A 56569-nucleotide genomic window follows, 5' to 3' on the forward strand; every position below is an offset into this window, starting at 1 on the left:
GACTGTCCTCGGCACCGGTCAGCAGAATGTCGGCGGCCCGTGCCGGCAGATTGCACAGCAGCCCGGTAAACACCAGGCACAACCCGGCCAGCAGGCGGCCAAGGGTTGGCGTCTTCGGTGACGGGCGATGCTGCATCTTAGAACTCCAGCTCCGCGCTGAAGTAGAGTACCCGGCGATCGTCGTAATTGTTGTCGACGAAGGTGGTGGGCTGATTGTCGAGGCGTTGCTGGAGGACCCCGGCCAGCTCCAGATTGGCCCTGCCCAAACCGATGCGTTTGGCGATGCGGGTGTCGACCCGTTCGAAGCGATAACCGTTGAGGGCGTCGGCACCATAGTAGAAGAGCGCGCTGTTCCAGCCCTGGCCCCAGCTGCGTAGCCAACCGGCGGAGCCGCTGTTGCGCGCAGTCTGTCGTGCATCCAGCGGGTTGCTGGCTTCGGCATCGACATAGGCATAAGTCAGGCGCAGACGATCGGCGCTGCTGACGCGCCAATCCAGCTGGGTTTCAGTTCCAGTGAAGCGCGAGCTGTTCGAGTTGCTGGCGATGTACTGGTTGTTGCGCAGTGGTTCGCTGATCATGCCGGTGATTTCGTCGTAGAACAGCTTCACGTCGACCGCCAGCCCCCACTCTGCGAAGTAGCCGTTGTAGCCCAATTCCCGGGAGCGCATGCGTTCCTGTTCGAGGTCACCCGGGCCACGGGTCTTGACGAAATAGCGGGCGCTGGACTGGCCGTAGGCACTGGGCTTCAGGTTGGTCACCTGATAACTCCAGTTCACGTTGTTCTCGAACATGTCCGGCGAGCGGATGGCTTCCGAATACACCGCGCGCAAGCCGTGGCGCGGGTTGATCAGGTAATTGACCGCCACCCGCGGGGTTAGCGAGTTGCCGGTCAAGTGCGTGTCTTCGTACATCGCGCCGCCCTGCAACAACCAGTGTTCGGTGGCGCGCCACTCGAGTTGGCCGAACGCCCGCCAGGTGGTGTCGTCGAGCGTGCCATTGAAGTAGGTCTCGGAATCTGCCCGGTCGTAACGATAGTTCATGCCACTGACCAGCCGCAGACTGTCGGACAGGCTGAGCGTGTCTTGAAGTTCGAGGTCGTAGCGTGATTCCCGGGCGCTCTGGTCAATGTCGCCGCACAGCGTTTTGCTGGCGCCGTTTCGCCATTGCGTCAGGACCTGATTGGCCAGGGCTTGTTCCGCCGCTGTGCCGGACGGCGCGCCGAGGCCGGCGAAACGTGCGATGTTGCGCGCCAGACGTTCGGTGTAATTGGGGTTGAGCTGCCAAAGTTGGGTCAGCTCCGGGCTGAACGAGACCTCGGCATCGCAGGCACGCCAGGTTTGCTGGCGATCCCAGTGTTGCGCCGAGCCTTGAATATAAAGGCTGTGATCGGGATTGATGTCCAGATTCCAGCGCAGCGAGCCGGCATAGTCCTTGGCGATGACGTCGGAATTGTTCCCGGCGGCGGTAATCCCTGAAAATACGGGACGATAGGTATAGGGCCGCTGGTTGGTCCCGTCCTTGGCATTCAGTTGCCAGTCGATGCTCTGGTTTTCATTGAGCGTCTGGCTGACGGCGAGGCTGAAGCGGTTCAAGCGACGGCTGTCGCGGTAATCGGCACCGGTGCGGTTCGAGTCGAAGCCATCGTCTTGTTGGCCGGACAGCGACAGGCGCAAGTCGCCGCTGTCCCAACCGATGCCCTGGCTGGCGTAGAAATCGTTGATGCCGCGCTGGCCACGGGTGACTTTCAGCCGCGTGCCGTGGCTGTCGGCCGGTTTGCGGGTGATGATATTGACCACCGCCATCAGCGCGTTGGCGCCGTAGCTGACGGTGTTCGGGCCACGGAAAACCTCGATGCGCTCGATGTCTTCCATGGCCACCGGAATATCACTCCAGTCCACTGTGGCCAGGCCGGCGCGGTACACCGAGCGGCCGTCGATCAACACCTGCATGCGCCGCGCTTCGCTGGAATTGGTGCCGTGATAGTTCACCGCCGCCTGATTGCCGCTGATATTACCGACCATCATCCCCGGCACCAGCCGCAGCAACTCGCTGATGTCCCGCGCGCCGCTGGCATTGATCAGTTCGCTGTCGATCACCGTCATGCTCCCCGGCACGGCCGCAGGCGACTGCTTCAGGCGTGTCGCCGTCAGCACTTGCGGCAACGGATCATTGTCGAGGAACAGGTCGTCGGCCAGCAATGGCGAGCTGAAGATCAGCGCCAATACCAGCGGCGAGCGAGGGCAGGGAAAGCCAAAAGACACGGCACGGCCTTGATAGCGATTAGTTGGCGCGCATGTTAACCGAGCGCAAAGACTTTTCCAGTCACGTTATGGGCATTTTCCTCGGTTTTCTTGGTCTTCTTCCTACAAGTGTCGGTAATTGATGCTGGGGCTGGCCGCGACTGGGCCGCTCCGTATAATGCCGGCATCGCCACTGGTATGGATTAACGGATTGCATATGACTGAACAGCGCCCAATTGCGGTCCTGGGAGGCGGAAGTTTTGGTACCGCCGTGGCTAATCTGTTGGCCGAAAATGGGCATCAGGTCCGGCTGTGGATGCGCGACCCCGAACAGGCCGAGGCCATTCGGGTCAATCGTGAGAACCCGCGTTATCTAAAAGGCATCAAGATTCTTCCGGCAGTGGAAGCGGTCACAGACCTGCAAGCCACCCTGGAGGCCTGCGACCTGTGTTTTGTCGCGCTGCCGTCCAGCGCGCTGCGCTCGGTCCTGGTCCCTCACGCCGAACGTTTGAGCGGCAAACTGCTGGTGAGCCTGACCAAAGGCATCGAAGCCCATACGTTCAAGCTGATGAGCGAGATCCTCGAAGAAATCGCCCCACAAGCGCGCATAGGCGTGCTGTCGGGCCCGAATCTGGCCCGTGAAATCGCCGAGCACGCGCTGACCGCCACCGTGGTCGCCAGCGAAGACGAAGCGCTTTGCCAACAGGTTCAGGAAGCGCTGCATGGCCGGACCTTTCGCGTGTACGCCAGCGCCGACCGTTTTGGTGTGGAGCTGGGCGGGGCGCTGAAAAACGTCTACGCGATCATCGCCGGCATGGCGGTGGCGTTGGGCATGGGTGAAAACACCAAGAGCATGCTGATCACTCGGGCACTGGCGGAAATGACCCGCTTCGCGGTGAATCAGGGCGCCAACCCGATGACTTTCCTCGGCTTGGCGGGTGTCGGCGACTTGATCGTGACGTGCTCGTCGCCCAAAAGCCGTAACTATCAGGTCGGATTTGCCCTCGGCCAAGGCTTGAGCCTGGAAGACGCGGTGACGCGTCTGGGCGAAGTCGCCGAAGGCGTGAACACCCTTAAGGTGCTCAAGGCCAAGGCGCAGGACGCGGGCGTGTATATGCCATTGGTCGCCGGATTGCATGCGATTCTGTTCGAAGGGCGCACGCTTGACCAGGTGATTGAGTTGTTGATGCGGGGTGAACCGAAAACCGACGTGGACTTTATCTCCACCAGTGGTTTCAACTGAGCACTTAACCGAGACGAGCAGGGAGCGACACAGACATGAATGATCCGAAAGTAGAAGCCAAGTACGAATCCATCCTGCTGCGGGTGCTGTGGATGATTGTCTATGTGCTGGTCTGGCAAGTGGCGCAATTGATCCTCGGTGCGGTGGTGTTTGTGCAGCTGATCTATCGTTTGATTTATGGCGCACCGAGCGCCAGCTTGATGAGTTTCGGCGACAGTCTGAGCCAGTTTCTGGCGCAGATCGGTCGTTTCGGCAGCTTTCACAGCGACCAGAAGCCCTGGCCGTTCGCCGACTGGCCGACGCCGCGTACACCGGAAGGTGAAGCCCCGCACGTTGTGGCGCCAGCACCGCATCCGGCCCGAGATGAGGAACCGAAGCTATGAAACTCTGGGTATTGCGTCATGGTGAAGCCGAACCTCACGGTACTCGCCCCGACTCCGAGCGGACATTGACCGCCCACGGCCGTGGAGAGGTGTTGCGTGCTGCCGCCTATTTGATGGGCAAGCCACTCACTGCCATTTATGCCAGTCCTTATCAGCGAGCGCAGGAGACGGCAGAAATTGTGCGCACGACGCTCGGTTTCGCGCCGGAGATTCGCACCGTCGACTGGCTGACCCCGGATAGCGATCCGGACAAGGTGGCGGAGCAACTCGTGTCGGTGAGTGACGTTCTGTTGGTCAGTCACAATCCGCTGGTGGGCAACTTGCTGAGCTATCTGCAGCATGGCGCCGGCCATCCACCGGAAAAAGTCAGCACCGCCGGCCTGGCTGAGCTTGAAAACAATGAACTGCTGATCGGGTCGATGAAGCTCAACGGCATCAAGCACCCGTAATCGCTTCGGCTGTGGCCTTCGCTTTGGTGCCTTTGCTTCTGCGGTGGCCTTCGCTTTGGCGCCTTTGCTTCTGCTTTTGTAGGAGCGAGGCTCGCCCGCGAAGCTTTTAGCGTTTTCGAAGGCCCCTTCGCGGGCAAGCCTCGCTCCTACAGAGGCGATGGCGTTCGGTTTTGTGGGAAATGGTCACCAAGCACTTGCCTGGGCCTTGCTTCTGCTTTTGTAGGAGCGAGGCTCGCCCGCGAAGCTTTTAGCGTCTTCGAAGGCCCCTTCGCGGGCAAGCCTCGCTCCTACAGAGGCGATGGCGTTCGGTTTTGTGGGAAATGGTCACCAAGCACTTGCCTGGGCCTTGCTTCTGCTTTTGTAGGAGCGAGGCTCGCCCGCGAAGCTTTTAGCGTCTTCGAAGGCCCCTTCGCGGGCAAGCCTCGCTCCTACAGAGGCGATGGCGTTCGGTTTTGTGGGAAATGGTCACCAAGCACTTGCCTGGGCCTTGCTTCTGCTTTTGTAGGAGCGAGGCTCGCCCGCGAAGCTTTTAGCGTCTTCGAAGGCCCCTTCGCGGGCAAGCCTCGCTCCTCAGAGGCGATGGCGTTCGGTTTTGTGGGAAATGGTCACCAAGCAGTTGCCTGGGCCTTGCTTCTGCTTTTGTAGGAGCGAGGCTCGCCCGCGAAGCTTTTAGCGTCTTCGAAGGCCCCTTCGCGGGCAAGCCTCGCTCCTCAGAGGCGATGGCGTTCGGTTTTGTGTGAAATGGTCACCAAGCACTTGCCTGGGCTTTGCTTCTGCTTTTGTAGGAGCGAGGCTCGTCCGCGAAGCTTTTAGCGTTTTCGAAGGCCCCTTCGCGGGCAAGCCTCGCTCCTCAGAGGCGATGGCGTTCGGTTTTGTGGGAAATGGTCACCAAGCACTTGCCTGGGCCTTGCTTCTGCTTTTGTAGGAGCGAGGCTCGCCCGCGAAGCTTTTAGCGTTTTCGAAGGCCCCTTCGCGGGCAAGCCTCGCTCCTACAGAGGCGATGGCGTTCGGTTTTTTGTGAAGATAGCGTTCGGTTTTTTATGTGAAATAGTCGACCAAGCACTTGCTTGGTTGACTACGCTTGCTCCAGACAAAAAATAATGGAGCAAGTCGCATGTCTGCTGCTTTCCGTTTGCCATTGGACGCCTTCTACGAGCGTGAAACCCGTCATCCCCGCCAGCGCTTTCTGGTCCAGCCGACGGGGGGCGGCCAGGTCGAGACGTTGACCTGGGCCGACGTCGGCCATCAGGCGCGCTGTGCCGCCCACTGGCTGCGGGCTCGCGAATTGCCACAAGGCAGCCACATCGCGCTGATCTCGAAAAACTGCGCCCACTGGATCATCGCCGACCTGGCGATCTGGATGGCCGGGCATGTCTCGGTGCCGCTGTATCCCAATCTGACCGCCGATTCCGTGGCCCAAGTGCTCGATCATTCCGAAGCCGCACTGGTGTTCATCGGCAAGCTGGATGACTGGCCGGGTATGTCCGCCGGGGTCAGATCCGACCTGCCAACCATCAGCCTGCCGCTGTGCCCGGCCGGCACCTTCGATTTCAGCTGGGCCGATCTGCAGCGCAGCTCGCCGATTCAGGACGACCCCAAACCCGCCGCCGATCAACTGGCGACTGTTATTTACACCTCTGGCACCACGGGCCAACCCAAAGGCGTGATGCACAGTTTTGGCAACTTGGGCTTTGCCACCACTCGTGGCACGCAGTTATTTGGCCTGAATGAGTCGGATCGCCTGCTGTCCTACCTGCCGCTGTGCCACGTTGCCGAGCGAATGTTCGTCGAGTTGGCATCGATCTATACCGGGCAAACGGTATTTTTTGCCGAGAGCCTCGACACCTTCCTCACCGATCTGCAGCGTGCCCGGCCGACCGCGCTGTTCGGTGTGCCGCGGATCTGGACCAAATTCCAGATGGGCGTCTACAGCAAGATCCCGGAAAAGCGCCTCGACTTCCTGCTCGGCTTGCCCTTCATCGGCAAACGGGTAGGGCACAAAGTCCTCGCCGGGTTGGGGCTGGACGCCTTGCGCATCGCCTTGTCCGGCGCTGCGCCCGTGCCGCAGACCTTGCTGCTCTGGTACCAAAAACTGGGGCTGGATGTGCTGGAGGTGTACGGCATGACCGAAAGCTGCGGTTATTCCCACATCGGCCTGCCGGGTCAGAACAAACCCGGCTGGATCGGCAAGCCATGCCCGGAAGTCGAAGTGCGCATCGAACCGTCTGGCGAAGTACTGGTGCGCAGCGGCGCGACCATGCTCGGCTATTTCAAGGAACCTGGGAAAACCGCCGAAGCCATCACCGAGGACGGTTTCCTGCGTACCGGTGACAAGGGCGAGGAAGATGCCGAAGGCAACCTGCGCCTGACCGGGCGCCTGAAGGAAATATTCAAAACCAGCAAAGGCAAATACGTTGCCCCGGCACCGATTGAAAATCGCCTTGCGGTGCATGCGCGGATCGAACAAGTGTGCGTGGTTGGCGATGGGCTGAGCGCACCACTGGGGTTGTGCGTGCTGTCGGCGGTCGGCCGGCAGGACGCGAATGGATCGGCCCGGGCGGGTTTGCATTCAAGCCTGGAAAAACTGCTGGAGGAGGTCAACGGCGTTCTCGACAGGCATGAGCGCTTGCGTCGGCTGGTGGTGGTCAAGGACAGTTGGGCGGTGGAAAACGGCTTCCTGACACCGACCCTGAAGATCAAGCGCAACATGATCGAAGCAGTTTACGGTGCGCGCTTCGAAGAATGGAGCGAGCGTAGCGAGGCGGTGCTGTGGCAGGATTGAGCCACGAACAACTCCAACAAAGGAACGTAACGATGAGTCTGTGGCGCACCATTCCCCATCTCGAGCAGTTGAACGCAATCCAGAAAAACACCATCGGCGAAGTGCTGGATATTCGCTTCGAAGCCTTCGATGACGAGTCCCTGACCGCAAGCATGGTCATCGACCATCGCACGCACCAGCCCTATGGTTTGTTGCACGGTGGCGCCTCGGTGGTGCTGGCCGAAACCGTTGGCTCGATGGCCAGTTACCTGTGCATCGACGCCAGCAAGTTTTATTGCGTGGGCCTGGAAATCAACGCCAATCATTTGCGCGGCCTGCGCAGTGGGCGAGTGACGGCGGTGGCCAAGGCGATTCACATTGGTCGCACTACCCATGTCTGGGATATCCGTTTGAGCAGCGATGAGGGCAAGGCCAGTTGTGTGTCGCGGCTGACCATGGCGGTGGTGCCGTTGGGTGAGACGCCGCCAGCGCGTTGACCCGCGTGTGTTTAGAAAGGGGAAGGCGCTCGTCACCTCAACTGTGATTGTGAATAGCGTCGTTGCCCGGCAGTTGTTTCGCTAACGTAGAAAAAGTCAGTGGTCGATGGGGCCGTCTCCGGCACATTCTCTCGGGCGGTTCCTGCCCCCGCGATTCCTTTTTCTACGTCGTAGCTTGTCTGACCAAGTTCTGCACTGAGCCCCGGTGTGGCAATGGTCATAAAAGTAGATCGAAAATCGCCGATGGCGGTGAAAACTGCCCGCGTGACTGCTGCTTTTGACTCGGCGGGCAGGTCGGCGTAACCAGGAACAAATGCTATCGCCTGATTGGCCAGTTGTGCGAGTGAGGTGAAGAAGTGCCGACTGCCGACACCAACGACACCCTTGGAGGAATCGAACGATGGCTCGCCTCCTTTTGCCGGTAGGGTGGGGGTACCGAGCCAGCCCCTGACGAAGGAAGCTCCAGCAGCCCCGGTTGCCGTTGCCAGCGAGCCGCCGAACATAAACTGCAGAGCTATACCGGCAGGAGAACTGCCAAACACCAGCGCGCTCCCATATCCCACTAGTGTGCCAGCAACGCCTGCGACACCCACACTGGCTATCGTTGTTGTTGCGTCTGCACGTCCAACAGAGGGATTGCTCGAACCAATATGTGCAAAATGTTGCGCCGTGAGTTCGCGAAAACCCGCCCCAAAAAGGCCGCCTATCTGCTGGGCCGCTGCGGTATTGCCTGCCGGATTGAAATGACCAATCAGAGAGGGGGCAGCCCCGAGTGCCGCACCCAGCGCTATGCCTCCAGCTTTTGCGATCATTGGGCCCCAGCTCGATGGATCTTCAACGGAAAATCGAGACTGGGCCCAGTTGGCAGAACCATATCCGCTGAGGGCGCCGCTTGCTGCTCCCGCGAGGGATCCGCTGATAGTCATCGCTAAACCGGTAGGTGCTAGCGCAGCTGCTATCGAATATTGCACCGCAGAGGCAAGCAATGCGCTGGGCTCTTCGCGAGCGAGTGTCGCACCTGTGGCCCTCAACGCATCGAAGCCAGCCAGACCTTGAATATCGACGAACGTGATCGGGTTACCGTGGACCATGGCGAGCAGATTCAGTCCATCGGCAATACCACCCGGGTCCGCATTCAGCCACCGCTGACACCACGGCATGTAATAGCGAAAGCCGTAGTAATAAAGCCCCGTTGCGTCCCGCTCCTGCCCCGAGTAGCGAATCGTTTTGTAACTCGCTTCGAGCTTGTTCCGCCCGGCCCACCAACAGGTTCCGCCGTAAGGATAGTAGCTTTCCCATGTGATCAGTTTGGCGGATTCATCCAGTTCGACCGAGCTGGAGTTCAAATGATCGGTGAAGCTGTAGCGGTGCTGGTCCTGCGGAATGCCTGACGGGGGCTCTTTCTCCCAGTGCAGGACCTGAACCGTCCCACGCCCGGCCTTGACCGTAATGACATGGAGGATTTCGTCGGGGGAGGTGCGAATTTCCACACCCGGCAGGTAGCGGGTTTCGTGCGTGCGAGTCAATGTGCCGGTGTAGGCTTGGCGGATCTTGCGCTGTCGCTGACCGCTGCCGTCGTATAGGTAAAACTCGATGTCGTCAGGTTCGTTCTCGCGCACTACCTGCTCGACCTGACGCAACTGATTGCGCAGGTCCCATAGCAGGTCTTGTCTGGGTTGGAGGTACTTGCGGTTACCGTTCAGGTCAAAGCCTGCGGCAATCTCGTTCTCCTCCGGCAGTTCTCCATTGGCTTTTTGGGGGAGGCTGCGATTACTCAATCCGGCGATGGCGGTACATTCGGTACGGCTGGCGCTATCCGCCTGATGCTGCATGACCCGCATATTTCCCGCGTTGTCGTAGGTGTAGAACCGCGTGTAATTTTCCAGTTGTCCGGGATCGGGGGCGCACTGGAAATCGGGTAGTTGCGGCCCGGCGGGGGCATAGCGAACCTGTCGGCCACGGGCTTCGATCAGTCGATAAAGGCTGTCGTACCGGTAGCGAAGGGTCGGATCAATCCGTTGATTGCGGTGGTAGTGAGCCGTTTCAGCGGCGTCGGTCAAACACGTGACATTGCCCACCGCGTCGTATTCGTACGTCAGATCCTGCAGCGCAGGCTGTCCAGGCAGGCAGGCCTTCAAGTGCTCCAGCCGACCATCTTCCGGGCGAAAAGTCGCGGTAGAAATAACACCATTTCTCGCACGCTGATGCTCGATCTGGCCGAAGGCGTTGTACTGGATTTCACTGATCAGCGTTTTTTGTTTTGCCAGCCCGGTGAGTTTCAGGCTGACCTCGCGTATTTGCGCGGCGCGATCCTGAAGAAATGTCTGTGTGTTACCCCGTGCGTCGGTCTGGCTGACGGGGTCACCTGCGGCATTACAGCTGATGCGTGTAATGGCCGATTCAGTTTCCAGAAAAGTATCGCGCTCTGCTTGCGCCGCGGGCCAGTCAATCGGCCATTGCGGATCCGCGACGAATGTACGGCTGATTTGCAGCGGTGTGCCGGCGAGGCTGAATTGGGCAAAGTGCTGCGTTCCTGCGGTATCGTCATGCCGAATCAATTGGCCGCGCTGGTTATGGGTTTCATCGGCGCTGGCATCCATGTAGGAAAAACGTGCAACGCAATGCTCCGGTCCGCCGTGGGCGCGCTCGAATGTGGCGATGGGACGCCGCTGTCGGTCATAGTCCACGCGGCTATGGCTGAGTTTCTGATCCCACCCGTCAACACCTTGTCCATCTTCGCCGAACAACCCCAGGCGCCAACCGGCGTCACTGTTTTCGGACAGGAGCACGACGCCTGACAGGCTGAACACATTTTTTTGATTGGCGGCCGTCTGCCGAGCGTCTTGATGTAAAAGGAACAGTCGTGGATCGCGGCTTAGCACCGCACGACCGGCAATGTCGTGCATCTGTTGGGTGATGCAACTCTCAGGAGCGGTCACACCGTCGCGACGGTGATACGCGATGGCCCGCACACCATGTCCTCGAGAGTCGAAGGCTTCGATAGCTGGAGTGTTTGCGTGGGTCATGACTGGCGTTGCCTGTGGCTTGGCGACAGTGATCTTATCGGCGTCATCAGGCTTGACTGTCAACTGTCAGAACTAACAGGTGCTCGCTAAAACTGATATAGCCACGGCACGACTGTCATCATTCCTGGCAGTTACGGTCATTGCAGATACCGGTAGGCTTGCGGACAATCGGGCTCTGTTCTCGCTATGGATTTGCAGGTATGTCGCAACAGATATTTTTCGCCCACGCCAATGGCTTTCCTTCTGGGACCTACGGCAAGTTGTTCGCGGCGCTGGCGCCCGAGTATCAGGTGACGCATCTGGAGCAGCACGCCCATGACCCGCGTTTTCCTGCGGACGACAACTGGAACAATCTGGTGGACGAACTGATCCATCACCTCAAGCAGCAGCCGGAACCGGTCTGGGGCGTCGGTCACTCCTTTGGCGGCGTGCTGCACTTGCATGCCGCATTGCGTTGCCCTGAGCTGTATCGCGGCGTGGTGATGCTCGATTCGCCGGTGCTGACCCGCGCCGATCAATGGGTAATCCGCGCCGCCAAGCGCTTCGGTTTCATCGATCGCCTGACCCCGGCCGGCCGCACATTGGGACGACGGGAAGAGTTCGCCGATCTGGACGCGGCCCGCCTGTATTTCGCCGGTAAAACCCTGTTTCGTGGCTTCGATCCGGAATGCTTCGACGCCTATCTTCAACATGGTTTGCAAAAGGTCGGCGACAAACTGCGCCTGCGTTTCGATCCGGCCACGGAAATCAGCATATACCGTGGCGTGCCCCACACCAGCCCCGGCCGTGCACGGCAACTGAAAGTGCCGCTGGCGGTGGTTCGCGGGCACAAGAGCCGCGTGGTGATGCGCCATCATGCCCGTTCCGTCGGGCGCATGCCCTTGGGTGAGTCCTTGACCATGCCCGGCGGCCATATGTTTCCCCTCGAACGCCCACAAGACACGGCCACGCTGCTGAAGAATCTGTTCAGTCGCTGGGACGGTCGCAGCCAACAGGATTGCGCATGAACAGCGTCGTCGAAGAAGTTCGCCTGAGCCTGCCGCATATCGAGTTGGCGGCGCACTTGTTCGGTCCCGAGGATGGCTTGCCAGTGATCGCCTTGCACGGCTGGCTGGACAACGCCAACAGCTTTGCCCGGCTGGCGCCCAAGCTCAAGGGCTTGCGCATCATCGCGCTGGACATGGCCGGGCACGGTCACTCTGGGCATCGGCCGAACGGCGCCGGTTACGCGCTGTGGGACTACGCCCACGACGTGCTGCAAGTGGCCGAGCAGTTGGGGTGGAAACGTTTTGCGCTGCTGGGGCACTCCCTGGGGGCGATCGTCTCGCTGGTGCTGGCCGGGTCGTTGCCGGAGCGGGTGACTCATCTGGCCTTGATCGACGGTATCATTCCTCCTACAGACAAAGGCGAAAACGCCGCTGAGCGCATGGGCATGGCCCTGCAAGCGCAGCTGGATCTGCGGGAAAAACGCAAACCGGTCTACAACACCCTCGATCGCGCCATCGAAGCGCGAATGAAAGGCTTGGTGGCGGTGAGTCGCGAGGCCGCCGAACTGCTGGCGCAGCGCGGCTTGATGCCGGTGCCGGGTGGTTATACCTGGCGCACCGACAATCGCCTGACCCTTCCATCACCGCTGCGTCTGACCACTGAACAGGCGATGGCCTTCGTTCAGCGTGTCAGTTGTCCTGCACACCTGGTGGTCGCGGCTGACGGCATGCTCGCCAAACATCCCGAGTTGCTGGAACGTCTACCCTTTAGCCGTGAACAGTTGCCTGGCGGCCACCATTTGCACCTGAATGACGAACCCGGTGCCGACCTTGTCGCAGACTGTTTCAATCGGTTCTTCGCCATTCCTTGACTTGCGCCGGGCAACTGTCGAGGCTGGGCGGGTTGAAATGGGAGACAACCATGATAGATCTGTACACCGCTGCGACCCCGAATGGCCACAAGGTCTCTATCGTGCTCGAGGAACTCGGCCTGCCCTATACGGTGCATGCCTTGAGTTTCGACAAAAAGGAACAGAAGTCCCCGGACTTCCTCAAGATCAATCCCAATGGGCGGATTCCGGCGATTGTCGACCGTGCCAATGGCGATTTCGCCGTGTTTGAGTCCGGCGCGATTCTGATTTACCTCGCCGAGATGACCGGCAAACTGCTGCCCCAGGACCCCAAGGGGCGCTCGGTGGTATTGCAGTGGCTGATGTTCCAGATGGGCGGAATCGGGCCGATGCAGGGCCAGGCCAACGTGTTTTTCCGTTACTTCCCGGAAAAACTCCAAGGCGCTATCGACCGTTATCAACATGAAACCCGGCGCTTGTATGAAGTGCTCGACACGCGTCTGCAAGCCGTAGAGTTTCTGGCGGGCGAGTACAGCATTGCCGACATTGCCACTTATCCGTGGGTCCGTGGCCATGAATGGTCTGGTGTCGCGGTGGATGGCTTGTCAGCCCTGCAGCGCTGGATGGCGACAATGGAGGCGCGCCCTGCGGTACAACGCGGTTTACTGGTGCCCGAGCGAATTGATGACGACAGTGTCATCAAGGGTGCCCAGGCCATGCTGATTCGATGAGTCCATCCATGCGTTCACTCACCCTGCTGGCGCTGTGTTGTTTCAGTCCTCTGTTATTTGCCGCCGACATCCCGGGCAGTCAGGACCTGCCGATCGTGCCGCGTATGGCCGATGCGCAGATCGTCGACTATCGCCCGGCTGTCGAGCTCGAGCGGATTTACCCGTTGGGTTCGATCCGCAAGATCAGCGGCCAGCTGCGCTTCGACGGTCAGGTCACTGCTCGGGGGCAAACCACCTCGGTGACCTACGAATTGCCACCGGAACATTCCTCTACCGATGCCTTCACCGCCGCTCGCGAAGCCTTGCAAAAGCAGGGCGCCGAGTTGTTGTTCTGGTGCCAGGCCCGGGATTGTGGCGAAAGCAGCCTGTGGGCCAATGAAGTCTTCGGCAACGCCAAGCTGTATGGCGCCGATAATCAGCAGGCTTATTTGTTGCTGCGTTTGGCGGCCCCTCAAGACAACACACTGGTGGCGCTTTACAGCATCACGCGTGGCAATCGCAGGGCTTATCTGCACGTCGAACAGTTCGATGCTGCTGCACCATTGGGCGATTTGCTGCCAACTTCCGCGACCTTGCTGCGACAGCTCAAGAGCACCGGTGAGCTTGATTTCCCCAAACTCGACGGCAATCCTGACGACACCTGGCTGCGTTTGATTTCCCGAGGCCTGAACCTGGACACCACATTGCGCGTCAATGTTTCGGGGCCCAATGCCGAAGCCTGGCGCCAGGCGCTGATCGGCCAGGGTGTGCGGTCGGCACGGATGGAAACCGGCAACGTCGAAGGCTCTGGTCTGCACTTCGAGCTGTTGCGATAAGCTTCATTCTGCGAGCGCGTTCTGCGCGTTCGCCTACTCTTTGCTGACTGACTTTTTCGTCTGACTTTTTTCAGGATCATACATGCCCAATAACGATCGGCTGTTGGTGCAAATTCTGCTCCTGGTGCTGTTTGGCGCGAGCTTTTGGGTGATGGCGCCGTTCTGGTCGGCGCTGTTCTGGGGCGCGGTGCTGGCGTTTGCCAGTTGGCCACTGATGCGTTTGTTGACCCGTTGGCTCAATGGCCGTGAATCCCTGGCGGCGCTGTTACTGACATTAGGCTGGATGTTACTGGTGGCAGCACCGTTGGTGTGGCTGGGTTTCAACCTGGCGGATCATGTACGCGATGCCACGGCGTTCATCAAGGATGTGCAAGTCGACGGTCTGCCTGAAGCACCGACCTGGCTGGGCAGTATTCCCTTGGTCGGCGAGCGGTTGGTGGGTATCTGGAACAGCATCGATCAGCAAGGCGCGGCGATGATGCTGGCGATCAAGCCTTATCTGGGGCAGGTCGGTAACTGGTTGCTGGCCCGCAGTGCGCAGATTGGTGGCGGCATCCTTGAGCTGACGCTGAGTATTGTCTTTGTGTTCTTTTTCTACCGCGACGGGCCGCGGTTGGCGGTGTTTGTCCATGGATTGCTGGAACGGCTGATCGGTGACCGCGCCGGCTATTACATCGAGTTGGTGGCGGGCACCGTACAGCGGGTGGTCAATGGGGTGATCGGCACAGCGGCGGCTCAGGCAGTGCTGGCGTTGATCGGCTTCCTGATTGCCGGCGTGCCTGGGGCGCTGGTGCTGGGGGTCGTGACGTTTTTGCTGAGTCTGATTCCGATGGGGCCGCCGTTGGTGTGGATTCCAGCCACGGCGTGGTTGGCCTGGAAGGGGGAGTATGGGATGGCGGTGTTCCTTGGGTGCTGGGGGACATTCATCATCAGCGGAGTCGACAACGTACTTAAGCCGTACCTGATCAGCCGGGGCGGGAATCTGCCGTTGGTGATCGTGCTGCTCGGGGTATTTGGCGGGTTGATTGCGTTTGGGTTTATCGGTCTGTTCATCGGCCCGACATTGTTGGCCGTGGCTTACAGCCTGCTGACTGATTGGAGCAAGAGTCAGGCTCGGGTCGATGATCGCCGGCCCTGACCTGTGGGAGCGGGCCTGCTCGCGATGAACGATGACGCGGTGTACTTGATGATAAGGGCCGGCTGACTCACATCGGCTCCGGCGGCCCAATCAGTCTTCCCATCACCCCAAACAACCCCAACTCCCGAATCGCTTCCAGCTCCCCCTGCGTCTCCACCATCTCGGCAATCAACGGCAAATCAATGCTGTTGGTCGCCCGGAAAATCGCCTCGATGAACAGGCGCTTGTCCGTCTGTTCATCGATACCCCGAATATAGGCTCCGTCGATTTTCAGGTAAGCCAGCCCCAGTTGCGTCAGGTTGCCGATCTGGCTGAAGCTGCCGCCGAAGTGCTGCAGTCCGATGCGATAACCGGTGTTGAGCAGACTGTGACTCAGCCGTTGCAGTTCTTCTGGGGGCGGCAATTGGCGTTCGTCGATTTCCAGGGTCAGCAGCGGCGCCAGTTCCGGCAGTGATTCAAGTATGTCGCAGATCAGTTTTAGCTGGGTCTGATCGCGCAGGGTGCTGCCGGACAGGCTCAGCGCGAGCGGCCAACGGTTGGCGGCCAGATATTCGAGAGTGGTGTCGAGCATCGCCAGATCGAATCGTGCCGACCAGCCAAGACGCTCGATCCATGGCAGGAAATGCCCGGCGGCAATCGCCTCGCCTTGCGGGTCGAGCAGGCGGGCGAGGACTTTGTGATGCAACACCTGGCTGGTATCGGCGCACTGCACCACCGGTTGGAAATACAGCTGCATCTTGCCCTCGGTCAGCGCTTCGTCGATCCAGTTGCGCCAGTCGTGTTGGGACTGGTTCTGTGCGGTATCGGAATGGGTCATGTGTATCCACGGCCGCTCGGGATGTTGCCGGGCCTGGGTCAGCGCCTGATCGAGGCGCAGCAGCACGTCGTTCGCCGGTTCGCCGGGGTGATAGGCGACCACGCCCAGATGCGCCACCGGCATACAGTCGCTGGCACCGGTCAGCCGCAGGTTTTCCAGGGTGGCGCTGATTTCGGAAGCCAGGCGTGCAGCATCCTTTCCGTCCAGGCCCGGGGTCAGCAAGCTGAATTCGCCACCGCGATTGCGCGCTGCGAGCCAGGTTCGACGTTCCGGAGGCTGCGTCAGGCGTTTGAGCAATTCGCCGACGGCGCCAATCAGGCTATCGGTGCGCTGGCCGCCCAGACGTTGGTTCAGGCCGTTCAGGTCATTGATCCGCAGCATCAGCAAATGACCGTCGCGGCTTTGCTCGGAAACCAGTAGTTGATCGGTCAGTTGTTCATCCAGCAAGCGCCGGTTGGCCAGGCCGGTGAGGTTGTCCTGATAAGATTCGCAGCGCAGCTTTTCGCTGCGGGCCGCCTCTTCGGCGAACAACGCTTTGAGTTTTTCGACCATCTGGTTCATGGCCAGTACCACGCGTTTGAGTTCCGGTGTGCGCGGCAGTTTCGGCAAACTGCGGAACTCGCGTTTACTGATGGCTTCAGCCTGTTTGACCATGTTGTCGAGCGGGCGCAATTGCCGGCGCAACAGCCAGCCACCAAACACAGCGCTGAGCAGTCCGCAAATCAACAACCAGATCAGGCTGCCGAGGGTACTGTCCCAGAGTTTGGCCAAGGCGAATTGTGGATTGCTCAGCACTTCGACCCGAGCCGCTTGCTCCCAGCCACGCATGATCAGTGCATCACCACCTTGTGGGCGCAGGTTAACCAGGTTGATGAACCAGCCGGGAACACCCTCGATTTGCGGTGGTGTGCTGCGTTCCACCAACACCCGTTCATCCACAATATTGACGATACGGATGCTGCTGAAGTAGCCGCTGTCGAAAATCGAGCTGACCATCAACTCGATCATCGCCGGGTCGTCGATCTGTGCCGTCAATGACAAGCCCAGCGCCGTGGCGGCGTCTTGGGCGTGGGAGCGCAACTGGCCGAGCATCTGTTCGCGAGAACTTTCCAGGCTGACAAAAAAACTGCCGCCGAAGGCCACCAGCAAGAACAGGCAAATGGCGAGAAACAACTGTTTGCGCAGTGACATAAAACGCTCCTTGCAGTAGCGGCTAGCCTTCGCCCACGGCGAACCCTTCAAATTGCATCTTTTTCAACACGTCTTGCCAACGCGACAGATTTTTCGAGTCGCTGCTGCGTTTGCCGCCGTTGGCTCCCGGCAAGTACAGGCCTTCGGCGTTAAAGGCGTACACCGGCAACAGGTCTTTGCGTTGGGAAGCGGGGCGGATCTCGCCGATCAGATTGTCCAGCACCAGCGGATCGGCCGTGGGGCTGCTGTAGAAGGTCAACACCATGTGCGCCTGGTTCTGGGTCAGGGCCTTGACGTAGGTGATGCGCAGTTTCTCGCTGGGAATACCGAGGTGTCGCAGGCTGAAATATTTCGCCAGGGCGTAGTCTTCACAGTCGCCCGCGGCCTTGATCAGCGATTCCACTGGCGTGGCCCAGTAATCGGTCTGACGCCAGATACGTGTGTCGTCCTGAAAGCTCAGTTGTTGATTGAAGAAGCGATTGACTGCATTCAGTTGTTCGCGCTCGGGCGCGTTGAGTTCGCTTTGCAGCATTTGACTCCAGGCCTCGATCCGTCCCCGGGCCAGGCCAAGGGGGCCATAGCGTTTTTCGGCCGTTTGCAGAATCTGCGCAAAGTCCCACTCGGCCCTGACACTGCCCAATCCAGCCAGCAGAAAACTCGTCAGCAGCAGCCATCCGCCGAACCGAAGTCGGAGCGTTGACCATCCTGGACTACGCGGACTGCGGGACATGTCTGGCTGCTCGGGTGCAGATGCCTGAAGTCTAGGCGCTGATTTGGGCGGGGTAGGGCAGGTCGTCGGACGAAGTGGGATTGCAGGACTGCTTTTGTGGTGAGGGGGCAAGCCCCCTCGCCACAAAAGCGCCCTCACCACAAAAGCCCCCGAGCCACAGATGGGGATCAGGGTTTATGCAGGGTTTTCTGCTTGAGGATATAAACCGTCACCAGCACTGCACTGGTCAACATGAACCCCCGCGCCCACGGCAGCGGCACCAAGTAGCAGGAAAGCAGGATGCTCGCCCACATCAGCCCGATGGCGTAGACCTTGCCCTTGAGGGGAATGCCATTGCCGCTCAGGTAGTCGCGAACCCACGGCCCAAGCCGTGGATGTTCAACCAGCCAGTGATAGAAGCGTGGCGAACTGCGGGCGAAACAGGCGGCCGCCAGCAACAGGAACGGTGTGGTGGGCAGCACCGGCAGGAAAATCCCGATCACCCCCAGCGCTACGCTCAGCCAGCCGATGGCCAGCAGCACGTAGCGCAACATCAGGGGGCGGTTGCCTATGGGGTTGTCCATAGGCAAAACCTTAGTGGTGACGTGGCTTGAGAATCGCCGGTTTTTCGTCTGGCGCGTTGCACAGCAGGTACAGCGCGGTCAGGGCTTCCGGGATCTGCACGATCATGTCGTCCATCAGGTTGGCGTCGGCCGCGATATCGGAGAACTCAGGCTGTTCGTCGAACAGACCCGAACCGACCATGATCGGCAGCAGCATTTCGCTGACTTCGTCTTCGGCGGTTTCGAACCAGGCGGCTTCGCGCAGGAACACGCCTTCCATGAAACCGATGCACCAGCCGCGCAGGTCGGAATCGTCCGGGTCGTCGCCCAGGTCGAGGTCGCATGGCAGCTCGAACTCTTCATCGGACGCCAGTTGGCGGGCGATGTGCGCCTTGAGCAGCAGCAGGGTGGATTCGATCGCTTCACGCTCGGTGTCGTCGGCGTAATGCGGCTCTTCGGCGAAGAGTGCGTCGATCCATTCACGGTCGGGAACGCTCTCGGAACAGATCGACAGCGCAGTGAGGTAGCCGTGGGCGGCCACGTAGTCCAGCGCCTCGTCATGCAGCTCGTCGGCGTCGAGGAAGACTTGCAGGCGGGTTAGTTGCTCAGCGAAGGACATTAAAGGGCTACCTTGGGGAATATACGATGCGGGAATTCTAGGCCTTCTTGAGCGCTTGGGCCAGCCGCGCGGCATATTTGCAGCCTTGCGGGGGGGATTCTGTGGTTGTCGATACCGCCAGTCTGGCCTAATCCCTGTGGGAGCGGGCTTGCCCGCGATGAGGCCGGTACTTCCAATACATTTTTCGCCTGACACGCCGCCATCGCGGGCAAGTCGAATCGTCGCACCGCCGCTCCCACAGGTATTGCATTGCGTTCCTCTTCTCAGCGGCGCCCTTTGCAGGGGAGGGCTCGGGTATACTCGCGCGTTTTGTGATGCCCTGCTGGCGTCACGGCTGAAATGTGAAGGGTCATGCAATGCGCACTTACGATTTGTCAGTGCAGCTTTCGTGGTTCTGAACCAGCCTTGCAGGGATGTTTCGGTGATTTTTGGAGTTTTTATGCTCGAACAGGCTCAACGCGTCCTCAAGGACATCTTCGGCTACGACAGTTTCCGTGGCCGTCAGGGTGCAATCATTGAGCGCGTGGCCAGTGGCGGCGACGCCTTGGTGCTGATGCCTACCGGTGGCGGCAAGTCCTTGTGCTTCCAGGTGCCGGCACTGCTGCGCGAGGGCCTGGCCGTGGTGGTGTCACCGCTGATCGCGCTGATGGACGATCAGGTCGCCACCCTCGAAGAGCTGGGCGTCGCCGCGGCGGCGTTGAACTCCACGTTGAGCGCTGAGCAACAGCGTGATCTGGCGGCGCGGATCAAGCGCGGCGAAGTGAAAATGCTCTACCTGGCCCCCGAGCGTCTGGTTCAGCCGCGCATGCTGGCGTTTTTGCAAAGCCTTGAAATAGCTTTGTTCGCCATCGACGAAGCGCACTGTGTGTCCCAATGGGGCCACGATTTCCGTCGGGAATACCTGCAACTGGGCCAGTTGGCGGAATTGTTCCCCAACGTCCCGCGCATTGCCCTGACCGCGACGGCCGACAAGCGCACCCGGGAAGAAATCGTCGATCGTCTGCATTTGCAGGATGCCGAGCGTTTCCTCTCGAGTTTCGACCGCCCCAATATTTTCTATCGCATCGTGCCCAAGGAGCAGCCGCGCAAGCAGTTGCTGGCGTTCCTCGCCGAGCGCCGCAGCGATGCCGGTATCGTTTACTGCCTGTCGCGCAAAAAGGTTGATGAAGTCGCGGTGTTCCTCAGTGAGCAAGGTTTCCCGGCGCTGCCATACCATGCCGGTCTGCCCAACGACACGCGGGCCCATCACCAGAAGCGCTTCCTCAACGAGGAAGGTTTGATCATGGTTGCTACCGTGGCGTTCGGCATGGGCATCGACAAGCCTAACGTACGTTTTGTCGCGCACCTGGATTTGCCGAAGTCCCTTGAGGCCTATTACCAGGAAACCGGTCGCGGCGGTCGTGACGGCCTGCCGGCGGATGCCTGGATGGCGTACGGCCTGCAAGACGTGGTGATGCTCAAGCAGATGCTGCAAAACTCCGAAGGCGACGAGCGCCACAAGCGTCTGGAGCAGCACAAGCTCGACGCCATGCTCTCGCTCTGCGAAGAAACCCGCTGCCGCCGCCAGACCCTGCTCGCGTACTTCGACGAAGACATGCCCGAGCCCTGCGGCCACTGCGACAACTGCGTCGACGGCGTGCAGACCTGGGACGCCACCGAGCCGGCCCGTCAGGCGCTGTCGGCGATCTACCGCACCGGTCAGCGTTATGGCGTCGGTCATCTGGTTGACGTGTTGCTGGGCAAGGACAACGAAAAGGTTCGCAGCTTCGGTCATCAGCATTTGTCGGTATACGGTGTAGGCAAAGCGATGGGGGAGAGCGAATGGCGCTCCTTGTTCCGACAGCTTGTCGCCCGTGGTCTGGCGGACATCGACCTCGAAGGCTACGGCGGCCTGCGCTTGAGCGATACCTGTCGGCCGCTGCTCAAGGGCGAAGTGACCCTGGAACTGCGTCGCGACCTCAAGCCGCAAACCACCGCCAAAAGCAGCAAGAGCCAGGCCAGCCAACTGGTTCGCGGTGAAGAGCGCGAACAGTGGGAAGCCTTGCGTGCCCTGCGTCGCAAACTGGCCGAGGAACACGGTGTGCCACCGTACGTCATCTTCCCCGACTCGACGCTGCTGGAAATGCTCCGCAGCCAGCCGACCTCGCTGGCGGAAATGGCCACGGTCAGCGGTGTCGGTGCGCGCAAACTGGAGCGTTACGGCGAGGCCTTCCTCGAAGTGCTCGGCGGTCAGGTCGAGGCGCCGAAAGTGGTGGCCGATGTGCGCCACGAGCTGATCACTCTGGCTCGGGCCGGCATGACACCGTTGCAGATCGCCGGTCAGCTGCAATGTTCGGAAAAGAACGTCTACACGATGCTCGCCGAGGCGATTGGCAAGCAGCAGTTGTCACTGGAACAGGCGCTGGATCTGCCCGAAGAGTTGATGGGTGAAGTCCAGGACGCCTTCCTCGACGGCGAAGGCGAATTGCCGCCTGTATCGGAGATTGCCGCGCTGTTCGCAGGAAGAGTTCCGGAAGGTGTTTTGTATTGCGTTCGTGCCGCCCTGCAGTCGGAATTCGAAGTCTGAATGACCTGCGGCACAGATGTAACGATTCAGTACGGAGCAAACCTTGCCTATAGCCAAAGGTCATGCTTAGCTGACTAATAATTAGTTTTTCTCTATTTCAGTCTAAACATGAGTGTTTTATGCCGTTAACCGATCAACACCGCTTTGGTATGCAATTGGCCCAGATGTCTCGGGGCTGGCGTGCCGAACTGGACCGCCGACTGGCTGGCCTGGGTCTGTCCCAGGCGCGCTGGCTGGTGCTGCTGCACCTGGCGCGTTTCGATGATGCCCCCACCCAACGCGAACTGGCGCAAAGCGTCGGCGTCGAAGGGCCCACCCTGGCTCGGCTGCTCGACAGCCTGGAAAGTCAGGGCCTGGTGCAACGCCAATCCGTGCTGGAAGACCGTCGGGCGAAAAAAATCGTGCTCTGTGCCCCGGCCCGGCCCTTGATCGAGCAAATTGAAACCATTGCCACTCAATTGCGCCATGAACTGTTCGAAGGCGTTGATGAGGCGGACTTGAAGGTCTGCATGCGAGTCCACGGGCACATCCTGGCCAACCTGGAAAAATCTTGAGGCACAACCACGCGCCGGATTTTTGAGATACCCCGTTGGGCAGACTATAAAGAACTACTAGGCAATATCGTGTTCGTACCGGATGTGCGAACACGTACAGTTGGTTCTGGTTATCTAAGGGATGCTCATGCTCGAGAGTTGGCACGTTGTACTGCGGTGTTGCGCCAGGCTGCTGCTGGTCGGTGGTGCCGTCACTTACTCGGCATTGGCCCCTGCGCTCGGGTTGGGTGAGATTACCCAGCATTCGGCGTTGAATCAGCCGTTCAATGCCGACATCGCCCTGGTGGACGCCGGTGGTCTGGAAGAGGGCGAGCTATCGGTCAGCCTGGCGACGGCGGACGAGTTCAGCCGCGCCGGCGTCGAGCGGGTGTTCTTCCTTAACGACCTGAAGTTCACACCGATCCTGCGGGGCAACCGCAGCCTGATCCGGGTGACGTCCAGCAAACCGGTCAAGGAACCCTTCCTGAATTTTCTGGTGCAGCTCAATCAGCCCAACGGGCGTTTGCTGCGCGAGTACACCGTGCTGATCGATCCGCCGGGGTCGCCGGGCATTGTTCCCGCCAACGACGAGCCCGCGCCGCTCTCTCAGTCTTCCGCATTCCCGTCCGTCGAACCGGCTGTTGCACCGCCACCTGCCGGGAAGGGGGAGGCGCCCAAGCCTGATACCGATAAACCAGCTGCCGCGCCTGCGAATGATGCTGTTGCCGAACAACTGGCCGCCAGCGTGCTGCAAAACCAGCAACTGCAAACGACCATCAATGAGTTGAATGCGAAGCTTCAGGGACAGGATGAGCATATTGCCGGTCAGAAAAAACAACTGATCGAGCTGCAAACCCAACTGGCGGAAGTCAAACAGGCATCGGCAGAGCCGGCCGTGCCCGCGGCGCCGGCGCCGGTGCCCGTTGCAGTAGAGGAGTCTGAACCGGCTCCGTGGCTGCTGATCATCGGGTTGCTGGCAGTGGTGGCGTTGGTATTGCTCGGCGTATTCCTTCGCCGTCAACGACAGCAGGCTCAGGTCCAGCCCGAGCCGTTACCCGTACCGCCGTCGCGTCATGAACCGGTGCTCAGTCGCGCAACAGAACCGGCCAGTCCTGCGCCCCAGCCGCAACCGCTAGCCGGATCGGCCGAAGAGACTCCCGCAGGCGACGTGCTGGAAGGGGTGGGTATCTATCTGGCGTATGGCCGTTTGTCCGAGGCGGCCGATTTGTTGCGAGATGCGTTGGTCAGGGAACCCCAGCGCACCGACCTGGCTGTGCAGCTGTTGGAAGTCCTCGGTAAACAGGGCGACGTGCAAGCTTATGACGCGCAGGAAAGCAGCCTGCGAGACGCCGGGTTCGATGCACAGCAACTTCAGGACATCCGCGCCCGCCATCCGAAACTGATCAGCGCCGCACCGGTGGTCGCCGCCGTGGCTGTGGCGCCGCCCATGCCTGCAGTCCCTGAAGCGGCACCGAGCGATGAGTTCCAGTTGAACCTCGATGACCTGTCGATGGATTCGAATTGGGACCTGATCAGCCCCTTCGAAAACTCATCATCCAGCGCTAAACCGCCGAATGAGTCAGTGCAGGTAGACGACCCCGGGTTCACCTCGAATCTGCATGTATTGCCCGATGTTTTCGAAATGCCCGAGGAGCCGGCGCTGGACGAGCCCGAGCTTGAATGGATCGCCGAACCTGACGCTCAATCTCTGGACGAGACCTTTCTCAACGAATTCAGCGACCCTGGCCAGTTGCTGGAGCTTGAGCCGCTGAATGCTGAGTTGATGGATCTTGAACCGGCCGGGAACAGCACGGGCAAACTCGAACAGGCCCAGACCTGCATCGACGACGGCGATCTGGACAGCGCCATCGAGCTGCTTAACGAGTTGCTCAAGGAAGGCGACGAACCGCTCAAGGAAACGGCCCGGACGCTGTTGGCCGGTATCCGATAACACCCTTACTCATGTAGGAGCCCCCAGGCCCAGGAGTTTCGCCAATCATGACCGCACGTAAACCGGAAATCGTCATCACCTATTGCACGCAATGCCAATGGCTGTTGCGCGCCGCCTGGCTGGCCCAGGAACTGCTCAGCACCTTCGGCGATGACCTGGGCAAAGTGTCTCTGGTACCCGGCACCGGCGGGGTTTTTCACATTTTCTGTGACGATGTGCAGCTTTGGGAACGCAAGGCCGACGGTGGTTTTCCCGAGGCCAAGGTGCTCAAGCAGCGAGTCCGCGATCAGATCGATCCGGACCGCGACCTGGGCCACAACGACCGCACTCAGTGAGACGGGGCTTCTACCGCCACGGCGCGCTTGCTTGAACTGCCGGACAACCGGCTCGAGACCACGATCGCCACGATGATCAGCGCGCCGCCGATCAGCATGCGCAGCGTCGGGTTTTCATCGAACAGCAGCCAGGCCAGGGTGATGCCGTAAACCGGCTCCAGAGCAAACACCACTGACGCGGTCCGGGCTTTGATCACCGCCAGGCTGGCGACGAACAGGCTGTGGGCGACGCCGGTGCAGAACACCCCGAGCAGGCCGATCCACAGCCAGTCGATGGCGCGCACTTCGCTCAACTGCGGCACCGCCACCGGCAGCAGGCAGATCGCAACCACCACGTTCTGACACAGTGCAGCCTGCACCGGCGGAATTCGTCCGGAGCTGGCGCGGTTGGTCAGGGATAGCAGGGCGAACAACAAGCCGGAAGCCACCGCCCACAACAGACCAGTGGTGGCGCCGCTGGCCAGATCGAAATCCGGCGTGACCAGCACCAATCCAATACTGACCAGCACCACCAGCAGGATTTCGTTGGCGCGGATGCGCTCGCGGAAGATCAGCCCTTCGAGGATCACGGTAAACGCCGGGAAACTGGCAAACCCCAGGGTCGCGATCGCCACCCCGGCGACCTTCACCGCGATAAAGAAACTCACCCAGTGCCCGGTCAGCAGCAAGCCGCTGAGCAGCAGGCGGCGCAGGTCCACGGCGTCGAGTTTCTGCCAACGGGTACCGCTTGCGAACCGTGCGAAAAACGCCAGGGCGAGGACGGCAAACGCGGCACGGCCGAACACGATGATCGCCGGCGAAGCGGCGGCGAGTTTGCCGAATACGCCGGTCAGGCCGAACATCAGTGCACCGATATGCAGAGCGCCAAGGGCGGTACGGGGAGTCATTGCAATCCTTGATAAACGAATCGAATCCGGCCGACAACCATCGGCCCCTGTAGGAGCTGGCGAAGCCTGCGATCCTCCAAAAACAAGATCAAAAGATCGCAGGCTTCGCCAGCTCCTACATTGAATCGTGCTGGGCCGATTATGTCTGTCGCCAGACTCGCGTCATTTGTCGCCAGCCTCGCGGCGCAATTTACCGGGTGAGGCTCCGAACTCACGCAACACTGCCGCGGCGAAAGCACTCTGCGAGCTGTAGCCGACCCGACAGGCGATCTCGCCAATGGGCAGCGCTGAATCGCGCAACAAGCCAACGGCAATGTGCAGCCGACGACTGCGAATGTAGTCCATCGGCGTTTGCCCGCATTCCGCCACGAACCGCGCATGCAACCGAGCGCTGGAGAGGCCGGCAATGCGCGCCAGATCGGCGACTTGCAGCGGATAGGCTGCGTATTGATCGATGTGTGCATTCAGCGCCGCATAAGGCAGACGCCGACCGCCCACGCTGTCGGGTTTGGCGTTGTTCAGGCTGGCCAGTAGTAGCACCGCGCCTTGCTGCGCAATCAGCGGATCACTGATCTGACTGCCCGCGAGCCAACTCACCAGTTGGCTTTGCCCGGCGTCCAGCGACAGGCGCCCGGCATTGTCGAGCAAGCGGCGACTGGCTTCTGCGTGATCGCCAAGGGACTGCAAAACCCACTGGTCGCTCGGCACATCCAGTACCAAGCAACGACTGCCATGGGCGCTGTCGCAGGCATGATGCGCGCCCGACGGCACCACCACGAAACTCTGCTGCACCACCTGACTACCATGCCCCTCAACCTCGAAGTCCAGCGCGCCCGACAGCCCGAACACCAGTTGTGCGTGGTCGTGGCTGTGGACGATCAGGTCGTGGGTGTACTGGCGTAGCGTGAGGATCGGTCTCATCGCAGGTCTCCTGTGCAGGTCGCCAGTCTACACCGGGTGCGGCCCGACTCGCGCTGTCACAAGACTGACTTGCCACTGTCATGGGCAATTCACTCGACCGGCGCAAGCTTGCCAAAACTTGTCCTGAGGGTTGCCCATGACCAGCGCCGAGCTCGCCAAACCCAGCCGTAAGCAACGTGTACGGACCTTGTGGATTTCCGATGTGCATTTGGGCACCCGGGACTGCCAGGCCGAACACCTGTCGCAATTTCTCAAGGGCTACCACACCGACAAGATCTACCTGGTCGGCGACATCATCGACGGCTGGAAACTGCGCAGCGGCATGTATTGGCCGCAAGCGCATACCAATGTGATTCGTCGCCTGCTGACCATGAGCAAGCGCGGCACAGAAGTGATCTACGTCACCGGCAACCATGACGAATTCTTGCGCCGTTATTCGAAGCTGATGCTGGGCAATATCCAGTTGGTGGACGAAGCCGTGCATGTGACCGCCGATGGCCGTCATTTGCTGGTGATTCACGGCGACCAGTTCGACGTGATCACCCGCTACCATCGCTGGCTGGCGTTTCTCGGCGACTCGGCCTACGAATTCACCTTGACGCTCAACCGCTGGCTCAACCATTGGCGTGCCCGTTATGGCTACGGCTACTGGTCGCTGTCGGCGTACCTCAAGCACAAGGTCAAGACAGCCGTCAGTTTCATCAGCGATTTTGAAGAAGCCATCGCCCATGAATGCGTCAAACGCGAGTTGCACGGAGTGGTGTGCGGGCACATTCACCATGCCGAGATTCGCAAGGTCGGCGAGGTGGATTACCTCAATTGCGGGGATTGGGTGGAGTCGTGCACGGCGTTGATCGAGCATTGGGATGGCTCGATCGAGCTGTATCGGTTGGCCGATGCCCAGGCGCGGGAGGCCGAGTTGAAGGCCATTAAAGTCGCAGAGCCGGCTTAAAAATCAGTTGTATTGGCCGACCCCATCGCGGGCAAGCCCGCTCCCACAGGATTGTGGTAGTATACAATTTTTTGAACACTGCAAAAACCTGTGGGAGCGGGCTTGCCCGCGATGGACCGCGAAGCGGTCCCCTGAGACCTATCAGGCTGGCGAATGCTCTTCCATCGCCGCCTTGTAAATCGAGTTCTTCGGCTGCGCAAACAGCCGCTCCACCATCGGTTCGAAGAAGCTCAGTGGCAGCGTGTCGTACGCCGGATCAAACGCCGCAGCATCGTACCGGGCGCAAAATTCGATGGTCGCCTGATACTGCGGATGACCGCTGAATTGCTCGCGCAAATGCCGATCCATGCCCAGGTGATGAAAGAAGTAATAACCCTGGAAAATCCCGTGCTTCTCCACCATCCACAGGTTCTCGGCGCTGACGAACGGCTTGAGGATCGCCGCGGCGATGTCCGGATGATTGTAGGAGCCCAGTGTGTCGCCGATGTCATGGAGCAGGGCGCAGACCACGTACTCTTCGTCGCGACCATCGCGCCAGGCGCGGCTGGCGGTTTGCAGGGAGTGGGTCAGACGATCTACCGGGAAACCGCCGAAATCCCCCTCCAGTAACTTCAAGTGCGCCACGATCCGTTTGGGCAATTGCCGGGCATAGGCGCTGAAATCGGCGGCGATGATCGCCCAGTCTTCCTGCGTGCCGTCCTGCATATGGGTAAAACGGGCATGGACATTCATCGGCTATCCTCTTGTTCTAGTCGAAAGGGATGCGTTGAGTGTAGGGCTTGGATCCAACGCTGCATTGGCTGCACAAGACGCTTTTGTGGCCAATGGAGCCTAGAACGCCACGCGACCCAGAATCATGTCGCGGTACATGACGAAATCGCCGAGCAGGCTGTAAAGGGGATGCTGGAAGGTGGCAGGGCGATTCTTCTCGAAGAAGAAATGCCCGACCCAGGCGAAGCTGTAACCGGCCAGCGGCAGGGCCTGCAACATCCACCACGCGCCGTTGCCGATGGTCAGCGCCAGAATGAAAATAACCAGAGAGGTACCGACAAAGTGCAATCGTCGACAGGTGCTGTTGCGGTGTTCGCTGAGGTAATACGGGTAAAACTCAGCGAAGCTATTGAAACGTTTGATGTTTTCCACGACTGCGATCTCTGTGATTGCTGTGCACGCGACAAGTTGTTCTGCGGGTAGCTTATTTGAGTCTAGAGTGATCATTGGCATCAGCCAGTGACAATAGGCGCCACTTTAGTATCCTTGGGTATTGGGTCGTGGCATGCGGCCATCACGTAGTAAACGCCATGAGCGAACGAACGACTTCTTCAAGCTGGGCGATGGGGATTGTCAAAGCACTGGAAATGGACGGCCTGGATTGCCGGGTTCTGTTCAAGCAGCTAGGGCTCGACTATGCGGCACTGGATGACCCGGATGCGCGCTTCCCGCAAGATTCCATGACGCGGCTCTGGCAGCGCGCGGTCGAGCTGTCCGGCAACCCGGCGATCGGCCTGAACATGGGCAAGGTGGTGCGACCGGCGTCCTTCCATGTCGCCGGTTATGCGTTGATGTCCAGCCAGACCCTGGCTGAAGGCTTTCAACGTCTGGTGCGTTATCAGCGAATCATCGCCGAAAGTGCCGACCTGAGTTTCCGATTGCTGGATGAGGGGTATGCGCTGATTCTGACGGTCCATGGCGACCACCTGCCGCCGACCCGACAGAGTGCCGAAGCCTCAATGGCCTGCGCCCTGGCACTTTGCGGCTGGCTGACCGGCCGTACGCTGCAGCCGCGCAAGGTCTTGCTGCAAGGCGCTAATCCTGTTGATCTTGAACCTTATAAACAAGCCTTTCATGCCCCGTTGATGTTCAACGCGCCTTATGACGCCTTGATCTTCGAGCGCGCCGACATGGAGGCACCGCTACCCACCGCCAACGAGGCCATGGCGCGGCTGCACGACCGGTTTGCCGGCGAGTATCTGGCGCGGTTTTCCGAGAGCCGCGTAACCCACAAGGCACGGCAGGTGTTATGCCGTCTGCTGCCTCAGGGTGAACCCAAGCGTGATACGGTGGCCCAGACGCTGCACTTGTCGCAACGCACCTTGCAGCGTCGCTTGCAGGAAGAGGGCACGAGTTTTCAGGCCTTGCTGGATGACACCCGACGTGAACTGGCTGAGCAATACCTGGCGCAACCGAACATGACCTTGCTGGAAATTGCCTACCTGCTGGGGTTTGCCGATCCGAGCAACTTCTTCCGCGCCTTCCGACGCTGGTTCGATTCCACCCCCGGCGAATACCGGACGCGGCTGATGGAAGCGCCCGTGCGGATTAGTGACGCCAGAACGCAGGGATACACAGAACAAACACCGTAATGATCTCCAGCCGGCCCAGCAGCATGCCGAACGAGAGAATCCACTTCGCGGCATCCGGCAGGCTGGCAAAGTTACCCGCCGGGCCAATCGTTTCGCCAAGCCCAGGGCCTACGCCAGACACCGTGGCGGCCGCGCCGGTAAGCGCGGTCATCCAGTCCACGCCCAGTAGCGACAGCAGCAGTGCGATAACGCAAATGGTGATGGCGAAGAAGAACGAAAAGGTCAGGATCGAGCGCACGATCTCTTCGTCGAGGCGGTGGCCGTTGTATTTCTGCTTGATCACCGCGCGCGGGTGTATCAACTGGTTAAGGTTGGCCTTGAGCAGAATGTAGGCAACCTGGAAGCGGAAAATCTTGATCCCGCCAGCGGTCGAACCCGAGCAGCCGCCAACAAACCCCAGATAAAAGAACAGCATCAGTGAGAAGTTGCCCCAGAGGCTGTAGTCCCCCAGTGCAAAACCGGTGGTGGTCACCACCGATGTCACGTTCAGTGCCACATGCCGCAAGGCTTCCAGCCAGTGCAACTGGGTGGTCCACCAGTACCAGGTGCCGAGCACCAGCCAGGTCACCAGCAACATGCCGAGCAGCCCTTGAACCTGTTCATCCTTGATCAGTGCCCGACGGTTACCGCGTAACGTGGCGACATACAGGGTGAACGGCAGGGCACCGAGAATCATGATGACGATCGCGACCCAGTGCACAGCAGGCTCCGGCCACTTGGCCAAAGACTGGTCGGAGGTCGAGAAACCACCGGTGGAAATCGCTGACATCGCATGGTTGATGGCGTCGAACAGGCTCATCCCGGCCCACCAGAACGCCAGGCTGCCGAAAATGGTGATGCCGACGTAGGCCGCAACGATCAAACGCGCCACCATGTGCGAACGGGGCATGACTTTTTCGGAACGGTCCGACGACTCAGTCTGAAACAGCCGCATGCCACCGATGCGCAACAAGGGCAGAATCGCTACCGCCATGCCGATAAAACCGATCCCGCCGATCCAGTGCAGCAATGAGCGCCACATCAGGATGCCGGGAGACATGTTGTCCAGGCCCGTGAGCACCGTCGCACCGGTGGCGGTGATGCCGGACATGCTTTCGAAGAACGAGTCGGTGTAGCTGATGTGCTGGGTCAGCAGGAACGGCAGGGCGGCGAAGATGCACACCACCAGCCAGCTGCTGACAGTCAGCAGGTACATGTCTCGCGGGCGCAGATGGATGTGCTCGGGGCGCCCCGGTATCACCAGGGCCAGGCCGGCGACAAAGGTAATCATGCTGGCCCAAAGGAACGACGGCAGGTCGCTGGTGCGTTCGAAGATCACCAGGGTGGCCATGGGTACAACCATGGCGATGGCCAGCGTGATCAGGAAGATGCCGATGATGAAACCAATGATCCGTAAGGTCGGCAACGCCATGAAGTCCGCTCGGGCTGATAGTGGGAAGGGCGCCATTCTACCTGCGGGACAGGGCATGTAAACCGACGCCGTCGCGACAGTTGACGCTAGAATAGCCAGACATTTTCTACAGGAGGTGGCCGATGCAGGCTCTCGACGCTTTGCTCAACCGTGTTTCCGTCCCGCGACTGCTCGATCCGGCGCCCACTGCCGAGCAACGGGAAGTGCTGTTTGCCGCCGCGATGCGCGCGCCAGACCATGGCCACTTGCAGCCTTGGCGCTTCCTGACAGTCGAAGGCTCTGCACGCGAGCAAATGGGTGAGTTGCTGGCCGAAGCGGCGAAGCTGCAAGACAGTGATGTGTCCGAGGCCTTGCTGGACAAGGCGCGCAACGGTCCGTTGCGTGCACCGCTGGTGGTTGTGGTGATTGCGCGTTTGCAGGAACACGCCAAGTATCCCAAGTCCGAGCAATTATTGGCGGCAGGCTGTGCGGCTCACGGGATTTTGCTGGCGGCCTATGCGCAAGGCATTGGCGCGGTGTGGCGCACCGGTGAGCTGGCTTATTCGGCGCATGTAGCTAAAGGCTTGGGGCTGGCGGAAGGGGAAGAGGTGATTGCGTTTCTTTACCTTGGCACGCCGCAGAAAGAGCCGCGGGTGGCGGAGAAGGTCGATCTGGCCGAGTTTGTCAGCGCCTGGTCCGGTAAGGCCTGAAGATCAAATGCTTCACGGGCAAGCCTCGCTCCTACAGGTAATCTGGCGATCATGTGACCCACACAATCCTGTAGGAGCGAGGCTTGCCCGCGAAGCTTTTAAGGCTGCACCACAGCCCCCGGCACCAACGGCAATTCCAGGCTGGCAATGAACCCGCCCTGCGGATGATTGGCCAACACCAGACTGCCGCCATGCCGTTCCGCCGCACGGCGCGCGATGGCCAGCCCGAGGCCATGCCCGGCCGCAGTCTGCCCCGGTGCCCGATAGAAGGGTTCAGCCAACTGATTCAAATGCTCGGCCTCGACGCCAGGGCCGTGATCACGCACGCTGACCACAATCCTGTCGCCCTGACGCAACGCCTGCATTTCGATCGGTTGCCCGACCGGGTTAAAGCGCTGGGCATTACGCAGCAGGTTGTCCACGGCGCGCTCGATCATGGTCGGCCAGCCTTTGAGGTTCAGTTGCGGCTCGGCCTCAAGGCGCACGTTCTGCTCGGGCGAGCCCAACTGCGCATCTTTTTGCAGGGTATTGAGCAGCGCATTGAGGTCTACCTCTTCGGCGCTGGCATTGTCGGCATCGACGCGCGCCAGTACCAGGATTTCGCTGATCAGCGCTTCCAGGCGATCGCATTCACGGGTCAGGCGTGGCCAGAGTTTTTCCCGCTCCTCAGGATTGGCCCGCTCGGCCAGCGCCAACGCAATGCGCAGTCGAGCCAAGGGTGAGCGTAATTCGTGAGACACGTCCCGCAGTAATTGCCGCTGGCTGCCGATCAGGCTTTGCAGGCGTGCGCCCATGCGGTTGAAGTCGTTGGCCAGTACGCCGAACTCATCGCGGCGGTTGGCCAATTGCGCCAGGCTGTTCTGTTGATACGTCGTCTGCCCCAGCTCATGCACCGCGCCACGTAAACGGCTCAGCGGTCGGGTGATGGAAAAGGTCACCAGCAGGCTGAACAGGGTCAGCACCACTAGCGCGATACCCAGCGCACTCAACGGCCAGAGCAGGCTTTCACGGTGCCAGGCGTCCAGTTCCGGGTGCGGAATGCGGTAGATCAGCAGGTAGGTGTCGCCCGTCTTGGCGCTGGTGTACTCATCGGTCAGACGCCGCCACGGCAGGCGCCGATCGTCATTGTTCTGCCGGGCTTCGAAGGCTGCCGCCCGCCGAGGGAAGGTGCCGCGCACCACCGGGTCCCCCGTCTCGTTGAGTACCTGAACGTCGATGTGATACTGGCGCTTGCGCTGCTCCAGAATGTCTTGGGCGGCTTCTTCGCCCTGGCTTTCGTAGGTTTGCGTCCACTGTTCGGCCAAGGTGTTGAGGCCCGGGTGGCGACTGAGAATCCACGCGTCCTGGTTGAGCATGTGCCCGAGCAGAATGGAAAGCCCTGCAACCAGAGCGATGGCCAACCAGAAGCTGGCCAGGATACGCCAGAACAATGAGCGCACAGAAAATCCTCAAACAAGCACAAATCCATGTGGGAGCGGACCTGTGGTGAGGGGGCCCGTGTGGCGAGGGGGCTTGCCCCCGTTCGGCTGCGAAGCAGTCGTAAACATTACCTGCGGTTTAACTTTGAAATGTCGGGGCCGCTTCGCGACCCAACGGGGGCAAGCCCCCTCGCCACACAAGCCCGCTCCCACATTAAATTGAGTGGCAAAAGACCCAACGGTGTTAGCCGTTGGGTCCAGGGTTAGCGCATTATTGCGCTTTTTGCGCTTGCTGCGCTTTCCAGGCCTTGAACTCGGCCCATTCGGCGCGACGCTCAGCCTTTTTCTTCTGGATCTCGTCGAATTGCTTCTGTTGATCCGGTTTCAGCAGTGCGCGAACGTCGGCCTCGGCCTTCTTGTGCTTGGCCGCCATCTCGTCTTTCAGGGCTTTCTGATCGGCTGGCGAGAGTTTTTCCAGGTACTTGTCGACCAATTGCTGACGCTCATGCATCTGCTCGCCCATGATCTTGCGGATTTGCTCGCGCTGTTCGCGGCTCAGGTCCAGCTGGCTGTAAGGGCCTTTACCGTGCATGCCGTGCATCTGACCGCCGTGGCGTGAGCCGTCCATGTGATCACCCATCGGACCTGCGCCTTCAGGCATGGCCATGGCAACGGTCGGCAGGGCGGCAGCAAACATCAGAGCGATAAGAGTCTTGCGCATGGTGTATCTCCTTGTCTCGTTCCCGGTACGTTCCGGATGTGTGCAGATTACGGAGATCAAGGTCAGCGGCGGTCAGCGGAGCGTAAAGCTTGGGTAAAGAGGGTCTTGTGCCGACCTGACAAAACTCTACAGCCACCAGTCTGTGGCGAGGGAGCTTGCTCCCGCTGGACTGCGTAGCAGTCCCGCTTTGGGGGCCGCTTCGCAGCCCAGCGGGAGCAAGCTCCCTCGCCACAGGTTGCGCTTATCCAGTTCTTTCTCGGTTCTTACAGGCTGTAGTAGTAACCACGACTGCGCAGGGCAACGATGCGTGGGCGGCCGTCGGGGTGTGGGCCGATTTTTTTGCGCAGGTTGCTCACGTGCATGTCCAGGCTGCGGTCGTACAGGGTCAGTTTGCGACCGAGGGCGATTTGCGCCAGCTCCTGTTTATCCAGCGGTTCGCCGGGCTGCTTGAGCAGGGCTTCGAGCAGGCGGCTTTCGGAGACAGTGAGGGTGAACTCCTGTTCATCGATGCTGACAACGCCACGCACCGGGCTGAAGCACAAGTCGCCCAATTCGAGCTGGCTGGAGACTGCCGTCGGATGACTGCGGCGCAATACCGCGCGCAGGCGCGCTGTCAGTTCCCGCGGATCGCACGGTTTGGCCAGGTAATCATCGGCACCGAGTTCCAGGCCGAGGATGCGGTCCAGCGGTTCGCCACGGGCCGACAGCATCAGCACCGGCAAATCCGGATGGTCACTGCGCAGTTGCTTGAGCAGTTCCAGGCCACTGCCGTCTGGCAGCATCACGTCCAGCACCACGGCCGCCGGGGAAGTTTCGGCCAACGCCCGGCGCGCGCTCTGGCCATCGTGGCAGGCACGGACCTGAAAGCCTTCCTGGCTCAGCCAACTGCTCAGGAGCTCACACAGCTCCTGGTCATCATCAATTAGTAACAGCTCGCTCATCACTCACTCAATTTAGCCATTGCCGACGTTTTCTGGTTGCACCACTGGCGAAGATACCGCAGAGCAGGGCCAATAGCGCTACTGCGCCCCCAATCACGAACCATTGCTGCTGATCTGTCAGCAGGCGTGGCAGCGGGTTGCTGGCCTGAGCCTCCTTGAGTTGCAGCTTGAGGCGCTGATTCTCCTGGCGCAACCGGCTCAACTGAGCGCTTTCGCGTTCGCTATCGGTATTTTGCAGTTGTTTGCTCAGTTCTTCTCGTTGCTGTTCACTTACCTTCAAGCGCTGCTGCAACTCGGTGATCTGGCTGCCGGCGCTCAAGGACAGCGGCGTCGAACTACCACCATTGGCGCTTTCTTCACCATGGGCGGGCGCCATGATCGACAACGTCACCAACATCAGACACAACGGACCTTTGCGCATCGCAACTCCTGATTCCAATACGAGTATTGGGCAGGTTGTCGGCCGGTAAACAAGAATAATGAGCGATTGAACGCGCGATGAACCGACAAGGCTCATCGCGCGGGAGGGCTTTATGGCAGGACTTGCTTGAACGGCTTGACCAAAACATTGGCGTAGACGCCTGCGGCAATGTACGGGTCGGCGTCGGCCCAGGCTTTTGCGGCGCTCAGCGAATCGAATTCGGCAACGATCAGGCTGCCGGTGAACCCCGCCGCGCCCGGATCATTGCTGTCGACGGCCGGGTGCGGGCCGGCCAATACGATACGACCTTCGCCTTTAAGCACTTGCAGGCGCTCAAGGTGCGCAGGCCGTGCGGCCAGGCGGGCTTCCAGGGAGTTGGCGACGTCTGTGGCAATGATTGCGTAAAGCATGTCAGTCCTCGGTTTTTGGCGTAGTGGTATCGGCGTCATGCAGGTGGCGGGACAGGTAAATGCCCTGGGCGACCAGGAACAGCAACGTCATGCCCAGGCTGCCGAAGACTTTGAAGTCGACCCAGTAGCTCTGGAACGTGAACGCGACGAACAGGTTGGCGGCGCCGCAAAACAGGAAAAAACCGATCCAGGCGATGTTCAGACGGGTCCAGACCGGTTCCGGCAGGGTCAGCGCGTGGCCCATGATGCGTTTGATCAGCAGTTGATCACCGATGAAGTGGCTGCCGATGAACCCGAGGGCGAACAGCCAGTTGACCACCGGGGCTTTCCATTTCAGGAAGGTCTCGCTGTGGAACGCCAGGGTCAGGCTGCCGAAGACCAGGCAGGCGATGAGGGTCAGCCACTGGCTCTTCTCCAGCTTGCGCTGCTTGATGAACAGCGTGCCGTAAACCACCAGGGAGCTGATGATCAGCACTGCGGTGGCGCTGTAAATACCACCGACAGACAGTTGATAACCGCCGATGTCGACGATCCGAGGATCGATTTTGAAGACGATGAAAAACAGCAGAAGCGGGATGAAGTCGATGAATTGTTTCACAGTGGCAGCCAGAAGCAGGATGTGGCGGCATAATAACAAACATATTGACGCGCGATAGCGTCAGCTGATTTGAGGTTACACAGTCCTGTGAATGTTGATTTGCACTGCCATAGCACGGCTTCCGATGGCGCCCTGGCGCCTGCGGTACTGGTTGCGCGTGCGTTCGAGAAAGGCGTGCGAGTCCTGGCCTTGACCGATCACGACACCCTTGAGGGTCTCGACGAGGCCCGTAGCGCCGCGACGGTGCTGGGGATGCAACTGGTCAATGGCGTCGAATTGTCCTGCACCTGGGGCGGGGCGACCATCCACGTTTTGGGCTACGGTTTCGACGTCAATGCGGCGCCGTTGGTCGAGGCCATCGCAAAATTGCACGATGGCCGCTGGCTACGGTCCGAAGAAATAAGCCGCAAGTTGGCGTTGAAAGGCATGCCAGGGGCGCTCGACGGTGCTCGGGCCATTCAACAGGCGCTGGGCGACAGCGGTAATGCGCCGGCCCGTCCGCACTTCGCCGACTGGATGGTGCGCGAAGGTTTCGTCAAGGACCGCGCCGAAGCGTTCCGCAAATGGCTGGGCGCCGGCAAACTGGGCGACGTCAAACAACACTGGCCGACCCTGGAAGACACCGTCGAAACCCTGCGCGCAGCGGGTGCCTGGGTCAGCCTGGCGCATCCTTGGCACTACGATTTCACTCGCAGCAAGCGTCGCCGCCTGATTGCCGACTATATTCAAGCAGGCGGCCACGCGATAGAAGTGGTCAATGGCCATCAACCCGCCGAACAGGTGGGCAGTTTGGCGATTCTTGCCCGCGAGTTTGGTCTGCTGGCCAGCGCCGGCAGTGATTTTCATGGCCCTGGAGGCTGGTCCGAGATCGGTGAATACCGCCCGGTCCCGGAGGATCTGCCACCACTGTGGTGTCGATTCAAACATGACCCAATTATTGCCGTCGTCTGAACAGGTAGAGAATGTGAGTCAATTTTTCCAGATTCATCCGGAAAACCCGCAACCGCGCCTGATCAAACAGGCTGTCGAGATCATCCGCAACGGCGGGGTGGTGATTTATCCCACAGACTCTTCCTACGCCATTGGTTGCCAAATCGGCGACAAGAACGCCGTGGAACGCGTGCGCCGGCTGCGTCAGTTGGATGAGAAGCACAACTTCGCGCTGATTTGCAGCGACCTGTCGCAGTTGGGGCTGTTTGCCAAGATCGATACCGGCACCTTCCGTGTGCTCAAGGCTCACTTGCCTGGCCCTTACACCTTCATTCTCAACGCCACCCGCGAAGTCCCGCGGCTGTTGCTGCACCCTAAAAAACGCACCATCGGCCTGCGTGTGCCAAGCCATCCGATTGCCCTGGCATTGCTGGAAGAACTCGGCGAGCCGCTGATGAGCGTGACCCTGATCATGCCCGGCGACACCGACCCGTTGAGCGATCCTTACGAAATGCGCCAGTTGCTTGAGCATCAGGTCGACCTGATCATCGACGGCGGTTTTGGCGGGATCAAGGCGTCCACCGTGATCAGCCTCGCCGACGGCGAACCGGAAATCATCCGCGTCGGTTGCGGCGACCCTGCGCCTTTCATGGCCGAGGCCTAGATGTCTGCAGTAGAACCCGTCGACAGCCAGGCCGGCGCCCAGCAAGAACTGCCTTTCGCCATGGTCTATGGCCAGGCGGTCATGGAAATGCCGCTGGACCTGTACATCCCGCCGGATGCGCTCGAGGTCTTTCTTGAAGCCTTCGAAGGCCCGCTCGACTTGCTGCTGTACCTGATCCGCAAACAGAACATCAACATCCTCGACATCCCGGTGGCGGAAATCACCCGTCAGTACATGGGCTATGTCGAGTTGATGCAGTCGGTGCGTCTGGAGCTGGCCGCCGAGTACCTGGTGATGGCTGCGATGCTGGCCGAGATCAAATCGCGGATGCTGCTGCCGCGGGCCGAAACGATCGAAGACGAAGAGGACGATCCTCGCGCTGAGCTGATTCGCCGCTTGCAGGAGTACGAGCGTTTCAAGGCTGCTGCCGAAGGCATCGATGGCCTGAGCCGCGTCGGCCGCGACGTGGTGGTGCCCAAGCTCGATGCCCCGCAAGCCCGTGCGCGCAAGCTGTTGCCGGACGTGCGTCTTTCAGAGCTGTTGTTGTCCATGGCCGAGGTCTTGCGCCGTGGCGACATGTTCGAAAGTCACCAGGTCAGCCGTGAAGCGCTGTCCACCCGCGAGCGCATGAGCGATGTGCTGGAACGGCTCAAGGGCGGCGGTTTTGTGCCCTTCGTCGAGCTGTTCACCGCTGAAGAAGGGCGCCTGGGGGTGGTGGTGACCTTTATGGCGATCCTCGAACTGGTCAAGGAATCCTTGGTCGAGCTGGTGCAGAATGAGCCGTTCGCGGCGATCCATGTCCGGGCCCGAGCCGAATAACGAGTTGAATCATGAACCTGACTGAACCCCGCGAGCTGGCGCCACTGCTTGAAGCCTTTCTGTTGGCCTCGGGAAAACCGCAATCGCTTGAACGCCTGTTCGAACTCTTCGAAGAAGGCGAGCGGCCGGAGCCCCCTGTTTTCAAGAAAGCGCTGACGATTCTGGCAAAGTCCTGCGACGGCCGTGCTTTCGAGTTGAAGGAAGTTGCCTCCGGGTATCGCCTGCAGATCCGCGAAAAGTTCGCGCCGTGGGTCGGACGTTTGTGGGAAGAGCGGCCGCAACGCTATTCCCGCGCCATGCTCGAAACCATGGCCCTGATTGCCTATCGTCAGCCCATCACCCGGGGGGAGATCGAAGACGTGCGCGGCGTGGCCGTCAACAGCCATATCGTGAAAACCCTGCTGGAGCGTGAGTGGATCCGCATCGTCGGTTACCGCGACGTACCCGGCAAACCGGCGATGTTCGCCACCACCAAGGCGTTTCTCGATCACTTCAACCTGAAGAATCTCGACGACCTGCCGCCACTCGCCGAACTGCGCGAACTTGAACCCGATCCTGTGCTCGATTTTGACGACGCGCCCGTGCCTGCCAGCCTGCAGGAATTGGCTGATGCCAGCGCCGAGCCGGAAGAACCCAAGGAAGAAACCAGTTTCCACACCCTGTTGCTGGAACTGGACACCATGGAAGAGGGGCTCAAGACCGACTTCGACGATTTGTTGCGCGATGGGGCGATGACCGAGACGGAAGGGGAGTCGGTTCAACCCGAGCCTGTAACCGAAGTTGAACCTCAGGTCGAGGCTGAAGCCGAAGTCGAATCAGAACAGGAACCAGAACCAGAACAGGAGCAGGAGGACGACATTCTTGGCGTCGCCGAAGCTCGCGAAAAGCTCCTGGCCGCTGTAGCCGCGCTCGAGCAGCCGAAACCCGAGCCCGAATTGACCGACGAAGAAGCCGAAGCCCAGGCCCTCGCCGAAGCGATCGAAAACGAACGCCGCCAATTCGACGACTGATACAAATCCTGCGGGCAACAGGAATCCCTGTGGGAGCGGGCTTGCCCGCGAAGAGGGAGTGTCAGTCAATATCATTGCTGCCTGACCCACCGCAATCGCGGGCAAGCCCGCTCCCACAGGGTATTGTGTTGACTGGAGTGTTTGATAAGTCTGCAAATTCATCGACGACTGCGGTCGAACCCGGCACCACCGGTCGGCGGAAAATCAAGTAAGACTTCATTGATCAGCTAGTCTCTGATGCGCGAACGTCTCCATGAGCGTATGATTCGCGACCCTTCGGCGATCGCTTCGCCCAAGTTCTTCAAAAAGTACCCAGATTTACATCGCTTCAGGCACAAGCCTGAACAGACCACACCGGGAGGTGCCCAGATGAGTATCAACGAGCAGAAAGACGACCAGGAAATCGGCCCAGCAGGCGAAAAGCTGCAGAAAGTCCTCGCCCGTATCGGCGTCGGCTCGCGCCGTGACGTGGAAGCCTGGATCAGCCACGGCCGCATCAAGGTCAATGGCAAAGACGCCACCCTCGGCCAGCGCGTCGACCTGCATGACGCCATCACCATCGATGGCCGGGTGATCAAGCGCGAAGAAGCCGCCGAGTCGGTACGCCGCGTGATCATGTACAACAAACCCGACGGCGAAATCTGCACCCGTAACGACCCTGAAGGTCGTCCGACCGTGTTTGACAAGATGCCGCGCCCGAAAGAAGGTCGCTGGATCAACATCGGTCGTCTGGACATCAACACCACCGGTTTGCTGATGTTCACCACCGACGGTGAATTGGCCAACCGCCTGATGCACCCATCCTACGAAATGGACCGTGAATACGCGGTACGTGTACGTGGCGAAGTCGACGACGAGATGATTGAACGCCTGAAGGCAGGCGTGGTGCTCGAAGACGGCCCGGCCAAGTTCACCGACATCAAACAGGCTCCGGGTGGCGAAGGTTTCAACCACTGGTACCACTGCGTGGTGATGGAAGGTCGTAACCGCGAAGTCCGTCGTCTGTGGGAATCCCAGGGCCTGGTGGTCAGCCGCCTGAAGCGCGTGCGTTTCGGTCCGGTGTTCCTCAACTCCGACCTGCCGATGGGCCGCTGGCGCGAAATGAGCCAGTACGAAGTCGATGTTCTGAGTGCCGAGGTCGGCCTGACGCCGGTGGCGATGCCGCAAATGAACGCCAAGAGCAAAGACAAGCTCGATCGCATGCAGCGCAAATCGTCCCGTCCGATGGGCAAGACCGAACGCGTACGGACCCTGCGTCCAGCCGCTGGTGCTCCGGCAGCCGGTCCACGTCCAGCCCGCGAGCCACAGATCGAAGGCGAACGTCCGGCCCGCAAGCCAGCGCCACGTCAGGACGGCGAGCGCGGTCCACGCACACCGCGTCCGGCCAACGGTCGCACTGAGCGTGGCGAAGGCCGTGGCGCTCCGGCCGGTGGTCGTAGCGATCGCGGCGCGCCTGCCGGTCGTGGTACGCCCGTGGCAGACCGCCCGGCCGACACCAAGCGCCCGGCCAAGCCGGCGCCGAAGAAACGCCCAGGCATCGTGCTGGTCGACCGTGACGCGCCATCGGGTAAACGCCGCGGCGCGCCAGCCGGTTCCGGCCAGCGTCCGGGCTTCGGTCGTCGCAAGCCTGAGTGATCGGTAAGCGCTCCATGAAAAACGCCATCCCTCGGGATGGCGTTTTTTTTTGGGGCCTGGTTTTAGTTGTACGGTGTTTATGAGGGCCCCTTCGCGGGCAAGCCTCGCTCCTACAAGGGCACCACTGTACCTGTAGGAGCGAGGCTTGCCCGCGAAGGCATCAGCCGCATCACCTCAAAAACGGGAGCTAGAAGACAAACCGCCGATCAAACACCGGGTCATCATCCAGCGCCAACACGCCGCCAGAGAAGATCAAATCCAGATGATGGCTGCCCTTGGCACCTCCGCCCAACCCCAGGTGCAAGCCGCAATGGCGCTCCTCGAACCCGGCATTGCGCGCATACAAATCTTTCACGCCTTCGTTGGTACCGATCCCCAACTCCTCGATTCGCCGATTGGACGGGTTGGCGTCCAGGTACTTGTTGAAGTCATGTTCCAGCCCCGGCACATCGGTGGCGATTTTGCTGATGGTGGAGTTCTCGATCCACAACTCCAGCGGTGACGCCAATATGCCGTACTTGCGGGCAAATGGAATCGTACTGAGGAAAGTCCCCATAAACTTCACCCGGCCATTAATGGCTTCGCTATGAGTAGCGATCTCGCCGGGCGCCAGGTCGAAGTTGCCGATACCGTTGATGTCGGTCCACTTCTTGATACTGCTCAAGGGTGTTTCGAACCACGACCCATGATCATCTTTGAAACTCAGGGTGGTGGCGTGGGACATGCGCTGGATCAAGTGGCTGTTCAACCCGGCAATTCGCTGCGGGGTGACACTGAAGGTGTCGTAGAAGTAATCGCCGTAATCCTTGAACAGCAACGACTTCTTCCAGTTCTCCGCCATCACGCCCTGCAGCGCACGGACAAATTCCGGGCCGTCGGGACGCGGGTTGGGCAGGGTGGAAGAGTCGTAGAAAAAAATGTACAGATCGCTGTCAGTAATCGCCTGGGCCAGCAATTCGGTGGGTTCGAGGTCCAGACGCATCGCGCTGAAGCTGAACCGTGGGCTGTTACCAGCCTGTTCGGCGATGGCGCAGGTGTGCGCCTCGTAATCAGCGGTATGGCCGAGCAAGACCTTCGCCGGGTTGATACCGGCAACGGCAGGGTGATGTTCGAGGTAGTAAAGGAAATGCGAGATGGCGCGTTGCTTATCCATGTAGTCCTCCCTGACAAACCGAGAAAGTGGCAGGCACGACCGGCCGGATCGTGCCTGCCAGGATGTCTTACAGAGGCCACATCGCCGTGCCGAACGGAACAACCGCGTCGGCTTGCATCATGTCGACGGCGGCATCATGGGTCGGTGCTTCAAACCAATCGTCCAGTTGCAGTTCAGTGTCCAAGTCTTTGTCCAGTGCTTGCATGGTGAATCTCCTAGATGCTTCTTCGGTAAGAACAGCTTCGGTAAGAACAACTTCGGTAAGAACAGCGGCGTGCTTTTCACTCGTTGAAGAGCGCGTCAACGTGCCGGTCGATGCGGCTCGGCAAGTCGCTGAAAACCTAGTTCACAGGGTTTTAGAATGCAAAAAAATAATTAAACAATTTTCATTTGAACTATTTATTCCATTTTTCGAAAGCCAATTTTCTTAATAAAAAACAGAAAACTAAGCAGGACATTTCCTTAGGAAGCTTCCTATCGTCAATTTACAGTCAGTGGGCTTCTGGATCTGATTTGGAAAATTTACGTTACGCCTTGTCAATAAAACCTTACGAAAAGCGCTCTTAAACCCCGTGGAATGCCGCCAGGAAGAGGACCGTAAGGAAAACCTGCCGTCCGCCAGCCTGTTGGCGGTATTCAAGGGCTCTGGCACGCTTGTTTCAGCAGCGTATGAAGGGTGAGATGCGCCCCATGCCTGTCGTGCAGGTGCATAACAAGAAGGAGGCGCAATGAACGCCGTGACTCATCTCCATCTCTCCCTGTGGGGCGATTTTTCCGCTGCCCCCATCGATGACCCGCAAAGGTCTGACTCAATTTTTGCAGCCGCCCGAGACCCTCGAGGCGGACACAGGCAATCCCGGCAACCGACGCGCTGATCCAGCGGTGTCTGGCAGCAGGGGGTTACAGGTGTACAATGCGCCGCGTTTTAACTGTGACCCTCTGCGCAACAGCGCAAACCTCAAGGCTATCCGCCTTGTTCACTCCGCCGCGTCACGAGCGTGTCGGGTTCGATTTCGTCACAGATAAAAACAAACAGGTGACGCATGACTGTCGTAAAAACGCTGAACTCCTGGTGCCTGCGCTGGGGTTTGATCGGCGCTGCTTGAAATCGCAACCGAGCAGCAACGTCTACTGAACATCATCAAACCTTGCGTGAGACCCTTTTCATGAGTGGACAAAACTCGCATTCAGGCGAGCTGAAACGCGGCCTGAAAAATCGCCATATTCAACTGATCGCCCTCGGTGGCGCGATCGGTACCGGGTTGTTCCTCGGCTCGGCCGGCGTGCTCAAATCCGCCGGCCCGTCGATGATTCTCGGCTACGCCATCTGCGGCTTCATCGCTTTCATGATCATGCGCCAACTGGGCGAAATGATTGTCGAAGAGCCGGTCGCCGGTTCGTTCAGCCACTTCGCCCACAAATACTGGGGCGGATTTGCCGGCTTCCTGTCGGGCTGGAACTGCTGGATTCTGTACATCCTGGTGGGCATGTCGGAGCTGACCGCGGTCGGCAAATACATCCACTACTGGGCGCCACACATCCCGACCTGGGTCTCGGCAGCCGGGTTCTTCGTCTTGATCAACCTGATCAATCTGGCCAACGTCAAAGTCTTTGGTGAGGCCGAGTTCTGGTTCGCGATCATCAAGGTCGTGGCCATCGTCGGCATGATTGCGCTCGGCAGCTACCTGCTGGTCAGCGGCGACGGCGGCCCACAAGCCTCTGTAACCAACCTGTGGGAACACGGCGGCTTCTTCCCGAACGGCGTCAGCGGTCTGGTGATGGCCATGGCGATCATCATGTTCTCCTTCGGCGGCCTGGAAATGCTCGGTTTCACCGCAGCTGAAGCCGACAAGCCGAAAACCGTGATCCCGAAAGCCATCAACCAGGTGATCTACCGGATCCTGATTTTCTACATCGGTGCGTTGGTTATCCTGCTGTCGCTGACGCCATGGGACAGCCTGTTGGCGACCCTGAACGCGTCGGGTGATTCCTACAGCGGCAGCCCGTTCGTGCAAGTGTTCTCGATGCTTGGCAGTGACACCGCTGCGCACATCCTCAACTTCGTGGTCCTGACCGCGGCGCTGTCGGTGTACAACAGCGGCACCTACTGCAACAGCCGCATGCTGCTGGGCATGGCCGAGCAGGGCGATGCGCCGAAGGCCTTGTCGAAGATCGACAAGCGTGGCGTGCCGGTGCGTTCGATCCTGGCATCTGCCGCTGTGACGTTGATCGCGGTGTTGCTGAACTACCTGATCCCGCAAAACGCGCTGGAACTGTTGATGTCGTTGGTGGTGGCCACCCTGGTGATCAACTGGGCGATGATCAGCTTCTCGCACTTCAAGTTCCGTCAGCACATGAACAAGACCAAACAGACACCACTGTTCAAGGCCCTGTGGTACCCGTACGGCAACTATGTTTGCCTGGCGTTCGTGGTGTTCATCCTTGGCGTGATGCTGCTGATTCCGGGCATCCAGATCTCGGTGTATGCGATTCCGGTGTGGGTCGCGTTCATGTGGGTCTGCTACGGCATCAAGAACAAGCGTAGTGCGCAGCAGGCGTTGCAGGCTGCAGGTTCCGCTGCCAAGTAAGTGCAAAGCGCAGAAACAACAAACCCGGCCATGTGCCGGGTTTTTTGTGGACGATGAAAAATCTGGGTTCGCATCGAACCTGTAGGAGCGAGGCTTGCCCGCGAAGAAGACGCCGCAGTTCATCAGGCAAACCGCGTTATCGTTCTTCGCGGGCAAGCCTCGCTCCTACAAGGTATTCTGGCGGTCCTGATACCGGACTTTTTTCCATGCTGGTGATTTCCAACAACGTGCATCTGCCGGATGCCGAGATCGAGTTGACGGCCATTCGCGCCCAAGGCGCCGGTGGGCAGAACGTCAACAAGGTCTCCAGCGCCGTGCACCTGCGCTTCGACATTCCGGCCTCGTCCTTGCCCGAGTTCTACAAGGAGCGGCTGCTGGCGCTGCGTGACAGTCGCATCACCAGCGAAGGGGTGTTGATCATCAAGGCCCAGCAATATCGCACGCAGGAACAGAACCGCGCCGATGCGCTGGAGCGCCTGACCGAGTTGATCCTCAGTGCCACCAAGGTCGAGAAGAAGCGCCGTCCGACCAAGCCGACACTCGGTTCGAAAAAGCGTCGGCTCGAATCCAAGACCAAGCGCGGCAGCATCAAGGCTGGGCGTGGCAAGGTGGATTTCTAGCGCGCTGCTCTTTCTTCGCGGTGCTTTTCATTAAGGTGCTTTTCATAAAGGTGCTTTTCATAAAGGTGCTTGGGCGCCTGCCGGTACAGATAAACGCTCAGCATCAATCCGCTCAAAGCGGCGAGGGCAGCAAACAGGAAGATCGAGGCAAACCCGAATCCAGCCGCAATCGCGCCCGCCAGCGGTCCGGTGATCCCCAGCGACAAATCGATAAACAGCGAATACGCCCCGACTGCCGCGCCACGGCTGGAAGCGGGCACCAGGTTGACCGCTTCCACGCCCAAGGCCGGGAACACCAGCGAAAAACCGAAACCGCTCAGCGCCGCGCCGGCCAGTGCCCAATGGGCATCGGGTGCCAGCCACAGTAGCAACAACCCGAGGGTTTCCACCGATAGGCATGCAATCGCCACGCGAAAGCCGCCGAGGCGATTGATCAGGTTACCGAACAACAATCGCGCACCGATAAAACTGGCGCCGAACAGGCTCAGGCACAGCACCGCGTTGGACCAGTGCTGAGTGGCGTAATACAGGGTGATGAATGTAGCGATGGTGCCAAAGCCGATGGAACCCAAGGCCAGACCGCAACCGTGAGGAAACACCCGCCCCAGCACGTGCATGAACGGCAGACGTTCGCCGGCAACGATGGGTGCAGCGGTTTTTGGCCAGGCCAGCGCCAGGCCCAGAACGGCCAATAGCACGATGCTCACGCCCATGCTCCACAAACCCAGTTGATTCACCAGCAGCACACCCAGCGGTGCGCCGACCGCCAGCGCGCCGTAACTGGCGATGCCGTTCCAGGAGATGACTTTAGCGGTATTCGCCGCGCCGACCCGGCCGATGCCCCAGCCGATCGACCCGGAACCGACCAGGCTTTCTGCGCTGCCGAGCACCAGTCGGCCGATCAACAGGCTGATCAGGCTCAACGTCGGCAGGCTTTGCGTCCAAGCCGAAATCAACATGAATACACCGCTCAAACCACAGCCGGCGAGGCCGTACATCACCGCCAGTTTGCTGCCCTTGTTATCGATGATGCGTCCGGCGTAAGGGCGGCTGAGCAGGGTGGCCAGGTATTGCACGCTGATCACCAGCCCGGCGATCACGGCGCCGAAACCGAGGTCGCTGTGGACGTAGCCGGGCAATACGGCCAGGGGAATGCCGATATTCAGGTAACCGATGAACGTGAACAGGACGATGGAAACGACTTGCAGCGTGACCGCCATGGGGCGCTGGGTTTCTGACATGGGTAAAGGTCCACGGGGCAGCAGGATAGATAGGCTGCTTATGATAGCGGCGCGGGCGGTCGCGGGGCGTGAAAAAGTAAAACTATTTGGCGGACGGGGATAATCAGGATTTTGCGGGGGCTACCAGGTGCGTCGTGACCAGAGCGGCCAGGGCGTTTTCTTCGCTGCCGAATCGGGCCAGCAGGGCGGCTTGCTTCTCGGGGGAAAGGCGGTTCCAGATATCGATCATCTTCTCGGCGGTGCCGATCAGGACGCTGGCCTGGGTTGCACTGAATTCGTCGGTCATGGGAAAGCTCAAGGTTCAGGCGGTGTGGAAAGCGCATATTAGCGCTTTCCACACGGTCTGGTCGTGCGGGTGGATCAGTCTTCGCTGTCAGCCTGGCGGCGTTCAGGTGCTTCTTTCGTCTCGGGCTGTTGGGCACCGGCTTGTTGCGTGGTTGTCTGCTCAGTTTCGTGCAGGCTTGGGAAGGGGAGATTAGGGATCTCGTGCATGTCGCGCTCCTCGCTAAGTCTGTTGATAGATCTGGTAGATCCGCGCTTTTAAAAAAGCCTGCGCAGGATACAGCAGGAGAAATGACAAATAGACTTTTATATCCAATTGTTGCGACGGATGGGATTGTCTAGACAGGTCTGTGTAGGCGCTGGTGGAGCCTGCGATGATCGTTCCCACGCTCTGCGTGGGAATGCCTCAATGGACGCTCTGCGTCCGCTGTTGGGACGCGGAGCGTCCCGGGCTGCATTCCCACGCGGAGCGTGGGAACGATCATTGGGGGAGGGTTACTTGCAGACGTCAGCGATAGCTTCGGCCAGCAGGTCCAGGCGCGTCGCATCAATCCCCGCCACGTTCGCCCGGCCCGAGCTGACCATGTACACACTGTGATGCTCGCGCAGTTGCTTGACCTGCTCCGGCGACAAACCGGTGTAGGAAAACATCCCGCGTTGCACGCCGATGTGCGCAAATCGCTCGCGCAAGCCATGGGGTTCAAGCGCTTCGACCAGACCGCTACGCAACTGGGCGATGCGCAAACGCATGGCTTCCACTTCGTCGGCCCAGCGGCTTTTCAGCTCTGGATCGCCGAGGATGGTCGCGACCACGGCCGCGCCATGATCCGGTGGCGTCGACCACAGGTTACGGGCGATGTTGGCCAGTTGGCTGCGGATATCCACCAGCTTGTCTGCGGTTTTCGCGCAGACAATCAGTGCGCCGGTGCGGTCGCGGTACAGGCCGAAGTTCTTCGAGCAGGAACTGGTGATCAGCACTTCCGGCAACTCGGCGGCGAACAACCGCGTCGACCAGGCATCTTGCTCCAGGCCATCGCCGAAACCTTGATAAGCGAAGTCGATCAGTGGCAGCAACTCGCGACTGCGCACCACGTCCAGCACCCGACGCCAATCGTCATGGGACAGATCGAAACCGGTCGGGTTGTGGCAGCAGGCGTGCAGCAGCACCACATCGCCCTTGGGTGCTTGATTGAGCACCGCCAGCATTGCTTCCACATCGAGACGGTTATCGCTGCCCACGTACGGGTAATGACTGACCTTGACCCCGGCCGCCGCGAAAATGGTTTCGTGGATCGGCCAGGTCGGGTTGCTCAACCACACGCCACGGCCCGGGAGGCATTGGGCGATGAAGTCGGCGCTCAAACGCAATGCGCCAGTGCCGCCCGGTGTTTGAGTGGCGCCGGCCCGTTGTTCGGCGATCAGCGCCGAATCAGCGCCAAGCACCAACTCGTTGATCACCTTGCCGAACGCTGCATCGCCGTGACCGCCGATGTAGGTCTTGGTGGGCTGACGATCCACCAGGCGCTGCTCGGCGAGCTTCACCGCTTCGGGGATTGGCGTCAGGCCCTGGGCGTCTTTGTAGACACCCACGCCAAGGTCGAATTTGCGCGGGTTAGGGTCCTGCGCATAGGCCTCCATCAGGCCGAGAATCGGGTCGCCAGGTACTCGACCGATGGCGTCGAAATGCATTATTTGCGGCCCTCGGCGTCTTTGGCCACTTCGTCGGTGCGCGCGGCCATGATGAAATCGTTGCGGTGCAGGCCTTTGATGGAGTGGCTCCACCAGGTGACGGTGACTTTGCCCCACTCGGTCAGCAGGCCCGGGTGATGACCTTCGGCCTCGGAGATTTCACCGACGGCATTGGTGAATGCCAGTGCGTGCTTGAAGTTCTTGAACAGGAAAACTTTTTCCAGCTGCATCACGCTGTCGCGAACTTCGATGTTCCAGTCAGGGATCTGCTTGATCAGGATCGGCAATTCTTCGTCGCTGACCTGAGGGGCGTCGGCGCGGCAGGCTTCGCAGTGGGCTTGGTTCAGAGCGTTCATGGTGTATTCCTGAATTCGATTCTTGTTGGAAATTACTATCTTTGCGCGCAAGTCGCGAGCGGGATCTGCTCAGGCCGCTTTGGGCTTTGGCGGAAATTTCGGTGCGCGCAACCCTAGCTGCATACCTTGCTTGACCATGCCCATGATGTCTTCGTGGGCCAGATCGAACAGGCGCTTGAGGTTCGGCAGGACAAAGTACAGCGGTTGCAGAATGTCGATGCGGTACGGCGTGCGCATGCATTCCAGCGGATCGAAGGCCTGATGCTCAGGCGTGTCCGACAGGCAGTAAACGGTTTCTTTGGGCGAGGACAGAATGCCGCCACCGTAGATGCGCAGGCCTTGTGGCGTGTCGACCAGGCCGAACTCGATGGTCATCCAGTACAGGCGCGCCAGGTACACGCGTTCTTCCTTGGAAGCCTGTAGGCCAAGTTTGCCGTAGGTGTGGGTGAATTCGGCGAACCAAGGGTTGGTCAGCAGCGGACAGTGGCCAAAGATCTCGTGGAAAATGTCCGGTTCTTGCAGGTAATCCAGCTCTTCGCGGGTACGAATAAACGTCGCCACCGGGAACTGCTTGTTCGCCAGCAATTCGAAAAAGGTCTGGAAGGGAATCAGTGCGGGGACTCGGGCAACCTGCCAGCCGGTGGTTTCACCGAGGACTTTGTTGATTTCACCGAGTTGCGGAATGCGGTCGTGGGGCAGACCGAGTTTTTCGATACCGTCCAGGTATTCCTGGCACGCACGGCCCTCGACCACTTTCAGTTGGCGAGTGATCAGCGTGTTCCACACCGCGTGTTCTTCGGCGGGGTAGTCGATAAAACCTTGCGCATCGGGCTCACGAGCCACGTATTGCGTCTGCTTCATGCTGCTCTCCTGCTAGGGGATTCGTTCTTGTTGTGTGTACAGCTATGGACCTAGAAATACCCCAGGGCGTGCGGTGTTGCAGCAGGTGATCTGGGTTGAGAGTAGGAAAATTTATCAGTTTTCGTAAATTATTCGTTACGCTTTAACCGCTGTGGCGCAGGTATTGAGATTTACGGGTTTGAAATGGCGCACAGCTGTCACATAATCTTGACGACTATTTGAGTGCCTCGGCAGAAAAATACGTCGGTCTGCCAAGTACCTCTGTGGGATCTCGGCATCAACCTCACTCACCGTTTTGTGGGCCTTTATATGCGTATCAAAGTTCACTGCCAGAACCGCATCGGTATCCTGCGCGACATTCTCAACCTGCTGGTCGAGTACGGGATCAACGTCGCTCGCGGCGAAGTGGGCGGTGAGCACGGCAATGCGATCTACCTGCACTGCCCGAACCTGATCAATATTCAGTTCCAGGCGTTGCGTCCGAAGTTCGAGGCGATTGGCGGGGTATTTGGCGTCAAGCGCGTAGGGCTGATGCCCAGCGAGCGTCGGCATATGGAACTCAATGCCTTGCTCGGTGCCTTGGAGTTTCCGGTGCTGTCGATCGACATGGGCGGCTCCATTGTCGCGGCCAACCGTGCGGCAGCGCAGTTGCTCGGGGTGCGGGTGGACGAGGTGCCGGGGATTCCGCTGTCGCGGTACGCCGAGGATTTTGATTTGCCGGAACTGGTACGTGCCAACAAGTCACGGATCAACGGCTTGCGGGTCAAGGTCAAGGGCGATGTGTTTCTCGCCGACATCGCACCGCTGCAGTCGGAGCATGACGAAAGCGAGGCCATGGCCGGTGCAGTGTTGACGTTGCACCGGGCGGATCGGGTAGGTGAGCGCATCTATAACGTGCGCAAGCAGGAATTGCGTGGTTTCGACAGCATTTTCCAGAGCTCGAAAGTGATGGCGGCGGTGGTGCGCGAGGCACGACGCATGGCGCCACTGGATGCGCCGCTATTGATAGAAGGCGAAACCGGCACCGGCAAAGAGTTGTTGGCGCGGGCCTGTCACCTGGCGAGCCCGCGTGGGCAGTCACCGTTGATGGCGCTCAACTGCGCCGGTCTGCCGGAGTCCATGGCCGAGACTGAATTGTTCGGCTATGGCCCCGGCGCCTTCGAAGGGGCGCGGGCCGAAGGCAAGCTTGGGCTGTTGGAGTTGACGGCGGGCGGAACGTTGTTCCTCGACGGCGTCGGCGAAATGAGCCCGCGCTTGCAGGTGAAATTGCTGCGCTTCTTGCAGGATGGCTGCTTCCGTCGTGTCGGTAGCGATGAAGAGGTCTATCTGGATGTGCGGGTGATCTGCGCCACTCAGGTGGATTTGTCCGAGCTGTGCGCTCGCGGTGAGTTTCGCCAGGATTTGTACCACCGTTTGAACGTGCTCTCGCTGCACATCCCACCGCTGCGCGAATGCCTCGACGGACTGGCGCCGCTGGTGGAGCACTTTCTCGATCAGGCCAGTCGGCAGATCGGTTGCCCGTTGCCGAAACTGGCGCCGGCGGCGATGGAGCGACTCAGTCATTATCATTGGCCGGGTAACGTGCGGCAGTTGGAAAACGTACTGTTCCAGGCCGTTTCCCTGTGCGATGGCGGCACCGTCAAAGCCGAGCATATTCGCCTGCCGGACTACGGCGTGCGTCAGCCGCTTGGCGATTTTTCTCTTGAGGGTGGTTTGGACGAGATTGTCGGGCGCTTTGAGAAAGCGGTGCTGGAGCGTTTGTATTCCGAGCATCCGAGCAGTCGGCAACTGGGCAAGCGGCTGGGGGTTTCGCATACGACCATTGCCAATAAGTTGCGTGAGTATGAGGTTGGCAAGACTGAGTCTTAGCTGAGCCTTGCTGTGTTTGTGCTGGCTTCATCGCGGGCAAGCCCGCTCCCACAAAGATCTTCATGGGTCACTCAATCTGTGAACACCAAGTAACCTGTGGGAGCGGGCTTGCCCGCGATAACGTCGGTACAGGCAACACTCAGGTCAAGCGTTGCCACCAAACGGCATAACACCGCCGGTTTTTCGTCTTCGATACATTTCCCCAATCCTCTCTGAATCCCTCAAGTCCTTTGTTTGCCGGGCCCTGCGCCGCCAGAAAAAAGTTGGTCTGCAAATTGCTTATGGCTCAGCAGTACAGCGGTGGGCGGCAAACGTCCGGCATGCAGAGGAAAGAGTGTGGACAAGTACCTTTATGTGGCAATGACCGGCGCCAGCCAGAATGCACTGGCGCAGAAGGCTCATGCCAACAACCTGGCGAACATCTCTACCAACGGTTTTCAGAAGGACCTGGAACAGGCCCGTTCGATGCCGGTGTTTGGTGACAGCTTTCCGGCGCGTGCGTTTGCCATGACCGAGCGTCCGGCCACCGACTTCTCCCCGGGTGCGCTGGTGCAAACCGGTCGCGACCTCGACGTTGCGGTGCAGGGCAATGGCTGGATCGCGGTGCAGAACCCCAATGGCGGTGAAAGCTACGTGCGCACCGGTAGCCTGAACGTTGACGCCTTGGGCGTGCTGCGTGCCGGCAATGGTATGCCGGTGGTAGGCAATGGCGGGCCGATTGCCGTGCCGCCCGAGCAGCAAATCGAAGTCGGCGAAGACGGCACCATCAGCATTCGTGCGATGGGCGAAGGTCCACGGGTGATGGCCGAAGTCGACCGCATCAAACTGGTCAACCCGGACTTCAAGAACATGACCAAAGGCCTGGACGGTTCGATCCACACCAAGGACGGCAAGCCGGCGCAAGCCGATGCCAACGTCAAACTGGTGTCCGGGTTCCTGGAGTCGAGCAACGTCAATGCCGTGGAAGAAATGACCTCGGTGCTGGCGCTGGCCAAGCAGTTCGAGCTGCACATCAAGATGATGAACACCGCCAAAGACGATGACCAGGCCATGGCTCGGGTCTTGCAGATCAGCTAATTATCAGAACGTCGCGCCGTAAAACAGGCGCACGAGGAGAATCGAATGCTTCCGGCTCTATGGGTTGCCAAAACAGGTCTGTCCGCCCAGGACACCAACCTCACCACCATTTCCAACAACCTGGCGAACGTATCGACCACGGGTTTCAAACGTGACCGCGCCGAGTTCCAGGACTTGCTGTATCAGATCAAACGCCAGCCGGGCGCCCAGTCGACCCAGGACAGCGAATTGCCGTCGGGTCTGCAAGTGGGTACCGGTGTGCGCATCGTCGGCACCCAGAAAAACTTCACTGCCGGCAGCCTGCAAACCACCGAGCAGCCGCTTGACCTGGCCGTCGACGGTCGCGGTTTCTTCCAGATTCTGCAGCCGGACGGCACCACGGCCTACACCCGTGACGGTACGTTCCACCTGGATTCCAACGGTCAGATCGTCAACGCCAGCGGCTTCGCCCTGGAGCCGGCCATTGTCATTCCGAACGACGCCCAGACGTTCACCGTCGGCCGTGACGGCACGGTGTCCGTCACTGTTGCCGGCAACCCGGCCTCCCAGGTGATCGGCAACCTGCAAACCGCCGACTTCATCAACCCGGCCGGTCTGCAAGCGGTGGGTAACAACCTGTTCCTGGAAACCGCTGCCAGTGGCGCGCCGCAAATCGGCACGCCGGGCCTCGCCGGTTTCGGTACCACGCTGCAGAACACCCTGGAAACGTCCAACGTCAGCACCGTTGAAGAGATGGTCAACATGATCACCACTCAGCGCGCTTACGAGATGAACTCCAAGGTGATCTCCACCGCCGACCAGATGCTCTCGTTCGTAACGCAGAATCTGTAATCAAGTCTATGAGGCGGCCATGAGGTCGCCTGCAATACCGTGAGGTAGGGTCATGAATCGCTTTGTATCTGTTCTGGCACTGAGTGGGGCCGTCGTGCTCGCGGGCTGCGTCGCTCCGCCGCCCAAGCCTAATGACCCTTTCTACGCCCCGGTGTTGCCGCGCACGCCGCTGCCGGCTGCCGCCAATAACGGCTCGATCTACCAGGCCGGTTTCGAACAGAACCTGTACAGCGACCGCAAGGCGTTCCGGGTCGGTGACATCATCACCATCACCCTGAACGAGCGCACCCAGGCGAGCAAGAACGCCAACTCGCAGATCGACAAGAACAGCGATAACAAGGTTGGCCTGACCTCGTTGTTTGGCTCCAGCCTGACCACCAATAACCCGATCGGTGGCAATGACTTGAGTCTGAACGCCGGCTATAGCGCCGACCGCTCAACGAAGGGCGACAGCAAGTCCGGCCAGAGTAACAGCCTGACCGGTTCGATCACCGTGACCGTCGCTGACGTGTTGCCCAATGGCATCATCGCCGTGCGCGGCGAGAAGTGGCTGACCCTCAACACCGGTGATGAACTGGTGCGGATTGCCGGCCTCGTTCGCGCCGATGACATCGCCACCGACAACACCGTGTCGTCGACCCGCGTCGCCGATGCACGCATCACCTATTCGGGCACCGGCGCGTTTGCCGATGCGAGTCAGCCAGGCTGGTTCGACCGTTTCTTCCTCAGCCCGCTGTTCCCTTTCTAGGTGGCTATGTTGAATCTTAAACACCTGATGGTGGGCGTCCTGTTGCTGTCCGCGGCCTTCGACGCTCAAGCCGAGCGGCTGAAGGACATCGCCAGTATTTCCGGCGTGCGTTCCAACCAATTGATCGGCTACGGCCTGGTGGTCGGGCTTAACGGCACCGGTGACCAGACGACACAGACCCCGTTCACCCTGCAGACCTTCAACAACATGCTCTCGCAGTTCGGCATCAAGGTGCCGGCAGGTTCGGGCAACGTGCAGTTGAAGAACGTCGCGGCAGTATCGATCAGTGCCGATTTGCCAGCGTTTGCCAAGCCGGGTCAGCAGGTGGACATCACCGTGGCGTCCATTGGTAACTCCAAGAGCCTGCGCGGCGGCACCTTGTTGCTGACGCCGCTCAAGGGTATCGACGGCAACGTCTATGCCGTCGCTCAGGGCAACCTCGTCGTTGGTGGTTTCGATGCCGAAGGTCGTGACGGTTCTAAGATCACCGTCAACGTTCCGTCAGCCGGTCGCATCCCTGGCGGTGCATCGGTCGAGCGTGCAGTGCCAAGCGGTTTCAATCAGGGCAACAGCCTGACCCTGAACCTCAACCGTTCGGACTTCACCACCGCCAAGCGCATCGTCGACAAGATCAACAACATGCTTGGCCCTGGCGTCGCTCAGGCCATCGACGGTGGTTCGATCCGTGTGACTGCGCCACTCGATCCGAGCCAGCGGGTCGACTATTTGTCGATCCTCGAAAACCTCGAAGTCGATCCGGGTCAGGCGGTGGCGAAAGTCATCATCAACTCGCGGACCGGCACCATCGTGATCGGCCAGAACGTCAAGGTTTCTCCGGCCGCCGTGACCCACGGCAGCCTGACCGTGACCATCACCGAAGACCCGATCGTCAGCCAGCCCGGCCCTCTGTCCAACGGGCAGACGGCGGTCGTGCCGCGCTCGCGGGTCAACGCTCAGCAAGAAGCCAAGCCGATGTTCAAGTTCGGCCCGGGCACCACCCTCGACGAAATCGTCCGTGCGGTGAACCAGGTCGGCGCGGCACCGGGTGACTTGATGGCGATTCTCGAAGCGCTAAAACAGGCCGGCGCGTTACAAGCCGACCTGATCGTGATCTGAGGACGGCGATCATGGATATGCGTAAAAGCGGTCTGGTCAGCAGCAGCGATTCGGGGTCCTACTCGGACCTGAACCGCCTGAACCAGCTCAAGGTCGGCGACAAGAACAGCGATGCGAACATGCGCAAAGTAGCGCAGGAATTCGAGTCGCTGTTCCTTGGTGAAATGCTCAAGTCGATGCGCTCGGCCACCGAAGCGTTGGGCCAGGACAATCCGCTCAACACGCCGGCAGCCAAGCAATACCAGGAAATGTACGACCAGCAGTTGGCCGTTTCCATGTCCCGCGAAGGCGGCGGTATTGGCCTGGCGGACGTGTTGATGCGTCAGATGTCGAAGAACAAACCGATGGCGCCGGGTGAGGCCGCGGCAGCGTCTGCCGCCAAGCAAGCTGCCGCGAAAGCCGCCGTGGAAACACCGATTGCCGCCGGTACGGTCGCCACCAACGGGCCGCTGTCGCGTCTCAATGGTGAGCGCCCGTTGTGGGCTTCGCGCTCGGTGAAGACGCCGGCAAGCGCGGGCGAGGGTGCTCATCGCAATGACATGGCGCTGATCAATCAGCGGCGTCTGGCGCTGCCACCGAAACTGGCCGATCGTTTGCTCGCCGGGCTGGTGCCGTCGGCATCGACCGCTGCAACAACCGCCACAACGGCGCAGAACAGTATCCAGGTGCCGCAGAGCACCAAGACTGGTTCCGGTTCCCTGTACAACGGCGATTGGCTGGCTTCGCAAACGGATACGACCTCCAGCGGGCGTATGCAGGTTTATGGGCGTGCCATGGCTCAAATTCCCTTGGCGCCGGCGAAGAAAGCCTTCAGTTCCGCCGACGAATTCGTCAACACCATGCTGCCGATGGCCAAAGAAGCTGCCGACCGTATCGGTGTCGATCCGCGTTACCTGGTGGCTCAGGCTGCCCTGGAAACCGGTTGGGGTAAATCGGTCATGCGT

Annotated in this window: 56 protein-coding genes (2 of these 56 only partly in view); 30 read left to right on the forward strand and 26 right to left on the reverse strand. The window is 59.9% G+C overall.

Features of this window, described 5'->3' with window-relative positions:
* On the reverse strand, positions 1-136 hold the start of the coding sequence (locus AB7M22_RS03940) for an ABC transporter substrate-binding protein (protein ID WP_454185308.1). It extends 797 nt beyond the left edge of the window; 136 of the gene's 933 nt are visible here — the first part of the coding sequence; its start codon is at positions 134-136; its stop codon lies beyond the left edge, outside the window.
* A 1-nt stretch (position 137) separates the two neighbouring features.
* The gene (locus AB7M22_RS03945) at positions 138-2261 is read right to left on the reverse strand and encodes a TonB-dependent receptor plug domain-containing protein (protein ID WP_454185309.1); all 2124 of its coding nucleotides are present in this window, start codon (positions 2259-2261) and stop codon (positions 138-140) included.
* 196 nt (positions 2262-2457) lie between these two features.
* Here AB7M22_RS03945 and AB7M22_RS03950 point away from each other — a divergent pair, with 196 nt between their 5' ends.
* From AB7M22_RS03950 to AB7M22_RS03970, 5 genes are all read left to right on the forward strand, one after another.
* Positions 2458-3483 (forward strand): NAD(P)H-dependent glycerol-3-phosphate dehydrogenase, encoded by a 1026-nt coding sequence (locus AB7M22_RS03950; protein WP_454185310.1) that lies wholly within the window; start codon positions 2458-2460, stop codon positions 3481-3483.
* A 35-nt stretch (positions 3484-3518) separates the two neighbouring features.
* On the forward strand, positions 3519-3866 hold the full coding sequence (locus AB7M22_RS03955) for a DUF4389 domain-containing protein (RefSeq protein WP_454185311.1): 348 nt from the start codon (positions 3519-3521) through the stop codon (positions 3864-3866).
* On the forward strand, positions 3863-4315 hold the full coding sequence (gene sixA / locus AB7M22_RS03960; RefSeq protein ID WP_008011674.1) for a phosphohistidine phosphatase SixA: 453 nt from the start codon (positions 3863-3865) through the stop codon (positions 4313-4315). The genes AB7M22_RS03955 and sixA overlap by 4 nt, the downstream gene beginning before the upstream one ends.
* A 1114-nt stretch (positions 4316-5429) precedes the next feature.
* A complete protein-coding gene (locus AB7M22_RS03965; RefSeq protein ID WP_454185312.1) occupies positions 5430-7097 on the forward strand; it encodes an AMP-binding protein in 1668 nt (555 codons plus the stop codon).
* A 32-nt stretch (positions 7098-7129) separates the two neighbouring features.
* Entirely contained in the window at positions 7130-7573 is a 444-nt protein-coding gene (locus AB7M22_RS03970; protein WP_008010965.1) for a hotdog fold thioesterase, read from the forward strand.
* 32 nt (positions 7574-7605) lie between these two features.
* Here AB7M22_RS03970 and AB7M22_RS03975 read toward each other — a convergent pair whose 3' ends face one another.
* A complete protein-coding gene (locus tag AB7M22_RS03975) occupies positions 7606-10599 on the reverse strand; it encodes an RHS repeat-associated core domain-containing protein (protein WP_454185313.1) in 2994 nt (997 codons plus the stop codon).
* Between the two features lie 200 nt (positions 10600-10799).
* Between AB7M22_RS03975 and AB7M22_RS03980 the strand changes: the two genes are divergently transcribed.
* The 5 genes from AB7M22_RS03980 (at position 10800) to AB7M22_RS04000 (ending at position 15120) form a co-directional block, all read left to right on the forward strand.
* Positions 10800-11606: an alpha/beta fold hydrolase gene (locus tag AB7M22_RS03980; protein ID WP_454185314.1), complete on the forward strand. Its 807-nt coding sequence runs from the start codon at positions 10800-10802 to the stop codon at positions 11604-11606.
* Positions 11603-12457, forward strand: a complete 855-nt coding sequence (locus tag AB7M22_RS03985) for an alpha/beta hydrolase (protein ID WP_008010968.1) — start codon at positions 11603-11605, stop codon at positions 12455-12457. Before AB7M22_RS03980 ends, AB7M22_RS03985 begins: the two co-directional genes overlap by 4 nt.
* 50 nt (positions 12458-12507) lie before the next feature.
* Positions 12508-13167: a glutathione S-transferase family protein gene (locus tag AB7M22_RS03990; RefSeq protein ID WP_007899019.1), complete on the forward strand. Its 660-nt coding sequence runs from the start codon at positions 12508-12510 to the stop codon at positions 13165-13167.
* 8 nt (positions 13168-13175) lie between these two features.
* Positions 13176-13982 carry a DUF4892 domain-containing protein gene (locus AB7M22_RS03995; RefSeq protein WP_454185315.1) on the forward strand — a complete coding sequence of 269 codons (807 nt, stop codon included), beginning with the start codon at positions 13176-13178 and terminating at the stop codon, positions 13980-13982.
* Between the two features lie 82 nt (positions 13983-14064).
* Positions 14065-15120 carry an AI-2E family transporter gene (locus tag AB7M22_RS04000; protein WP_454185316.1) on the forward strand — a complete coding sequence of 352 codons (1056 nt, stop codon included), beginning with the start codon at positions 14065-14067 and terminating at the stop codon, positions 15118-15120.
* Positions 15121-15187: 67 nt separating this feature from the next.
* On the opposite strand, the gene lapD is transcribed toward AB7M22_RS04000, so the two are convergent.
* From lapD to AB7M22_RS04020, 4 genes are all read right to left on the reverse strand, one after another.
* A complete protein-coding gene (lapD, locus tag AB7M22_RS04005; protein WP_454185317.1) occupies positions 15188-17128 on the reverse strand; it encodes a cyclic di-GMP receptor LapD in 1941 nt (646 codons plus the stop codon).
* A gap of 22 nt (positions 17129-17150) precedes the next feature.
* Positions 17151-17858 (reverse strand): cysteine protease LapG, encoded by a 708-nt coding sequence (lapG, locus tag AB7M22_RS04010; protein WP_008010972.1) that lies wholly within the window; start codon positions 17856-17858, stop codon positions 17151-17153.
* A 167-nt stretch (positions 17859-18025) separates the two neighbouring features.
* Positions 18026-18421 (reverse strand): YbaN family protein, encoded by a 396-nt coding sequence (locus AB7M22_RS04015; RefSeq protein WP_008010973.1) that lies wholly within the window; start codon positions 18419-18421, stop codon positions 18026-18028.
* Positions 18422-18431: 10 nt separating this feature from the next.
* Entirely contained in the window at positions 18432-19019 is a 588-nt protein-coding gene (locus AB7M22_RS04020) for a UPF0149 family protein (protein WP_007895005.1), read from the reverse strand.
* Between the two features lie 439 nt (positions 19020-19458).
* On the opposite strand from AB7M22_RS04020, the gene recQ reads away from it, so the two are divergent.
* The 4 genes from recQ to AB7M22_RS04040 all read left to right on the forward strand — a co-directional run bounded on the left by recQ (position 19459) and on the right by AB7M22_RS04040 (position 24404).
* Positions 19459-21585: a DNA helicase RecQ gene (recQ, locus tag AB7M22_RS04025; protein WP_007895006.1), complete on the forward strand. Its 2127-nt coding sequence runs from the start codon at positions 19459-19461 to the stop codon at positions 21583-21585.
* Between the two features lie 119 nt (positions 21586-21704).
* Positions 21705-22139 carry a MarR family transcriptional regulator gene (locus AB7M22_RS04030; protein WP_007895007.1) on the forward strand — a complete coding sequence of 145 codons (435 nt, stop codon included), beginning with the start codon at positions 21705-21707 and terminating at the stop codon, positions 22137-22139.
* Positions 22140-22266: 127 nt separating this feature from the next.
* Positions 22267-24069, forward strand: a complete 1803-nt coding sequence (locus tag AB7M22_RS04035) for a FimV/HubP family polar landmark protein (protein ID WP_454185318.1) — start codon at positions 22267-22269, stop codon at positions 24067-24069.
* Positions 24070-24116: 47 nt separating this feature from the next.
* On the forward strand, positions 24117-24404 hold the full coding sequence (locus AB7M22_RS04040) for a SelT/SelW/SelH family protein (RefSeq protein ID WP_007895010.1): 288 nt from the start codon (positions 24117-24119) through the stop codon (positions 24402-24404).
* On the opposite strand, the gene AB7M22_RS04045 is transcribed toward AB7M22_RS04040, so the two are convergent.
* Together AB7M22_RS04045 and AB7M22_RS04050 are read right to left on the reverse strand one after the other, a co-directional pair.
* Positions 24398-25291 (reverse strand): DMT family transporter, encoded by an 894-nt coding sequence (locus tag AB7M22_RS04045; protein WP_454185319.1) that lies wholly within the window; start codon positions 25289-25291, stop codon positions 24398-24400. The genes AB7M22_RS04040 and AB7M22_RS04045 overlap by 7 nt on opposite strands.
* Positions 25292-25453: 162 nt before the next feature.
* Positions 25454-26212: an AraC family transcriptional regulator gene (locus AB7M22_RS04050; protein ID WP_454185320.1), complete on the reverse strand. Its 759-nt coding sequence runs from the start codon at positions 26210-26212 to the stop codon at positions 25454-25456.
* 136 nt (positions 26213-26348) lie between these two features.
* On the opposite strand from AB7M22_RS04050, the gene AB7M22_RS04055 reads away from it, so the two are divergent.
* The gene (locus tag AB7M22_RS04055; protein WP_454185321.1) at positions 26349-27164 is read left to right on the forward strand and encodes a UDP-2,3-diacylglucosamine diphosphatase; all 816 of its coding nucleotides are present in this window, start codon (positions 26349-26351) and stop codon (positions 27162-27164) included.
* Positions 27165-27305: 141 nt separating this feature from the next.
* Here the strand turns inward: AB7M22_RS04055 and AB7M22_RS04060 are convergent, their stop codons facing one another.
* Both AB7M22_RS04060 and AB7M22_RS04065 read right to left on the reverse strand, forming a co-directional pair.
* Positions 27306-27896, reverse strand: a complete 591-nt coding sequence (locus AB7M22_RS04060) for an HD domain-containing protein (RefSeq protein WP_008010979.1) — start codon at positions 27894-27896, stop codon at positions 27306-27308.
* Positions 27897-27995: 99 nt separating this feature from the next.
* Positions 27996-28307, reverse strand: a complete 312-nt coding sequence (locus AB7M22_RS04065) for an Mpo1-like protein (protein WP_454185322.1) — start codon at positions 28305-28307, stop codon at positions 27996-27998.
* Between the two features lie 158 nt (positions 28308-28465).
* Here AB7M22_RS04065 and AB7M22_RS04070 point away from each other — a divergent pair, with 158 nt between their 5' ends.
* Positions 28466-29527, forward strand: a complete 1062-nt coding sequence (locus tag AB7M22_RS04070) for an AraC family transcriptional regulator (protein WP_454185323.1) — start codon at positions 28466-28468, stop codon at positions 29525-29527.
* Here AB7M22_RS04070 and AB7M22_RS04075 read toward each other — a convergent pair.
* Positions 29484-30938: a TrkH family potassium uptake protein gene (locus tag AB7M22_RS04075; RefSeq protein ID WP_454185324.1), complete on the reverse strand. Its 1455-nt coding sequence runs from the start codon at positions 30936-30938 to the stop codon at positions 29484-29486. The two genes, AB7M22_RS04070 and AB7M22_RS04075, sit on opposite strands and share 44 nt — an antisense overlap.
* 122 nt (positions 30939-31060) lie before the next feature.
* Here AB7M22_RS04075 and AB7M22_RS04080 point away from each other — a divergent pair, with 122 nt between their 5' ends.
* The gene (locus AB7M22_RS04080; protein WP_454185325.1) at positions 31061-31627 is read left to right on the forward strand and encodes an NAD(P)H nitroreductase; all 567 of its coding nucleotides are present in this window, start codon (positions 31061-31063) and stop codon (positions 31625-31627) included.
* A 98-nt stretch (positions 31628-31725) separates the two neighbouring features.
* Here the strand turns inward: AB7M22_RS04080 and AB7M22_RS04085 are convergent, their stop codons facing one another.
* The 6 genes from AB7M22_RS04085 to AB7M22_RS04110 form a co-directional block, all read right to left on the reverse strand.
* Positions 31726-33066 carry a sensor histidine kinase gene (locus AB7M22_RS04085; RefSeq protein ID WP_008010982.1) on the reverse strand — a complete coding sequence of 447 codons (1341 nt, stop codon included), beginning with the start codon at positions 33064-33066 and terminating at the stop codon, positions 31726-31728.
* 250 nt (positions 33067-33316) lie between these two features.
* Positions 33317-33766, reverse strand: a complete 450-nt coding sequence (locus AB7M22_RS04090) for a Spy/CpxP family protein refolding chaperone (RefSeq protein WP_008010983.1) — start codon at positions 33764-33766, stop codon at positions 33317-33319.
* 263 nt (positions 33767-34029) lie between these two features.
* The gene (locus AB7M22_RS04095) at positions 34030-34707 is read right to left on the reverse strand and encodes a response regulator transcription factor (protein ID WP_008010984.1); all 678 of its coding nucleotides are present in this window, start codon (positions 34705-34707) and stop codon (positions 34030-34032) included.
* Between the two features lie 7 nt (positions 34708-34714).
* A complete protein-coding gene (locus AB7M22_RS04100; RefSeq protein ID WP_454185326.1) occupies positions 34715-35128 on the reverse strand; it encodes a translation initiation factor 2 in 414 nt (137 codons plus the stop codon).
* A 110-nt stretch (positions 35129-35238) separates the two neighbouring features.
* On the reverse strand, positions 35239-35538 hold the full coding sequence (locus tag AB7M22_RS04105; RefSeq protein WP_008010986.1) for a YciI family protein: 300 nt from the start codon (positions 35536-35538) through the stop codon (positions 35239-35241).
* A 1-nt stretch (position 35539) separates the two neighbouring features.
* Positions 35540-36136: a septation protein A gene (locus AB7M22_RS04110; protein WP_008010987.1), complete on the reverse strand. Its 597-nt coding sequence runs from the start codon at positions 36134-36136 to the stop codon at positions 35540-35542.
* Between the two features lie 87 nt (positions 36137-36223).
* Here AB7M22_RS04110 and AB7M22_RS04115 point away from each other — a divergent pair, with 87 nt between their 5' ends.
* From AB7M22_RS04115 to rluB, 5 genes are all read left to right on the forward strand, one after another.
* Positions 36224-37087, forward strand: a complete 864-nt coding sequence (locus AB7M22_RS04115; RefSeq protein ID WP_454185327.1) for a PHP domain-containing protein — start codon at positions 36224-36226, stop codon at positions 37085-37087.
* 13 nt (positions 37088-37100) lie between these two features.
* Entirely contained in the window at positions 37101-37730 is a 630-nt protein-coding gene (locus tag AB7M22_RS04120) for an L-threonylcarbamoyladenylate synthase (RefSeq protein ID WP_032830619.1), read from the forward strand.
* A 60-nt stretch (positions 37731-37790) separates the two neighbouring features.
* Positions 37791-38549 (forward strand): segregation and condensation protein A, encoded by a 759-nt coding sequence (locus AB7M22_RS04125; protein ID WP_177319007.1) that lies wholly within the window; start codon positions 37791-37793, stop codon positions 38547-38549.
* A gap of 11 nt (positions 38550-38560) precedes the next feature.
* Positions 38561-39559, forward strand: coding sequence for an SMC-Scp complex subunit ScpB (gene scpB, locus AB7M22_RS04130; protein ID WP_454185328.1), 999 nt, complete (start codon positions 38561-38563; stop codon positions 39557-39559).
* 369 nt (positions 39560-39928) lie between these two features.
* Complete coding sequence (gene rluB, locus AB7M22_RS04135) at positions 39929-41194, forward strand: 23S rRNA pseudouridine(2605) synthase RluB (protein WP_454185329.1); 1266 nt, start codon at positions 39929-39931, stop codon at positions 41192-41194.
* Between the two features lie 187 nt (positions 41195-41381).
* Here rluB and AB7M22_RS04140 read toward each other — a convergent pair whose 3' ends face one another.
* Positions 41382-42347 (reverse strand): leucyl aminopeptidase, encoded by a 966-nt coding sequence (locus AB7M22_RS04140; RefSeq protein ID WP_454185330.1) that lies wholly within the window; start codon positions 42345-42347, stop codon positions 41382-41384.
* Positions 42348-42414: 67 nt separating this feature from the next.
* Positions 42415-42552, reverse strand: coding sequence for a hypothetical protein (locus AB7M22_RS04145; protein ID WP_007902483.1), 138 nt, complete (start codon positions 42550-42552; stop codon positions 42415-42417).
* Between the two features lie 961 nt (positions 42553-43513).
* On the opposite strand from AB7M22_RS04145, the gene AB7M22_RS04150 reads away from it, so the two are divergent.
* Both AB7M22_RS04150 and arfB read left to right on the forward strand, forming a co-directional pair.
* Positions 43514-44935 carry an amino acid permease gene (locus AB7M22_RS04150; protein ID WP_454185331.1) on the forward strand — a complete coding sequence of 474 codons (1422 nt, stop codon included), beginning with the start codon at positions 43514-43516 and terminating at the stop codon, positions 44933-44935.
* Between the two features lie 206 nt (positions 44936-45141).
* Positions 45142-45555: an alternative ribosome rescue aminoacyl-tRNA hydrolase ArfB gene (arfB, locus tag AB7M22_RS04155; protein WP_007938537.1), complete on the forward strand. Its 414-nt coding sequence runs from the start codon at positions 45142-45144 to the stop codon at positions 45553-45555.
* On the opposite strand, the gene AB7M22_RS04160 is transcribed toward arfB, so the two are convergent.
* The 6 genes from AB7M22_RS04160 to phhA form a co-directional block, all read right to left on the reverse strand.
* Positions 45552-46796, reverse strand: a complete 1245-nt coding sequence (locus AB7M22_RS04160) for an MFS transporter (RefSeq protein ID WP_454185332.1) — start codon at positions 46794-46796, stop codon at positions 45552-45554. The genes arfB and AB7M22_RS04160 overlap by 4 nt on opposite strands.
* 103 nt (positions 46797-46899) lie before the next feature.
* Positions 46900-47082, reverse strand: coding sequence for a hypothetical protein (locus AB7M22_RS04165; protein ID WP_454185333.1), 183 nt, complete (start codon positions 47080-47082; stop codon positions 46900-46902).
* A gap of 74 nt (positions 47083-47156) precedes the next feature.
* Entirely contained in the window at positions 47157-47288 is a 132-nt protein-coding gene (locus AB7M22_RS04170) for a hypothetical protein (protein WP_007902501.1), read from the reverse strand.
* A gap of 285 nt (positions 47289-47573) precedes the next feature.
* Positions 47574-48767, reverse strand: a complete 1194-nt coding sequence (locus AB7M22_RS04175; RefSeq protein ID WP_454185334.1) for an amino acid aminotransferase — start codon at positions 48765-48767, stop codon at positions 47574-47576.
* Entirely contained in the window at positions 48767-49123 is a 357-nt protein-coding gene (locus tag AB7M22_RS04180; RefSeq protein ID WP_454185335.1) for a 4a-hydroxytetrahydrobiopterin dehydratase, read from the reverse strand. The genes AB7M22_RS04175 and AB7M22_RS04180 overlap by 1 nt, the downstream gene beginning before the upstream one ends.
* 69 nt (positions 49124-49192) lie before the next feature.
* Entirely contained in the window at positions 49193-49984 is a 792-nt protein-coding gene (phhA, locus tag AB7M22_RS04185; RefSeq protein ID WP_008010998.1) for a phenylalanine 4-monooxygenase, read from the reverse strand.
* A gap of 309 nt (positions 49985-50293) precedes the next feature.
* Here phhA and AB7M22_RS04190 point away from each other — a divergent pair, with 309 nt between their 5' ends.
* From AB7M22_RS04190 to flgJ, 6 genes are all read left to right on the forward strand, one after another.
* Entirely contained in the window at positions 50294-51853 is a 1560-nt protein-coding gene (locus AB7M22_RS04190) for a sigma-54-dependent phenylalanine hydroxylase transcriptional regulator PhhR (protein WP_008074886.1), read from the forward strand.
* A gap of 336 nt (positions 51854-52189) precedes the next feature.
* Positions 52190-52930, forward strand: a complete 741-nt coding sequence (locus AB7M22_RS04195) for a flagellar basal body rod protein FlgF (protein WP_448092158.1) — start codon at positions 52190-52192, stop codon at positions 52928-52930.
* A gap of 45 nt (positions 52931-52975) precedes the next feature.
* Positions 52976-53761, forward strand: a complete 786-nt coding sequence (flgG, locus tag AB7M22_RS04200) for a flagellar basal-body rod protein FlgG (RefSeq protein ID WP_454185336.1) — start codon at positions 52976-52978, stop codon at positions 53759-53761.
* 52 nt (positions 53762-53813) lie between these two features.
* Positions 53814-54509, forward strand: a complete 696-nt coding sequence (flgH, locus tag AB7M22_RS04205) for a flagellar basal body L-ring protein FlgH (protein WP_454185337.1) — start codon at positions 53814-53816, stop codon at positions 54507-54509.
* Between the two features lie 6 nt (positions 54510-54515).
* On the forward strand, positions 54516-55625 hold the full coding sequence (locus AB7M22_RS04210; protein WP_454185338.1) for a flagellar basal body P-ring protein FlgI: 1110 nt from the start codon (positions 54516-54518) through the stop codon (positions 55623-55625).
* 11 nt (positions 55626-55636) lie between these two features.
* On the forward strand, positions 55637-56569 hold the 5' portion of the coding sequence (flgJ, locus tag AB7M22_RS04215) for a flagellar assembly peptidoglycan hydrolase FlgJ (RefSeq protein WP_454185339.1). Its footprint extends 366 nt past the window's final position; the window shows 933 of its 1299 coding nt (coding positions 1-933); the start codon lies at positions 55637-55639; its stop codon lies beyond the right edge, outside the window.

This window comes from Pseudomonas sp. ADAK2 TE3594 (genome assembly GCF_053628675.1).

Excerpts from the sequence above, each read along its gene's own strand:
- AB7M22_RS03950 (WP_454185310.1), top strand. The coding sequence starts at position 2,458 with ATGACTGAACAGCGCCCAATTGCGGTCCTGGGAGGCGGAAGTTTTGGT.
- AB7M22_RS03955 (WP_454185311.1), top strand. The coding sequence starts at position 3,519 with ATGAATGATCCGAAAGTAGAAGCCAAGTACGAATCCATCCTGCTGCGG.
- sixA (WP_008011674.1), top strand. The coding sequence starts at position 3,863 with ATGAAACTCTGGGTATTGCGTCATGGTGAAGCCGAACCTCACGGTACT.
- AB7M22_RS03965 (WP_454185312.1), top strand. The coding sequence starts at position 5,430 with ATGTCTGCTGCTTTCCGTTTGCCATTGGACGCCTTCTACGAGCGTGAA.
- AB7M22_RS03970 (WP_008010965.1), top strand. The coding sequence starts at position 7,130 with ATGAGTCTGTGGCGCACCATTCCCCATCTCGAGCAGTTGAACGCAATC.
- AB7M22_RS03975 (WP_454185313.1), bottom strand. The coding sequence starts at position 10,599 with ATGACCCACGCAAACACTCCAGCTATCGAAGCCTTCGACTCTCGAGGA.
- AB7M22_RS03980 (WP_454185314.1), top strand. The coding sequence starts at position 10,800 with ATGTCGCAACAGATATTTTTCGCCCACGCCAATGGCTTTCCTTCTGGG.
- AB7M22_RS03985 (WP_008010968.1), top strand. The coding sequence starts at position 11,603 with ATGAACAGCGTCGTCGAAGAAGTTCGCCTGAGCCTGCCGCATATCGAG.
- AB7M22_RS03990 (WP_007899019.1), top strand. The coding sequence starts at position 12,508 with ATGATAGATCTGTACACCGCTGCGACCCCGAATGGCCACAAGGTCTCT.
- AB7M22_RS03995 (WP_454185315.1), top strand. The coding sequence starts at position 13,176 with ATGCGTTCACTCACCCTGCTGGCGCTGTGTTGTTTCAGTCCTCTGTTA.
- AB7M22_RS04000 (WP_454185316.1), top strand. The coding sequence starts at position 14,065 with ATGCCCAATAACGATCGGCTGTTGGTGCAAATTCTGCTCCTGGTGCTG.
- lapD (WP_454185317.1), bottom strand. The coding sequence starts at position 17,128 with ATGTCACTGCGCAAACAGTTGTTTCTCGCCATTTGCCTGTTCTTGCTG.
- lapG (WP_008010972.1), bottom strand. The coding sequence starts at position 17,858 with ATGTCCCGCAGTCCGCGTAGTCCAGGATGGTCAACGCTCCGACTTCGG.
- AB7M22_RS04015 (WP_008010973.1), bottom strand. The coding sequence starts at position 18,421 with ATGGACAACCCCATAGGCAACCGCCCCCTGATGTTGCGCTACGTGCTG.
- AB7M22_RS04020 (WP_007895005.1), bottom strand. The coding sequence starts at position 19,019 with ATGTCCTTCGCTGAGCAACTAACCCGCCTGCAAGTCTTCCTCGACGCC.
- recQ (WP_007895006.1), top strand. The coding sequence starts at position 19,459 with ATGCTCGAACAGGCTCAACGCGTCCTCAAGGACATCTTCGGCTACGAC.
- AB7M22_RS04030 (WP_007895007.1), top strand. The coding sequence starts at position 21,705 with ATGCCGTTAACCGATCAACACCGCTTTGGTATGCAATTGGCCCAGATG.
- AB7M22_RS04035 (WP_454185318.1), top strand. The coding sequence starts at position 22,267 with ATGCTCGAGAGTTGGCACGTTGTACTGCGGTGTTGCGCCAGGCTGCTG.
- AB7M22_RS04040 (WP_007895010.1), top strand. The coding sequence starts at position 24,117 with ATGACCGCACGTAAACCGGAAATCGTCATCACCTATTGCACGCAATGC.
- AB7M22_RS04045 (WP_454185319.1), bottom strand. The coding sequence starts at position 25,291 with ATGACTCCCCGTACCGCCCTTGGCGCTCTGCATATCGGTGCACTGATG.
- AB7M22_RS04050 (WP_454185320.1), bottom strand. The coding sequence starts at position 26,212 with ATGAGACCGATCCTCACGCTACGCCAGTACACCCACGACCTGATCGTC.
- AB7M22_RS04055 (WP_454185321.1), top strand. The coding sequence starts at position 26,349 with ATGACCAGCGCCGAGCTCGCCAAACCCAGCCGTAAGCAACGTGTACGG.
- AB7M22_RS04060 (WP_008010979.1), bottom strand. The coding sequence starts at position 27,896 with ATGAATGTCCATGCCCGTTTTACCCATATGCAGGACGGCACGCAGGAA.
- AB7M22_RS04070 (WP_454185323.1), top strand. The coding sequence starts at position 28,466 with ATGAGCGAACGAACGACTTCTTCAAGCTGGGCGATGGGGATTGTCAAA.
- AB7M22_RS04075 (WP_454185324.1), bottom strand. The coding sequence starts at position 30,938 with ATGGCGTTGCCGACCTTACGGATCATTGGTTTCATCATCGGCATCTTC.
- AB7M22_RS04080 (WP_454185325.1), top strand. The coding sequence starts at position 31,061 with ATGCAGGCTCTCGACGCTTTGCTCAACCGTGTTTCCGTCCCGCGACTG.
- AB7M22_RS04090 (WP_008010983.1), bottom strand. The coding sequence starts at position 33,766 with ATGCGCAAGACTCTTATCGCTCTGATGTTTGCTGCCGCCCTGCCGACC.
- AB7M22_RS04095 (WP_008010984.1), bottom strand. The coding sequence starts at position 34,707 with ATGAGCGAGCTGTTACTAATTGATGATGACCAGGAGCTGTGTGAGCTC.
- AB7M22_RS04100 (WP_454185326.1), bottom strand. The coding sequence starts at position 35,128 with ATGCGCAAAGGTCCGTTGTGTCTGATGTTGGTGACGTTGTCGATCATG.
- AB7M22_RS04105 (WP_008010986.1), bottom strand. The coding sequence starts at position 35,538 with ATGCTTTACGCAATCATTGCCACAGACGTCGCCAACTCCCTGGAAGCC.
- AB7M22_RS04125 (WP_177319007.1), top strand. The coding sequence starts at position 37,791 with ATGGTCTATGGCCAGGCGGTCATGGAAATGCCGCTGGACCTGTACATC.
- scpB (WP_454185328.1), top strand. The coding sequence starts at position 38,561 with ATGAACCTGACTGAACCCCGCGAGCTGGCGCCACTGCTTGAAGCCTTT.
- rluB (WP_454185329.1), top strand. The coding sequence starts at position 39,929 with ATGAGTATCAACGAGCAGAAAGACGACCAGGAAATCGGCCCAGCAGGC.
- AB7M22_RS04140 (WP_454185330.1), bottom strand. The coding sequence starts at position 42,347 with ATGGATAAGCAACGCGCCATCTCGCATTTCCTTTACTACCTCGAACAT.
- AB7M22_RS04145 (WP_007902483.1), bottom strand. The coding sequence starts at position 42,552 with ATGCAAGCACTGGACAAAGACTTGGACACTGAACTGCAACTGGACGAT.
- AB7M22_RS04150 (WP_454185331.1), top strand. The coding sequence starts at position 43,514 with ATGAGTGGACAAAACTCGCATTCAGGCGAGCTGAAACGCGGCCTGAAA.
- arfB (WP_007938537.1), top strand. The coding sequence starts at position 45,142 with ATGCTGGTGATTTCCAACAACGTGCATCTGCCGGATGCCGAGATCGAG.
- AB7M22_RS04160 (WP_454185332.1), bottom strand. The coding sequence starts at position 46,796 with ATGTCAGAAACCCAGCGCCCCATGGCGGTCACGCTGCAAGTCGTTTCC.
- AB7M22_RS04165 (WP_454185333.1), bottom strand. The coding sequence starts at position 47,082 with ATGACCGACGAATTCAGTGCAACCCAGGCCAGCGTCCTGATCGGCACC.
- AB7M22_RS04170 (WP_007902501.1), bottom strand. The coding sequence starts at position 47,288 with ATGCACGAGATCCCTAATCTCCCCTTCCCAAGCCTGCACGAAACTGAG.
- AB7M22_RS04175 (WP_454185334.1), bottom strand. The coding sequence starts at position 48,767 with ATGCATTTCGACGCCATCGGTCGAGTACCTGGCGACCCGATTCTCGGC.
- AB7M22_RS04180 (WP_454185335.1), bottom strand. The coding sequence starts at position 49,123 with ATGAACGCTCTGAACCAAGCCCACTGCGAAGCCTGCCGCGCCGACGCC.
- phhA (WP_008010998.1), bottom strand. The coding sequence starts at position 49,984 with ATGAAGCAGACGCAATACGTGGCTCGTGAGCCCGATGCGCAAGGTTTT.
- AB7M22_RS04190 (WP_008074886.1), top strand. The coding sequence starts at position 50,294 with ATGCGTATCAAAGTTCACTGCCAGAACCGCATCGGTATCCTGCGCGAC.
- flgG (WP_454185336.1), top strand. The coding sequence starts at position 52,976 with ATGCTTCCGGCTCTATGGGTTGCCAAAACAGGTCTGTCCGCCCAGGAC.
- flgH (WP_454185337.1), top strand. The coding sequence starts at position 53,814 with ATGAATCGCTTTGTATCTGTTCTGGCACTGAGTGGGGCCGTCGTGCTC.
- AB7M22_RS04210 (WP_454185338.1), top strand. The coding sequence starts at position 54,516 with ATGTTGAATCTTAAACACCTGATGGTGGGCGTCCTGTTGCTGTCCGCG.